This is a genomic window from Haloleucobacter albus, assembly GCF_052492075.1.
Window position 1 is genome coordinate 57,672 of the sequence record NZ_JBQWAS010000023.1, and the last position, 57,354, is coordinate 115,025.

The 57,354-nt window shown below is 63.1% G+C and carries 47 protein-coding genes and 1 tRNA gene (2 of these 48 running past the window's edge); 18 read left to right on the forward strand and 30 right to left on the reverse strand.

Annotated features, from left to right (window positions below; genetic code table 11):
- The 3 genes in view from der to ACT6QH_RS06870 are tightly spaced (at most 51 nt apart) and all read right to left on the reverse strand, a layout consistent with a single transcriptional unit that may run on beyond the window.
- Positions 1–823, reverse strand: partial view of a ribosome biogenesis GTPase Der gene (gene der, locus ACT6QH_RS06860; RefSeq protein WP_444974071.1) — the 5' portion only. The gene continues 551 nt to the left of window position 1, outside the view; 823 of the gene's 1,374 nt are visible here — the first part of the coding sequence; it begins with the start codon at positions 821–823; its stop codon lies beyond the left edge, outside the window.
- Between the two features lie 51 nt (positions 824–874).
- On the reverse strand, positions 875–1,150 hold the full coding sequence (locus ACT6QH_RS06865; RefSeq protein ID WP_444974072.1) for a hypothetical protein: 276 nt from the start codon (positions 1,148–1,150) through the stop codon (positions 875–877).
- Positions 1,151–1,162: 12 nt separating this feature from the next.
- A complete protein-coding gene (locus tag ACT6QH_RS06870) occupies positions 1,163–1,981 on the reverse strand; it encodes a tetratricopeptide repeat protein (RefSeq protein WP_444974073.1) in 819 nt (272 codons plus the stop codon).
- A 304-nt stretch (positions 1,982–2,285) separates the two neighbouring features.
- Here ACT6QH_RS06870 and ACT6QH_RS06875 point away from each other — a divergent pair, with 304 nt between their 5' ends.
- Together ACT6QH_RS06875 and ybaK are read left to right on the forward strand one after the other, a co-directional pair.
- Complete coding sequence (locus ACT6QH_RS06875; RefSeq protein WP_444974074.1) at positions 2,286–3,137, forward strand: phosphatase PAP2 family protein; 852 nt, start codon at positions 2,286–2,288, stop codon at positions 3,135–3,137.
- 33 nt (positions 3,138–3,170) lie between these two features.
- Positions 3,171–3,650, forward strand: a complete 480-nt coding sequence (gene ybaK, locus ACT6QH_RS06880) for a Cys-tRNA(Pro) deacylase (RefSeq protein WP_444974075.1) — start codon at positions 3,171–3,173, stop codon at positions 3,648–3,650.
- Between the two features lie 81 nt (positions 3,651–3,731).
- Here ybaK and ACT6QH_RS06885 read toward each other — a convergent pair whose 3' ends face one another.
- Both ACT6QH_RS06885 and ACT6QH_RS06890 read right to left on the reverse strand, forming a co-directional pair.
- Entirely contained in the window at positions 3,732–4,685 is a 954-nt protein-coding gene (locus tag ACT6QH_RS06885) for a ribose-phosphate pyrophosphokinase (protein WP_444974076.1), read from the reverse strand.
- A gap of 168 nt (positions 4,686–4,853) precedes the next feature.
- Entirely contained in the window at positions 4,854–5,414 is a 561-nt protein-coding gene (locus tag ACT6QH_RS06890; protein ID WP_444974077.1) for an RBBP9/YdeN family alpha/beta hydrolase, read from the reverse strand.
- A 218-nt stretch (positions 5,415–5,632) separates the two neighbouring features.
- On the opposite strand from ACT6QH_RS06890, the gene ACT6QH_RS06895 reads away from it, so the two are divergent.
- The 3 genes from ACT6QH_RS06895 (at position 5,633) to pbpC (ending at position 14,037) form a co-directional block, all read left to right on the forward strand.
- Positions 5,633–6,220 carry a glycosyltransferase gene (locus tag ACT6QH_RS06895; protein WP_444974078.1) on the forward strand — a complete coding sequence of 196 codons (588 nt, stop codon included), beginning with the start codon at positions 5,633–5,635 and terminating at the stop codon, positions 6,218–6,220.
- 250 nt (positions 6,221–6,470) lie between these two features.
- Positions 6,471–11,780 (forward strand): alpha-2-macroglobulin family protein, encoded by a 5,310-nt coding sequence (locus ACT6QH_RS06900; RefSeq protein WP_444974079.1) that lies wholly within the window; start codon positions 6,471–6,473, stop codon positions 11,778–11,780.
- 142 nt (positions 11,781–11,922) lie between these two features.
- On the forward strand, positions 11,923–14,037 hold the full coding sequence (gene pbpC / locus ACT6QH_RS06905; RefSeq protein ID WP_444974080.1) for a penicillin-binding protein 1C: 2,115 nt from the start codon (positions 11,923–11,925) through the stop codon (positions 14,035–14,037).
- Positions 14,038–14,129: 92 nt separating this feature from the next.
- Here the strand turns inward: pbpC and ACT6QH_RS06910 are convergent, their stop codons facing one another.
- Positions 14,130–14,351 (reverse strand): hypothetical protein, encoded by a 222-nt coding sequence (locus ACT6QH_RS06910; protein ID WP_444974081.1) that lies wholly within the window; start codon positions 14,349–14,351, stop codon positions 14,130–14,132.
- Between the two features lie 218 nt (positions 14,352–14,569).
- Between ACT6QH_RS06910 and ACT6QH_RS06915 the strand changes: the two genes are divergently transcribed.
- A tRNA-Gln gene (locus tag ACT6QH_RS06915) sits at positions 14,570–14,643 on the forward strand.
- A gap of 393 nt (positions 14,644–15,036) precedes the next feature.
- Here the strand turns inward: ACT6QH_RS06915 and pyk are convergent.
- From pyk to ACT6QH_RS06960, 9 genes are all read right to left on the reverse strand, one after another.
- A complete protein-coding gene (gene pyk / locus ACT6QH_RS06920; RefSeq protein WP_444974082.1) occupies positions 15,037–16,467 on the reverse strand; it encodes a pyruvate kinase in 1,431 nt (476 codons plus the stop codon).
- A gap of 27 nt (positions 16,468–16,494) precedes the next feature.
- The gene (locus ACT6QH_RS06925) at positions 16,495–17,790 is read right to left on the reverse strand and encodes a glycerate kinase type-2 family protein (protein WP_444974083.1); all 1,296 of its coding nucleotides are present in this window, start codon (positions 17,788–17,790) and stop codon (positions 16,495–16,497) included.
- Positions 17,791–17,864: 74 nt separating this feature from the next.
- Entirely contained in the window at positions 17,865–18,623 is a 759-nt protein-coding gene (locus ACT6QH_RS06930; protein WP_444974084.1) for an SDR family NAD(P)-dependent oxidoreductase, read from the reverse strand.
- Positions 18,620–19,930, reverse strand: a complete 1,311-nt coding sequence (gene hisD / locus ACT6QH_RS06935; RefSeq protein ID WP_444974085.1) for a histidinol dehydrogenase — start codon at positions 19,928–19,930, stop codon at positions 18,620–18,622. The genes ACT6QH_RS06930 and hisD overlap by 4 nt, the downstream gene beginning before the upstream one ends.
- A 35-nt stretch (positions 19,931–19,965) precedes the next feature.
- On the reverse strand, positions 19,966–20,898 hold the full coding sequence (kce, locus tag ACT6QH_RS06940; protein WP_444974165.1) for a 3,5-dioxohexanoate:acetyl-CoA acetone transferase: 933 nt from the start codon (positions 20,896–20,898) through the stop codon (positions 19,966–19,968).
- A 65-nt stretch (positions 20,899–20,963) separates the two neighbouring features.
- Positions 20,964–21,905: a 3-hydroxyacyl-CoA dehydrogenase gene (locus ACT6QH_RS06945; RefSeq protein WP_444974086.1), complete on the reverse strand. Its 942-nt coding sequence runs from the start codon at positions 21,903–21,905 to the stop codon at positions 20,964–20,966.
- Between the two features lie 8 nt (positions 21,906–21,913).
- Complete coding sequence (locus ACT6QH_RS06950; protein ID WP_444974087.1) at positions 21,914–24,427, reverse strand: branched-chain amino acid ABC transporter ATP-binding protein/permease; 2,514 nt, start codon at positions 24,425–24,427, stop codon at positions 21,914–21,916.
- 16 nt (positions 24,428–24,443) lie between these two features.
- Positions 24,444–25,322 (reverse strand): branched-chain amino acid ABC transporter permease, encoded by an 879-nt coding sequence (locus ACT6QH_RS06955; RefSeq protein WP_444974088.1) that lies wholly within the window; start codon positions 25,320–25,322, stop codon positions 24,444–24,446.
- 92 nt (positions 25,323–25,414) lie between these two features.
- Positions 25,415–26,656 (reverse strand): ABC transporter substrate-binding protein, encoded by a 1,242-nt coding sequence (locus ACT6QH_RS06960; RefSeq protein WP_444974089.1) that lies wholly within the window; start codon positions 26,654–26,656, stop codon positions 25,415–25,417.
- Positions 26,657–26,802: 146 nt separating this feature from the next.
- On the opposite strand from ACT6QH_RS06960, the gene ACT6QH_RS06965 reads away from it, so the two are divergent.
- Positions 26,803–27,501 carry a GntR family transcriptional regulator gene (locus tag ACT6QH_RS06965; protein WP_444974090.1) on the forward strand — a complete coding sequence of 233 codons (699 nt, stop codon included), beginning with the start codon at positions 26,803–26,805 and terminating at the stop codon, positions 27,499–27,501.
- Positions 27,502–27,504: 3 nt separating this feature from the next.
- Positions 27,505–28,272 (forward strand): SDR family oxidoreductase, encoded by a 768-nt coding sequence (locus ACT6QH_RS06970; RefSeq protein ID WP_444974091.1) that lies wholly within the window; start codon positions 27,505–27,507, stop codon positions 28,270–28,272.
- A gap of 82 nt (positions 28,273–28,354) precedes the next feature.
- Here ACT6QH_RS06970 and pnp read toward each other — a convergent pair whose 3' ends face one another.
- From pnp to rimP, 8 genes are all read right to left on the reverse strand, one after another.
- Positions 28,355–30,520 (reverse strand): polyribonucleotide nucleotidyltransferase, encoded by a 2,166-nt coding sequence (gene pnp, locus ACT6QH_RS06975; RefSeq protein ID WP_444974092.1) that lies wholly within the window; start codon positions 30,518–30,520, stop codon positions 28,355–28,357.
- A 365-nt stretch (positions 30,521–30,885) separates the two neighbouring features.
- Positions 30,886–31,155: a 30S ribosomal protein S15 gene (gene rpsO, locus ACT6QH_RS06980; protein WP_444974093.1), complete on the reverse strand. Its 270-nt coding sequence runs from the start codon at positions 31,153–31,155 to the stop codon at positions 30,886–30,888.
- Positions 31,156–31,444: 289 nt separating this feature from the next.
- Positions 31,445–32,548, reverse strand: a complete 1,104-nt coding sequence (gene truB / locus ACT6QH_RS06985) for a tRNA pseudouridine(55) synthase TruB (RefSeq protein ID WP_444974094.1) — start codon at positions 32,546–32,548, stop codon at positions 31,445–31,447.
- Positions 32,545–32,964 carry a 30S ribosome-binding factor RbfA gene (gene rbfA / locus ACT6QH_RS06990; RefSeq protein WP_444974095.1) on the reverse strand — a complete coding sequence of 140 codons (420 nt, stop codon included), beginning with the start codon at positions 32,962–32,964 and terminating at the stop codon, positions 32,545–32,547. Before rbfA ends, truB begins: the two co-directional genes overlap by 4 nt.
- 409 nt (positions 32,965–33,373) lie before the next feature.
- Positions 33,374–36,535 carry a translation initiation factor IF-2 gene (gene infB / locus ACT6QH_RS06995; protein ID WP_444974096.1) on the reverse strand — a complete coding sequence of 1,054 codons (3,162 nt, stop codon included), beginning with the start codon at positions 36,533–36,535 and terminating at the stop codon, positions 33,374–33,376.
- Positions 36,532–37,500, reverse strand: a complete 969-nt coding sequence (locus ACT6QH_RS07000) for an RNA-binding protein (protein ID WP_444974097.1) — start codon at positions 37,498–37,500, stop codon at positions 36,532–36,534. The genes infB and ACT6QH_RS07000 overlap by 4 nt, the downstream gene beginning before the upstream one ends.
- 20 nt (positions 37,501–37,520) lie before the next feature.
- Entirely contained in the window at positions 37,521–39,143 is a 1,623-nt protein-coding gene (gene nusA / locus ACT6QH_RS07005) for a transcription termination factor NusA (RefSeq protein ID WP_444974098.1), read from the reverse strand.
- Positions 39,143–39,955, reverse strand: coding sequence for a ribosome maturation factor RimP (rimP, locus tag ACT6QH_RS07010; protein WP_444974099.1), 813 nt, complete (start codon positions 39,953–39,955; stop codon positions 39,143–39,145). The genes nusA and rimP overlap by 1 nt, the downstream gene beginning before the upstream one ends.
- A 346-nt stretch (positions 39,956–40,301) precedes the next feature.
- Between rimP and hpt the strand changes: the two genes are divergently transcribed.
- Together hpt and ACT6QH_RS07020 are read left to right on the forward strand one after the other, a co-directional pair.
- The gene (gene hpt, locus ACT6QH_RS07015) at positions 40,302–40,850 is read left to right on the forward strand and encodes a hypoxanthine phosphoribosyltransferase (protein ID WP_444974100.1); all 549 of its coding nucleotides are present in this window, start codon (positions 40,302–40,304) and stop codon (positions 40,848–40,850) included.
- 114 nt (positions 40,851–40,964) lie between these two features.
- Positions 40,965–41,504: a prolyl-tRNA synthetase associated domain-containing protein gene (locus ACT6QH_RS07020; protein WP_444974101.1), complete on the forward strand. Its 540-nt coding sequence runs from the start codon at positions 40,965–40,967 to the stop codon at positions 41,502–41,504.
- 39 nt (positions 41,505–41,543) lie between these two features.
- Here the strand turns inward: ACT6QH_RS07020 and ACT6QH_RS07025 are convergent, their stop codons facing one another.
- Positions 41,544–43,232: an acyl-CoA dehydrogenase family protein gene (locus ACT6QH_RS07025; protein ID WP_444974102.1), complete on the reverse strand. Its 1,689-nt coding sequence runs from the start codon at positions 43,230–43,232 to the stop codon at positions 41,544–41,546.
- 194 nt (positions 43,233–43,426) lie between these two features.
- The gene (locus ACT6QH_RS07030) at positions 43,427–44,524 is read right to left on the reverse strand and encodes an FUSC family protein (RefSeq protein WP_444974103.1); all 1,098 of its coding nucleotides are present in this window, start codon (positions 44,522–44,524) and stop codon (positions 43,427–43,429) included.
- Positions 44,525–44,773: 249 nt separating this feature from the next.
- On the opposite strand from ACT6QH_RS07030, the gene ACT6QH_RS07035 reads away from it, so the two are divergent.
- Positions 44,774–45,679, forward strand: coding sequence for a YihY/virulence factor BrkB family protein (locus ACT6QH_RS07035; RefSeq protein ID WP_444974104.1), 906 nt, complete (start codon positions 44,774–44,776; stop codon positions 45,677–45,679).
- Positions 45,676–46,377, forward strand: coding sequence for a phosphonate metabolism protein/1,5-bisphosphokinase (PRPP-forming) PhnN (phnN, locus tag ACT6QH_RS07040; protein ID WP_444974105.1), 702 nt, complete (start codon positions 45,676–45,678; stop codon positions 46,375–46,377). Before ACT6QH_RS07035 ends, phnN begins: the two co-directional genes overlap by 4 nt.
- Here the strand turns inward: phnN and sciP are convergent.
- Positions 46,365–46,640, reverse strand: a complete 276-nt coding sequence (gene sciP / locus ACT6QH_RS07045) for a CtrA inhibitor SciP (RefSeq protein ID WP_444974106.1) — start codon at positions 46,638–46,640, stop codon at positions 46,365–46,367. The genes phnN and sciP overlap by 13 nt on opposite strands.
- 1,108 nt (positions 46,641–47,748) lie before the next feature.
- Here sciP and pdxY point away from each other — a divergent pair.
- The 3 genes from pdxY (at position 47,749) to ACT6QH_RS07060 (ending at position 50,756) form a co-directional block, all read left to right on the forward strand.
- Positions 47,749–48,597 (forward strand): pyridoxal kinase PdxY, encoded by an 849-nt coding sequence (pdxY, locus tag ACT6QH_RS07050; RefSeq protein WP_444974107.1) that lies wholly within the window; start codon positions 47,749–47,751, stop codon positions 48,595–48,597.
- A gap of 243 nt (positions 48,598–48,840) precedes the next feature.
- Positions 48,841–49,941, forward strand: coding sequence for an alkene reductase (locus ACT6QH_RS07055; RefSeq protein WP_444974108.1), 1,101 nt, complete (start codon positions 48,841–48,843; stop codon positions 49,939–49,941).
- A 14-nt stretch (positions 49,942–49,955) separates the two neighbouring features.
- Positions 49,956–50,756 (forward strand): NUDIX hydrolase, encoded by an 801-nt coding sequence (locus ACT6QH_RS07060; RefSeq protein WP_444974109.1) that lies wholly within the window; start codon positions 49,956–49,958, stop codon positions 50,754–50,756.
- Between the two features lie 62 nt (positions 50,757–50,818).
- Here the strand turns inward: ACT6QH_RS07060 and ACT6QH_RS07065 are convergent, their stop codons facing one another.
- Positions 50,819–52,003 carry an acetyl-CoA C-acyltransferase family protein gene (locus ACT6QH_RS07065; protein WP_444974110.1) on the reverse strand — a complete coding sequence of 395 codons (1,185 nt, stop codon included), beginning with the start codon at positions 52,001–52,003 and terminating at the stop codon, positions 50,819–50,821.
- 295 nt (positions 52,004–52,298) lie between these two features.
- Between ACT6QH_RS07065 and ykgO the strand changes: the two genes are divergently transcribed.
- Together ykgO and ACT6QH_RS07075 are read left to right on the forward strand one after the other, a co-directional pair.
- Positions 52,299–52,424: a type B 50S ribosomal protein L36 gene (gene ykgO / locus ACT6QH_RS07070; RefSeq protein ID WP_444974111.1), complete on the forward strand. Its 126-nt coding sequence runs from the start codon at positions 52,299–52,301 to the stop codon at positions 52,422–52,424.
- Positions 52,425–52,658: 234 nt separating this feature from the next.
- A complete protein-coding gene (locus ACT6QH_RS07075) occupies positions 52,659–53,303 on the forward strand; it encodes a tetratricopeptide repeat protein (RefSeq protein WP_444974112.1) in 645 nt (214 codons plus the stop codon).
- 68 nt (positions 53,304–53,371) lie between these two features.
- Here ACT6QH_RS07075 and ACT6QH_RS07080 read toward each other — a convergent pair whose 3' ends face one another.
- Positions 53,372–53,953: a DUF1036 domain-containing protein gene (locus tag ACT6QH_RS07080; protein ID WP_444974113.1), complete on the reverse strand. Its 582-nt coding sequence runs from the start codon at positions 53,951–53,953 to the stop codon at positions 53,372–53,374.
- A 342-nt stretch (positions 53,954–54,295) separates the two neighbouring features.
- Between ACT6QH_RS07080 and ACT6QH_RS07085 the strand changes: the two genes are divergently transcribed.
- Positions 54,296–54,568, forward strand: a complete 273-nt coding sequence (locus tag ACT6QH_RS07085) for a DUF2312 domain-containing protein (RefSeq protein WP_444974166.1) — start codon at positions 54,296–54,298, stop codon at positions 54,566–54,568.
- A 199-nt stretch (positions 54,569–54,767) separates the two neighbouring features.
- On the opposite strand, the gene ACT6QH_RS07090 is transcribed toward ACT6QH_RS07085, so the two are convergent.
- Together ACT6QH_RS07090 and ACT6QH_RS07095 are read right to left on the reverse strand one after the other, a co-directional pair.
- On the reverse strand, positions 54,768–56,357 hold the full coding sequence (locus ACT6QH_RS07090; protein WP_444974114.1) for a peptidoglycan L,D-endopeptidase MepK: 1,590 nt from the start codon (positions 56,355–56,357) through the stop codon (positions 54,768–54,770).
- A gap of 645 nt (positions 56,358–57,002) precedes the next feature.
- A protein-coding gene (locus tag ACT6QH_RS07095; protein ID WP_444974115.1) for a L,D-transpeptidase family protein crosses the window boundary here: on the reverse strand, positions 57,003–57,354 show its final stretch. 2,141 nt of this gene lie beyond the right edge of the window; only the last 352 of its 2,493 coding nucleotides appear in the window; its start codon lies beyond the right edge, outside the window; its stop codon occupies positions 57,003–57,005.

The following is a 57,354-nucleotide window of genomic DNA, read 5'->3' on the forward strand; positions in this document are numbered from 1 at the left end:
CCACTTCGGCGAATTTCATGGAGCGCAGGCCATCGGCTGCGGAGAGCTTTTCCAGCTTGTCGTCGATACGGGCGCGCTTGCGCAGGCCGGCCGTATCAAACACCTGTAGCTTCGTGCCGTTGATTTCCATTTCCACGGAAATGGAATCGCGGGTAATGCCCGCCTCCGGCCCCGTCAGCAGGCGCTCTTCGCCCAGCAGGCGGTTGATGAGCGTGGATTTGCCGGCATTGGGCCGGCCCACGACCGCCACCTTGATGGGGCGCAGCGGCTTGCCATTCTCATCCAGCCCGAATTCGGGCTCTTCTTCTTCATCCGGCAGTTCAGTGTGTTCTGGCAGGGCTTCGCGCAGGGCGTCATAGAGGTCGCCCAGACCTTCGCCATGTTCAGCGGAAAAGGCGATCGGGTCGCCCAGCCCCAGCGCATAGGCTTCCAGCGCACCGGCTGCACCGCCACGCCCCTCGCTCTTGTTGGCCACCAGAATGGTGGGCTTGCCGGAGCGGCGCACAAGATTGGCGAAGGCATGGTCTGTCGGGGTCAGGCCCGCCCGTGAATCAATGAGGAAGAGCAGGGCGTCGGCATCGCCAATGGCGGCCTCGGTCTGGGCGCGCATGCGCCCTTCCAGCGTGGCCGGGCCGGCCTCTTCAAGGCCCGCAGTATCCACAATGCGGAAGGAGAGGTCGCCCAGATGCGCCTCACCCTCTCGCCGGTCACGGGTCACGCCGGGGCGGTCATCCACCAGCGCGAGCTTCTTGCCCACGAGGCGGTTGAAGAGGGTCGATTTGCCCACATTGGGCCGGCCGATAATGGCCAGGGTGAAGCTCATTTGATGCGCTCTGCGCCCTGTTCAGGGCCGATGAGAAACGGGATGGGATAATCAGCGCCCGCCGATGCCAGCCGCCGGGGGCAAGGCATCAATCTGGGCGTTGGTATTGGTGGGCTGGGCGCGGGGGGCGCCATATTCCACGCCGGGCACGCCTTCAGGGAAGACAGGCTGGCGCGCGCCAGAGAGTTTCTTTTCCTTCTCCGTGAAGGGATTGAACTTGTCTGCGCTGCCACAGCCGGAGACGGAAACTGCAAGGCCCAGGGCGAGGCCGGCGCGCAGCATCCAGCGGGTCGAACGGGCGAGGGGTGTCGAATGGGGAAGGATCATGGAGTGAACCTCCTATTGGGCCGCTTCGCCGGCGGTGGCGGGTGCGGTCTCGGGGCTGGCGGGGGTCTCGGTCGTGGTGGAAGGCGTCACCGCCGCCGGGGGCGCAGTTTGGCCCTCAGCGGCATCAGCCGGAGGAGTGGCATCCTGCGCGGCGGGAGCCGGTTCCGCAGATTTGGGCTCCACGGGCAAGACAGGTGCGGTGAGACGGCGAATCAGATCTGCGCGGGAGCGGATTCCGGCGGGGGAGCCGGCATCTTCGGCGATTTCAGCCGCCAGCTTGTTGGCGGCCCCTGCATTGCCGGCCTTCAGCTCGGCAAGAGCCAGAATTTCGCGGGCGGAATTGCGCAATGGGCCCGTGCCTTGCGCCAGTCCGCCAATCCGCTGGCGCACATCGGCCACATCGCTGTTGTCCACCAGCAGCATGGCCGCACGCAGCAGGGCCATATCGCGAATGGTCGCGTCCATCCGGGCGTTGGCGGCAATTGCGTCAAAGGCTTTCACGCCGGCGGCGGGGTCCTGGGCGGCGGCGGCACCGGCGGCGCGAAACAGGGCGATGACCCTGTAACCCTTTGGTCCATCAGCGGCGATGGTATCAAAAATGGCCTGGGCTTTGGCATATTTGCCGTCGTCGGCCAGCTGGATAGCCTTGCCGAAGCGGGCGCTGGCCTCTTCAGCCTGCTGCTCCTGCCAGTAGCGATAACCGCTCCATGCGCCGGCAGCCGCAATGATAAGAACAACCAGGGCAATGATGAGGAGGCCGAAACGGTCCCACAGCCGGCGGAGGCGCTCGCGGCGCAGGTCTTCCTCGATCTCGTGGAAAATATCGGTCATCAGTGGCCCGTGGCTTGGGTGGTAACTGGGGTATGTCAGGCGTGGCATGGCGCGTGCCGGCAAGGTGGGGCGCACGCAACATGATGCCCGAAATGGAAACAGAACACAGAGAATGCGCAACGCGCACCTCATACAGGGCGCGTAAATTATCCATGCATCCCCTTCGTGGCAAATGGGTGATGCGGAAAGCTGGGAAAATGATGCTTTTCCGGCATCTGAGCCGGGGATGATTGCCGAAAAATGCAACCGGCGAAGCCTATAAAGGCCAAAAGGCGTCGTCACCTGTGGAGAGCGCGCATCGCAAATGCTTTGCCAGCCATCCGGCGCATGGGCGGGAGTTGACGGCTCTCTGGCGCTGAGCCAGCTTCCGGTTATGAACTCTGTTTTTGCCCGCGGCTGGCGCCGCCTCGAAGCTCTGCCTGTTCTTGGCCCTCTGCTGGCCTCTGTCAGCCGGATGGAACGCACTACTCTGGCTGCACTGGCCTTCAGCGCCTGTGCCATATATGCCTTCGCCCGCGTGGCGGATGTGGCGCTGGAGGGGCGGGCTGGAAGCCTGGACAGGGGCATTTTGCTGGCCCTGCGCAATCCGCAGAATCTGTCAGATCCCCTCGGCCCGATCTGGGTTGAGGAAATGATGCGCGATTTCACAGCTTTGGGCGGCACTGGCGTGCTTACACTGATTACGCTGGCGGCTGTGGCTTTTCTGCTGCTGATCCGCAAGCGACATGCGGCCGCGATGGTGGCGGTTTCGGTGGCTGGGGGTATCCTGCTTTCACAGGCGATGAAGTGGGGGTTCGACAGGCCCCGGCCGGATCTCGTGCCCCATGGGGCCGCAGTTTATACGCAGAGCTTTCCCTCCGGCCATGCCATGTTATCTGCGGTGGTATATCTCACCCTGGGCGCGCTTCTGGCTCGCACGCAACCTCAGGTACGGGTGAAGCTGTTTTTGCTGACCCTTGCTGCCGGTCTTACCGTGCTGGTTGGCATCAGCCGCATCTATCTTGGCGTGCACTGGCCCACCGATGTGCTGGGTGGCTGGATGCTGGGCGCGGCATGGGCCACGCTGTGCTGGCTGCTGATGGTGTGGTTGCAGCGCAAGGGCGAGGTGGAGACTGATGCGCCCATGGAGCTGGATGAGGATGATCGCGCATCCTGACCCTCTGAAAACGGGTCTTGTGAGGATTGAGAGATGAGTACGGGAACGCCGGCCACGCAGTTTTTACGGCGTGCGAAGGTGCCATTTCGCGTGGTGGAATATGATTATGCACCGGGACAGGAACGTGTGGCCCTACAGGCTGCAACAGCTATTGGGGTGCCGCCGGGCCAGCTTCTTAAATCCCTGATGGTGGAGGTGGATGGCCGGCCCGCCTGCATGGTGGTGCCCGGTGATCGCACGCTTTCCATGAAAAAGGTGGCGGCCGCGCTGGGCGGCAAGAGCGCTGCCATGATGCCGCCGGAGAAGGCCGAGCGGATGACCGGCTACCACACGGGCGGGATCAGTCCCTTTGGCCAGCGGCGTCAGGCCCCGGTAGTGTTTGAATTGTCGGCCACGAAGTTTGATGAGGTCGCGATCAATGGCGGCAAGCGCGGCCTGATCGTGATTCTTCCGCCGCAGGATGCGCTTGCGGCGCTGAAGGCGCAGGCGCATCCGCTCTGTGCCGAAGGGTGAATGGCGGGCGTTGGGGCCAACATGAAAAAGGCGGGCCCGGCTTGCCGGAACCCGCCTTGCTGTTCACGAATGGTGCGCTGTTCAGTCGAACAGGCTGGACACGGATTCTTCGTGAGCCGTGCGGGCGATGGCCTCGCCGATGAGGCTGCCGATAGGCAGAACGCGGATATTGCGGGCGACGCGCACAGCCTCGGTGGGCATGATGGAATCGGTAATCACCAATTCCTTCAGATTGGAGGAGGTGATCCGGGCCACGGCACCACCGGAGAGCACGCCATGGGTGAGATAGGCGTGCACCTCGCTGGCACCACGGGCCAGAAGGGCTTCCGCCGCATTCACCAGCGTGCCGCCGGAATCCACGATATCATCTACCAGAATGCAGCGCCGGCCGCTGACATCACCGATGACATTCATCACTTCGCTCTCGCCGGGGCGTTCGCGGCGCTTGTCGACAATGGCGAGCTGGGCGTCAATGCGCTTGGCCAGCGCGCGGGCGCGCACCACGCCGCCGACATCCGGCGACACCACCATGAGGTTTTCGAGCTCGAACCGTTCCTTGATGTCGCGCACCATCACCGGGGCGGCATAGAGATTGTCGGTCGGAATATCGAAGAAGCCCTGAATCTGCCCGGCGTGCAGGTCCAGCGTCATCACGCGGTCCGCGCCGGCATGGGTGATGAGATTGGCCACCAGCTTGGCGGAGATGGGCGTGCGCGGTCCGGGTTTGCGATCCTGCCGGGCATAGCCGAAATAGGGCAGCACCGCAGTAATGCGCTTGGCGGAGGCACGGCGCAGCGCATCAATGATGATGAGCAACTCCATGAGGTGGTCATTGGTGGGGAAGGAGGTGGATTGCAGGACGAACACATCCTGCCCGCGCACATTTTCCTGGATCTCGACAAAGATCTCCATGTCGGCGAAGCGTCGGACGACCGCCTTTGTCATGGGAATGCTGAGATAGGCGGCAATGGCTTCTGCGAGCGCGCGATTGGAATTACCCGCGACGAGCTTCATGGGACCGTTTTCCGCTGACATGTTCTGCTCCACCCGCAAAGGCGAGTCTCTCGAGGCTAGAGAAGTGCTGTTCTGATAGGCGCGGGGTCGGGAGTTTGTAAAGGCTGCGGATGCATTCACAAGCATGTGGCGGACATATGACAGCCATGTGTGACATACAGAGCCACATTCCCGAAGCGCCTCCGGGGGCTACAGGCCGCGCAGAAAGCCCATGAAACGCATGGTGCCTTCCGGCCAGGGGCCAAAGCCGGCCTCGGGGTTGATGTGGCCTGCTTCTCCGGCATCCACCAGCTCGGCGCCCCATGCGGCGGCGAAATCCGTGGCGCGCTCATAGCTGCACCATGGGTCTGTGCGGCTGGCCACCACAAGGCTGGGGAAGGGCAGGCGTTGCATGGGCACGGGGGCAAAGCCGGCCAGAACCGGGCTGGCGCTTTCCGCATCCAGATCCGGCGGCGCCACCAGAAAGGCCCCGGCCACCTTGCCGGCCAGCGGGCCCTGCTTCAGTTGAGGTGCGGCATGCAGCACGGTGGTGGTGCCCAGTGAGTGGGCGACAAGAACCACGGGCTTTTGCGCGGCTTCCACCGCCCGCAGCAGATTATCCACCCAGGCCGCGCGCTCGGGCCGGGCAAAATCGGCCTGATGCACCCGTTCCGCAGCGGAGAGGCGGGAAATCCAGCGGCTTTGCCAGTGGTCCGGGCTGGAGTCGTTCCAGCCGGGAACGACAAGAAGGGTGGCGTCAGTTGATTTCATGGGAAGGCCGGGGTTCTGAACGGGAGACGGAAAGAATTTGCGATGCCGGATTGGCATATCCGCCCGATACAATCGAGTCCATGTCGGGTGGAAGGTGCATTTCCGGTGGCGGATGGGTGAGGGGTGCATAAAATTTCACCAGCTTCCAATTCCTGTGCGATGTGGCATCGGACGCTGCGGCGCATTATAGCTGGGAGCACTTTTGGAGAGAGGCCCCTTTGCTTTCTGTCATCATCCCCACGCATAATTGTGAGCGCCAGCTTGTGCCGGTTCTTTCCGCGCTGGTCGCGGGCGTGACAGCCGGTCTCATCAAGGATGTGGTGCTGGTGGACAATGGCTCCACGGATGACACCGCCGCCATTGCCGATGCCGCAGGATGCGAGTTCCTCAGCGTGATGGGGGATGAAGGGTTGCGCCTGCGACAGGGCGCGGCCCGCAGCCGGGGGCACTGGCTTCTGTTTCTGGCTGCCCAGTCCCTGTTGATGGAGGGATGGACGCGGGATGTCGGTACTTTCATCGAAACGGTGGAGCGGCGCGGGAGCGCAGAGCGCAGGGCCGCGACCTTCCGTGTCGCGGTGGAAGGGTATGGCTTCGGCCCGCGTTTCGGCGAGGCGATGGCCGCGACCCGGATGACCCTTCTGGGCCTGCCCCGGCCGGAACAGGGGCTGCTGCTGTCACGTCGCCATTATGACAGGCTGGGTGGGCACCCGGAGGGGCACAAGGCGCATCGTCGCCTGCTGGGGCGTATCGGGCGGCGCAATCTTCAGCCGCTGCGTGCGCAGGTTTTGTTGCCGGAGAAAAGCTGAAGCGCAGGGTCGGCCCTGCGCGGCTCATGTTTTTCATGGCGCCTGTGCAGGTCGCCATGCGCCTGTTGCCGGAAAGCTGTATAATGCTCCCCGGAACAGGCCCTCGCGCAGGACAGGCGACGCGGGCGACCGGGCCGGAACCACGATTTGCCAATGTGATATGGCGCATGAAGAGGGGGGCTGACAGCCCGCGCCACATCAGATGCAAACAGGCTTCGGCCCCCGTGAGATATTCGGGGAGGGCATTGCCGTGGCGCACTATCAGCATCTTTCCGGGGCATCATTCTGGCCGAAACTTCCTTTCTGGCGCAAGGCGCTGGCGGTTTGTGCCCTGGCTGGTGGCGCGATGGTGGCAAGTGCCGCGCTGGCCCAGCCTCAGCCCATGCCCGTGCCGGGCCGGGTGGCCAGCGCCCAGAGCGCGCCATCCTTCCAGAAAAGCTTTCAGCGGGATGACCTCATCGAAGGTGCGCGACGTTATGAACGGCAACTGGGCCGCACCACATCCGAATTGCTGACCGCTTATGACACCACGCGCCGCGCGGCTGAGAACGCCATGAAGCAGCGTGATCCGCGCACGGCCGCTACGCTCTATGCCAATCTCGCCATGGCGCGCCCGCAGGAGAGCGCCGCATGGCTCAGTCTGGCGCGGGCGCTTGCCGCCATCACCCCGCGAGAAGGGGAGCCGGAGGGCTGGCGATATGCCGATGATGCCATGGCGGCAGCCTATATTGCCTATCGCCGGGCGCAGACACCAGCGGAGGGGGCGGCGGCGCTCGCCTTCATCGGCCATCAATATGCCAACCGCAATTTCTGGAATGCCGCGCTGGAGAGCATGAAAGCCGCCCTTGCCCTGCGCGACAGCAAGGCCGAGCGGAATTTCTATGAAAAGATCCGCGAGGAGCATGGCTTCCGCGTGGTGGATTTCACGGTGGAATCGGAATCCGCCGCGCCGCGCGCCTGCGTGCAGTTCTCCCAAGCGCTGGCGGGCAGCGCGGATTTCGCGCCCTTTGTGCGCATGGCCGACGACAACCAGCCGGCCCTGCGGGTGGATGGCAGCCAGATTTGCGTGGAGGGGCTGAAGCATGGGGCGCGCTATGAAGTGCGCCTGCGCCCCGGCCTGCCCGCCGCCAATGGCGAAAAGCTGAACAAGGCCGTTTCTCTGGCCATTTATGTGCGTGATCGTCTGCCCATGGCCCGTTTCACCGGGCGCAATTATGTGCTGCCGCGCACGGGGCAGAAGGGCATTCCCGTGGTGTCGGTGAATACGTCTGCGGTGAAGGTTGGCATTTTGCGGATCGGCGACCGGGCGCTGGTGCCAACGGCATTGCAGGGTGAGTTCCGCCGCAATCTTTACAGCTATGCGCGCGAACGCCTTGCGGAAGGGGCGGCGGTGAAGGTGTGGTCTGGCGTGCTGGAGGTGGAAAGCCCGCTCAACAGCGAGGTGACCACCGCCATTCCCGTCTCCGAGACCATCGGTGCGCTGCAACCAGGCGTTTATGTCATGACAGCCGCGCCGGACCCGGCCTCGCTGGGGGATGGGGAACGTTATGGCGCGGAGGCGACCCAGTGGTTCATCGTCTCCGATCTCGGCCTCACCGCCATTTCGGGGGAAGATGGCGTGCATGTGCTGGTGCGCGGCCTGGGCGGGGCGCAGCCGGTGGAAGGGGCGTTGGTGAAACTGGTGGCGCGCTCCAATGAGGTGCTGGGCACAGCCCGTACCGACGCCAGTGGCCATGTGCGGTTTGATCCGGGCCTCTCGCGCGGGCCCGCCGGGCTGGAGCCGGAAGTGGTGATCGCCAGCACGCAGGAGGGCGATTACGCCTTTCTCTCGCTGAAGGATTCCGCCTTTGACCTGACAGATCGCGGCGTGGCTGGCCGTGCGGCCCCCGGAACGCTGGATGCCTTCCTCACGCCGGAGCGGGGTGTCTATCGCTCGGGCGAGACGGTGCATGTCACCACCCTTGTGCGGAATGCGCAGGGCCGCGCGGCGGCGGATCTGCCCGTCACGCTCATTCTTTATCGCCCGGATGGGGTGGAGGATCGTCGTCTGGTGCTGCGGGATGCCGAGGTCGGCGGCCTTGTGGCGGAGCTGCCCTTGCTGGAGGGGGCGATGACGGGCACATGGCGGGTGCGCGCCTTCGCTGATCCGAAAGCCCCGGCCATTGGCGAAACCGCCTTTCTGCTGGAAGATTATGTACCGGACCGGGTGGAATTCACCCTGACCTCGCCACAGGCTTTGCTGTCGCGCCAGCAGCCGGCGCAGGTGCTGCTGGAAGGGCGCTTCCTGTTTGGCGCACCGGCTGCCGGGCTGGAAGTGGAAGCGCAGACCCAGTTGCGCCTTTCTGAAAACCGCAAGGGCTTCGAGGGTTACCGCTTCGGCAATGGGGATGACCAGATTTTGCCGGAGACGACCGCAGTGGCAGATGTGCCAGTGACGGATGAGAAGGGTCATGCTGCGCTTCAGGTTCTTGCGCGCAATTTGCCCCGTACCCATCGCCCGCTGGAAATGGAAACGCTGGTGCGTCTTGTCGAGGCGGGCGGGCGGGCCGTGCAGCGCACCATCGTGCTGCCTGTTGCGCCTTCCGGCAGCGTGATCGGTGTGAAGCCGCTGTTTCCCGGTCGTGTGGATGAGGGGGCGGAGGCGCGTTTCGATGTGATCGTCGCCGGGGCGGATGATCGCCTGCTGGCCGCACCCGGCCTGACATGGGAGCTCTCCAGGCTGGAAACCCGATATCAGTGGTATCGTTCTGGCGGCGCATGGGATTTCGAGCCGGTGCGCATCGTCACCCGCGTGGCGCAGGGCCGGCTGGATGTTGGCGCGCAGGAGCCGGCGCGCCTCTCCGTGCCCACCGGCTATGGCCGTTACCGGCTGGATGTTTCCGGCGATAATCTGCCCCTCACCAGCCTGAGCTTCGATGCCGGCTTTGCCGGAGAAGGCGGGCCGGATACGCCGGACAGGCTGGAGCTGGTGCTGGAGCGCGAGGCCTATGCCAGTGGAGACACGCTGAACGCCACCCTCACCGCCCGCGCTGCGGGCACCGCTACCGTGATGGTGATGAATGAGGGTGTTCTGGAGCAGAAGAATATCGCCGTGCAGCCCGGCCCCAACAGGCTGACCTTCACGGTGGGCGAAAACTGGGGGCCGGGGGCTTATCTTGTCGCCTTCTTCCATCGTCCGCTGGATGTCGCGGCCGGGCGTATGCCGGGCCGGGCCATCGGGCTGGCGTGGTTCTCCGTCAACCGGGCCGCGCATACGCTGAAGGTGGCGCTTGATCCACCAGAGCAGATGCGCCCGGAAGAGAGGCTGACGGTGCCTGTCCGGGTGGAGGGTTTGCAGCCGGGCGAACAGGCTTATGTCACGCTGGCTGCGGTGGATGTGGGCATTCTCAACCTTACCGGCTTCACGCCACCAGCGCCGGATGATGTGATCTTTGGCCAGCGTCGCCTCGGCATGGAAGTCCGGGATCTGTATGGCGCGCTGATTAATGGCATGCACGCCAATGCCGGTCGCCTGCGCTCGGGGGGCGATGGCATGGAGGTGGGGCTTCAGGCCAGCCCGCCCACCCAGCCGCCGCTGGCGCTGTTTTCCGGCATCGTGCCCGTGGGGACGGATGGCACGGTGTCCATTCCGTTCGCCATTCCGGCCTTTGATGGCACGGTGCGCTTGATGGCCATGGCCTGGAGCGCGGACCGGCTGGGCCACGGCAGCGCCGATGTGGTGGTGCGGGACAAGGTGGTGGTGCTGGCCACGCTGCCGCGTTTTCTGGCGGCGGGGGATCGCTCTACCCTCAATCTGGACCTGACCAATGTGGACGGGCCGGCGGGCGCTTATCAGTTGCGCGTATCGGGCGATGGGGCGGCGGGCATTGTCGCGCCGACCGGGGAGCTGATGCTGAAGGCGGGCGAGCGGCGCAGCCTGCGCCTGCCGCTGGAAGGTCGCGCCATCGGGCCGGGCCGCATTGATGTGCACCTTTCCGGGCAGGGGGTGGAGGTGGCGCGCAGTTTCGCGCTCGATATCCGCGCGCCCTGGCCGGATCTGTCGCGCCGCATGGTGCGCACGCTGGAGCCGGGAGAGAGCGTGACGGTCTCCTCCACCCTTCTGAATGATGTGTTGCCCGGCAGCGGCAGTGTGGCCCTGAGCGTGAGCCCCGGCATGGCGCTGGATGTGCCGGCGCTTCTGGCGGAACTGGACCGTTACCCCTATGGCTGCGCCGAGCAGGTGACGAGCCGCGCCTTGCCGTTGCTCTCCTACAATGAACTCAGCCGCCTTGTGGGCCGCCCGCTGGATGCGGATGCGCAGAGCCGCATTCGCGATGCCATCACCCGTGTGCTGGCGCATCAGGGGTCTGATGGGTCGTTCGGCCTGTGGGGTGCCGGTGGGCAGGATGTGTGGCTCAGCGCCTATGTCACGGATTTCCTCACCCGTGCGCAGGAGAAGGGCTTCGCCGTGCCGCAACAGGCGTTCGCACTGGCTCTGGATGGGTTGCGCAACCGGGTGAATTTGTCCGGGCCGGATCTGTCGCCGGATGGCAATGGGTTGGCCTATGCGCTCTATGTTCTGGCGCGCAATGGTCGTGCGCCGCTGGGCGATCTGCGTTATCTGGCCGATGCCCGGCTGGACAAGCTGCCCGGCCCCATGGCGCGGGCGCAGGTGGGGGCGGGGCTTGCCCTTCTGGGAGATCGCAACCGGGCGGAACAGGTATTGCGGGTGGCGCTGGCCGGGCTGCCCGCAGCGCCCGTGGCTGATGAAACCGGGCGTAACGATTTCGGCTCGGCCCTGCGTGATGCGGCGGCGGTGACTGTTCTTTCTCGGGAGGCCGGCTTTCCACAACTGGCCGATGCCGCCCTGAAGCGCATGGGCCAGTTGCGCGGAGACACGCTGCGCACCTCCACACAGGAAAATGCCTGGATGGTGCGCGCGGCGGAATCGCTCGCACAGCAGGCCGACGCCATGCGGCTGGATGTGAGCGGCGCACCGTATGAGGGGGTGCTTGGACGCACGCTCTCCCGCGCGGCGCTGCTGAAGGGGGATGTGGTGGTGCGCAATGGCGGGGCCACGCCGGTGGAGGCGGTGATGGTGGTGCATGGTGCACCCAGAGCGCCCGAACCGCCGGCCCAGCAGGGCTTCCGGCTGGAGCGCGCTTATTTCACGCTGGATGGCCAGCCTGCAGACCCTGCCAGAGTGCAGCAGAACCAACGCCTTGCGGTGGTGCTGAAGGTGGAGGATCTGCAAAATGTTCCAGCCGATATTCTGCTGGTGGATTATCTGCCGGCCGGCTTCGAGATTGAAAATCCGAAGCTGGTGCAGGGCGGGCAGGACGGAGCCTTCGCCTGGCTGGATGAAACCGCCTCGCCGGAGCATGTGGAGTTTCGCGATGATCGCTTCGTGGCCTCCGCCGCCCGGCAGCAGGGGGATGGCGCCTTTGTGGTGGCCTATGTGGTGCGGGCGGTTTCGCCGGGCCGCTATGCGCATCCGCCGGCCATGGTGGAGGATATGTACCGGCCGGAACGCTTTGCTCGCACCGGAACCGGCACTGTGGAGGTGACGGCCGCAAAATGAGTGTGCGGGCTCAGGTCACGTTGTGGCGAAAGGGAATGGGGATCGTCAGTGCACCTTGTCCTGCCCGGTTCGGCAGGCGGGATGGCGGATGGGGCGGGCAGATCTGCGGTGCTTGCCTGCCTCCGCAGGATAAGGTGCGCCCATGGGTTTTCTGAAGGGGTTCCTGAAATCCGGCAGGGATCAGGGCGATCCTTCCCGCCTCTGTCGGAGAGGGCGGCGCACACTGCTGTTTGCCGGTATGGTCGTGCTGCTGCTGGCGGCGGGAGGCTTTGCCGGCCTTCTGGGGATGCGGGCTTACGTGCAGGCTTCTGCCCCGCTGCCACCGCAGCCGGATGTCTCCCGAGAGGTGGTGGACAGGGAGGGGCGCCTGTTGCGTCCCTTCTCCCTGCCGGATGGGCGCTGGCGACTGGCGGCCCGGCTTGAGGATGTGGACCCGCGATTCATCACCCTTCTGGAAGCTTATGAGGACAAGCGTTTTCGTTCTCATGGCGGCATTGATGTGCTGGCGCTGGGCCGGGCCGCCATGCAGATGGTTTTTGAAGGGCGGGTGGTGTCCGGCGGTTCAACCCTCACCATGCAGGTGGCGCGCCTGCTGGAACAGCCACGCCCGCGCACACTGGGCGCGAAGCTGGCCCAGATGCGCCGTGCGCTGGAACTGGAAGCGCGATTATCCAAGCCGGAGATTGTCTCACTCTATCTCACGCTTGCACCTTATGGCGGCAATATTGAAGGCGTGCGGGCGGCCGCGCTTACCTATTTCGGCAAGGAGCCGCATCGTCTCTCTCTGGGGGAGGCGGCGCTTCTGGTGGCGCTACCCCAGTCTCCCGAAGCACGCCGGCCGGATCGCCAGCCACGGCAGGCTCTGGCGGCGCGCAACCGTGTGCTGGACCGGCTGCTGGCAGAAGGTGTGGTTTCTGCTGATGAGGTGCGCCTGGCCCGGCGTGAGCCCATGCCTTCAGGCCGCCTGCCCATGCCGGCTCTGGCCCCGCATCTGGCGCAGCAGCAGCTTTCAGCCCGCCCGGCGCTGACGCGCCATCCGCTCACGCTGGATGCGCCCCTGCAGGCGCAACTGGAAGAGCTGGCGCGGGGTCGAACGCAGGCGCTGGGGCGCGGACTTTCCGCAGCCATCATGGTGGTGGACAATGCCAGCGCTGAAGTGCGGGCTTATGTGGGTGCAGCGGATTTCTTTGACAGGAGCCGGGCAGGGGAGGTGGATCTGGCCCGCGCCGTGCGCTCGCCGGGCTCTACGCTCAAGCCCTTCATCTATGCGATGGCTTTTGATGATGGCATCGCTCACCCGGAAACCCTGATTGCGGACAGGCCCGTTCGCTTCGGCGCATGGCGGCCGGAAAATTTCGACAAGGGTTTTCACGGCACGGTGTCCGTGTGCCGGGCTTTGCAATGGTCGCTGAATGTGCCGGTGGTGCGCCTGCTGGATGTGGTCGGTCCGCAGCGTCTGGCCAGCCATCTCCAGCAGGTGGGGGCGGGGCTGGAGCTGCCGGCAGGGGCCGCGCCGGCCCTCCCCATGGGGCTGGGCGGCGTGGGGATGCGCCTGACGGATCTGGCCATGTTGTATAGCACTCTGGCGCGGGGGGGTGAGGCAAAATCCCTGCGCTTCCGCATGGATGAGGAGATACTGGCCGCGCCACAGGCCCCTTTTGTGGGGCCGGTTGCGGCTTGGTATACGGCCCGTTGCCTGCTGGGCACGCCCGCCCCGGCTCATGGCATGGCAGGCCGGATCGCCTTCAAGACCGGCACATCCTACGGCTATCGCGACAGCTGGGCTGTGGGGTTTGACGGGCGGCGCACTGTTGCTGTGTGGGTGGGGCGGCCCGATGGACAGCCGGTGCCGGGCCTCACGGGGCGTTCCGCCGCCGCGCCATTGCTGTTCGATGCCTTTGCGCGCATCACCCGCCAGCCCGCGCCCCTGCCGCCAGCCCCGCGCGGGGCTCTGCTGGCCGGAAATGCACGTCTGCCACCGCCGCAACGCCAGTTCGGGGCGACGGCGGACAATGGCGTGCAGGTGGTTTTCCCGCCCGATGGAGCACGGCTTGATGCCGGCGGCGCAGAAGCCTCCCTTGTGCTGAAGGTGGAAGGCGGCATCTTGCCGCTGACCCTGCTTCTGGATGGTGCGCCCATTGCCCGTGCGGAGAACCGGCGCATCCTGTTCTGGTCACCGCGCGGTACAGGTTTTACCCGCCTCACGGTGATAGATGCAGAAGGGATGAGCGACAGCGTGACCGTGCGGGTGGAATAGCTGCCGAAAAAAGAAAACCCGCCGAGCTTTGCAGCCGGCGGGGTGAAGTCTCTGGGAGGAAACTCGAAGATAAATTCACAAAAACCCTGATCTCAATGCTCAGCGCGCTTGAAATCCTGAGAAATGGCAGCGCTCTGGCGCTCACCCTCATGGCGAAACAGCGGGGCGCCGAACATCCCGACATGGGCGATATCGCCATAACGGGCTGTAGCCTTGCGCTGCTTTGCGAGGGCAGAGAAAAAGGACTTCACCACACCACCGACATGCTCGCGAGGTGCTTCGCCCAAAACGGTGTTTGCAGCGATCGAAGCCATTTCCAATCTCCATTCCTGAGGAGGAAGATAGGAGATGGCCGCGCGATGCAACATAGCTGCTTTTGCATGACAGCATTGCGAGCTTTGAATGTCGGAGCGCTTGTGGATAATTCGCTTGGGGGTAGACAGGGCGAATTCACTCGGGTAAACACCCCATCAGTTCCGGGCGCAAGCTTAGGGCGGATGTCGCTGTCACCAAAAATCAGCGATTGTCATGGTGGGGAATAGTTCAACGGTAGAACCGCGGACTCTGACTCCGTTAATCCAGGTTCGAATCCTGGTTCCCCAGCCATTTGATTTTCCAAAAATAAATAGCAGTTTCGAAGTCGGAAGATGATGGCCGTTTTACAGGCCATTTACAGGCTTCGTTCTCCTTTCGAGCTTCGCTACAGCGCTCTTCGCCAGCCCTGTATCGCGAGACAGATCGTGCGCATCCAATATGGCTGACACGTTCTTCAGACATCTGGTTGTTTCAGCCTCTGTAGCCCCGGCGAGCGCAAGCCGTAGCACTGCGGTGCTTCCAAATCATGGAAGATCAGACCGGATATGCCAGCTTGGGCAGGGGTTCTGGGCAGGGGTTCTGGGCAGGCGTTCTGGGCAGGCGTTCATCTGGTTCTTCGTCGTGAGGGGGCATGTTCAGGATGATGAGCACGCCTCACGATCCCGGATTGTTCCCCCGTTCGCGCTATGCGGGATGTTGTGATGAGATGCGGATGACACGGATATTGTTGGTGCTGCCCGCATGGCCGAAGGGAATGCCGGCCACCACCACCGCCAGCGCGCCGGGTTCTGCAACCTGCTCGCGCATCAGAACATTTTCGGCAGATTGCACCATCTCGTCATAAGAGCGGATATCCGGTGCGTGGACGCTGTAAGCCCCCCATAACAGATTGGCTCGGCGGGCCACGGCCAGATCCGGTGTCATGGCCACAATCGGCACATTTGTGCGCTTGCGGGCGATGCGGGCGGCAGTTGCGCCGCGTGAGGTGAACCCCACAATCGCGGCGGCATGAATGCTCTCTGCCAGCATGGCGGCCGCAGCAGCCACCGCATGGGGCGGGGAATCCTCTTCGCCCGGTGCGGACGAGGCAAGAATGGAGGGATACAGCTTGTGATGCTCGGTGGAATGGATGATGCGATCCATCATCTGCACGGCCTCCACCGGATAGGCGCCGGCCGCAGATTCTGCCGAGAGCATCACGGCGTCGGCCCCATCATAAATGGCGGTGGCGACATCGGAAACCTCGGCCCGCGTTGGCGTTGGGGAGGTGACCATGGAATCCAGCATCTGCGTGGCCACAATCACCGGCTTGGCGGCCAGCCGGCAGGCGCGCACCAATTCCTTCTGACGGCCCGGAACTTCCTCGTTCGGAATTTCCACGCCCAGATCGCCACGGGCCACCATGATCGCGTCGGACAGGCGAATGATGTCGTCAATATGCTCCAGCGCAGATGGCTTCTCGATCTTGGCCAGAAGGCCGGCCCGCTCGCCGATAAGGCCGCGCGCTTCGATCAGGTCTGCCGGGCGCTGTACGAAGGAGAGCGCCACCCAATCCATGCCCAGAGACAGGCCGAACTCGAGATCTGCCCGGTCCTTCCGGGTGAGAGGCGAAAGGTTGAGCGCCGTTCCAGGCAGGTTCACGCCCTTGTGGTTGGAAAGCGGGCCACCCACCCTTACTTCGGCGTCAATGGTGTCGGTTTCGGCTGAAGTAACCCGTACCCGCACGCGGCCGTCATCAATCAGCAGATCCTGCCCCGGTGCAATGGCGGCGAAAATTTCAGGATGCGGGAGCGGAATGGAGAAGCGCCCTCCCGGCGCATCTCCCAGAACGAAGCGCAGCTTTTCGCCTTTCTCCACCGTCAGAGGCCCATCCTGAAGCAGGCCGATGCGGATTTTGGGCCCTTGCAGATCCTGGAGAATGCCGATGGGGCGTCCGGTTTCCGTCTCCAGCGCCCGCAGGGCGGCATGCACGCGGGCATGGTCCTCATGCGTGCCATGGCTGAAATTCATGCGGAATGTATCGACGCCGGCCAGATACAGGGCCTTCAGCATCTCCGGCTGCGCACAGGCTGGCCCGACGGTGGCGACAATCTTGGTGCGGCGATTGCGGAGCATGGCATGTTGCGGCCAAAGCCGCCTCCCTCAGACGATCAGTATGGCGCGAATATCATTCACATTGGTCAGGGTCGGGCCGGTGTGGATCAGATCGCCCAGCCCGTTGAACAGGGTGTAGCTGTCATGGTTCGCCAGAAGGGCGCGGGCATCCAGCTTGGCGGCGCTGGCGCGGGTGAGCGTATCGGGGGCGATGAGCGCGCCGGCAGCATCCTCGGTGCCGTCAATGCCATCACTGTCTCCGGCCATGGCCCATATGCCGGGCGCGCCTTGCAAAGCAAGGGCGAGGCCCAGAAGGCACTCCGTATTGCGTCCCCCCTTGCCATGGCCTTCGGGGCCGATGGTCACGGTGGTTTCGCCACCGGAAAGCAGCACCGCCGGCGGGCGGACAGGGTGCCCATGGCTGCGCACCGCGCGGGCAATGCCGGCCATCACCGTGCCCAGTTCCCGCGCCTCTCCCTCCAGCGCATCGCCCAGTATGAGTGGCGTGACGCCTGACGCCTGCGCCGCCTGCGCCGCCGCCTGAAGCGAAAGGGCCGGTGCGGCGATGAGGCGAACATCCGGCGCTGGTGAGGGGGGCGCGGCATCCGGCCCTGTCTCGTCCGGCGTATCCAGAACAGCGCGGGCGGCAGGCGGCAGATCCAGCTTCAGGCGCGCGACCAGTGCACGCGCCTGTGCGCGGGTGCCCGTATCCGGCACGGTGGGGCCGGAGGCGATGATGGCCGGGTCATCACCCGGCACATCGGAAATCACCAGCGTCACCAGCTGCGCCGGGCGTGCAGCCTGCGCCAGTCGTCCGCCCTTGATGGCGGACAGCTGCTTGCGCAGCAGGTTCATTTCGGAAATCGTGGCTCCGCTTCGCAGCAGGGCGCTGTTGATGGCGCGCTTGTCATCAAGGCTCATCTGGCCGGCGGGTAGGCATAGCAGGGCCGAGCCCCCGCCGGAGATGAGCGCCAGAACCAGGTCATCCGGTCCAAGGCCCTGCACGGCTTCCATGATGGCGCGGGCGGCAACCACGCTGGCATCATCCGGCACGGGATGGGCGGCTTCCAGAATGCGAATGCGCCCGGTGGGCACGGCATGGCCGTAACGGGTGACGACAAGGCCGGAAAGGTCGACATCCGGCCATGCGGCATCCACAGCGGCGGCCATGGCGGCAGAGGCCTTGCCGGCTCCCACCACCACGCAGCGCCCCTTGGGGCGCGCTGGCAGATGACGCATGACAGATTCCTGCGGGGCGGCGCTGTGAATGGCGACATCGAACAGGCCGCGCAGAAAAGCTCTGGCGCGGTCGTCTGTCCAGCCTTCCGGCGCATTCCGGTCCATCGCTTGTCCTTCCGGTGGTGGGTAATTGGGGCGAATGGCGCCGGGCAGGCGGGCTGCCCGGCTGTTGTATCATGTCAGTCGGCGGTCCAGCCCGCATCCAGCATCATGGCGCTGCCGGTCATGAGGGCGGAAGCCTCGGAGGCCAGATAGAGCGCCGCGCCGGTAATGTCATCCACCTGCCCGAGCCGGCCGACCTTGATCTTCGACATGCAGAAATCAAGGAATTCGGGGTTCTCGAAATAGGGCTTGGTCAGCGCTGTTTCGATGAAGGTGGGGCAGATGGTGTTGACGCGGATATTGTGCGGTGCCAGCTCTACCGCGACAGATTTCGTCAGCCCCTCCAACGCCCATTTTGTGGCGCAGTAGAGCGAGCGGTTCTCGCAGCCAATATGGCCCATCTGCGAGGACATGTTGATGACCGATGCCTTTCCGCCTTCCGCCACCATCTTGCGGGTGACGGATTGCAGGGCGAAGAAGGCCCCGCGCAGGTTCAGGTCCACCACGGCGTCAAAGTCTTCTTCCGTCACCTCAAGCTGGGGCTTGGGGCGGTTGACGCCGGCATTGTTGACGAACACATCCAGCCGGGGAAGCTGTTCCACCATGGCCCGGAAAGCGGCGACATCCGTCACGTCACAGGCGCGGGCCTCGGCCTTGTAGCCGGCGGCCGTGAGTTCGGCAGCGGCCGCCTCCACCTCGGTGCGGGTACGTGCACACAGAAAGACATGCGCGCCAGCCTGAGCATAGACATCGGCAATGGCGCGGCCAATGCCCCGCCCTGCGCCGGTGATGAGCGCGCTCTTTCCTTCCAGCGAGAAATTCGGCATGGGGGTCATTCTGCTGCCTTTCCATAAGGAATATTGTCGCCGCCATAACGGCGCACGCGCACATTTGCCTGTTCGGCATGGCCCACAAAGCCTTCCAGCATGCACAGGCGCGAGCAATAGCGGCCAATCTGCGCCGCCGCCTCATCGGTGAGGATGCGCTGGTAGGAGTGGGTCTTGATGAACTTGCCCACCCACAGCCCACCCGTATAGCGGCCGGCCTTGCGCGTGGGCAAAGTGTGGTTGGTGCCAATCACCTTGTCGCCATTGGCCACATTGGTGCGCGGGCCGAGGAAGAGCGCGCCATAGCTGGTCATCTTGTCCAGAAACCAGTCATCGCGCTGTGTCATCACCTGCACATGTTCGGAGGCGATGTCCTCGGCGGTGGCCAGCATCTCCTCATAGCTGTCGCACACAATCACCTCGCCATAATCGCGCCAACTGGCAGAGGCGGTGGCGGCGGTGGGCAGAAGGGTGAGCAGGCGCCCCACCTCGGCCATGGTTTCTTCGGCCAGGCGGCGGGAATTGGTGATGAGCACGGCCGGCGAGTTGAAGCCATGTTCGGCCTGACCGAGAAGGTCCGTGGCGCACATTTCCGCATCCACGGTGTCATCGGCGATCACCAGCGTTTCGGTGGGGCCGGCGAACAGATCAATGCCCACCCGCCCGAACAACTGGCGCTTGGCTTCCGCAACAAAGGCATTGCCGGGCCCCACCAGCATATCCACCGGCTGGATGGTCTGGGTGCCGAGGGCCATCGCGCCAATGGCCTGAATACCGCCCATTACGTAGATTTCATGCGCGCCGCCCAGGTGCAGGGCCGCGATGACGGCAGCATTCGGCTCACCCTTGAAGGGGGGTGTGGCGGCGATGATGCGGGGCACGCCGGCCACCGCCGCAGTGACAACCGACATATGCGCCGAGGCCACCATGGGGAATTTGCCGCCGGGCACATAACAGCCCACGGACTGCACCGGAATATGCTTGTGGCCAAGAATGACGCCGGGCAGCGTCTCCACTTCCACATCCAGCATACTGGCGCGCTGGGCACGGGCGAAATTGCGCACCTGCTCCTGCGCGAAGCGGATATCTTCCAGATCCCGCGGGGTGACACTGGCCACCAGCCGTTCGATCTCTTCTTTGTTCAGGCGAAAGGCAGCAGGCTCGTATTTGTCGAAGCGTGCGCTCATCTCGCGCACTGCCGCATCGCCACGGGTCTCGATATCGGCGAGGGCGGCTTCCACCGTCTGGCGCACCTGCGCATCATCGGTGGAGCGTTCCGCTTCGGATTTTCCGCGCTTCAGATAGTTGATGGCCATGGTCCTTCTCCCATAAAGCCGCAATGTTCCAGAGTTCAGAAGCCGACGGCATCGCCGCCCTTGAGGGCCAGCATCTCGCGCGCTTCATCGGGGGTGGCGATTTCAAGCCCCAGCCCCTCAATGATCTGGCGCACCATGCGCACCTGCTGGGCATTGCTTTGCGCGGCGATGCCGGGCCCGGCCCACAGGGAATCCTCCAGCCCCACACGCACGTTTCCACCCATGACCGCAGCCATGGCGGCAATCGTCATCTGGTGGCGTCCGGCCCCCAGAACTGACCAGCGATAGTCCTCGCCGAACAGTCGGTCTGCGGTGCGTTTCATGTGCAGCACGTCATCAGGATGCGCGCCAATACCGCCCATCAGGCCGAACACGGTCTGGATGAAGAGCGGGCCCTTCACCAGTCCGGCATCATGAAAATGCTTCAGATTGTACAAATGAGCGGTGTCGTAACATTCAAACTCGAAGCGCGTTCCATTCGCGCCGAGAGTCTGCATCACCCGCTCGATATCCCCAAACGTGTTGCGGAAGATGATATTCTTGTTGGAGAGATACTCCCGCTCCCACTCATGCTCCAGATCCTTGAAGCGGTTGAGCATGGGGAACAGGCCGAAATTCATGGTGCCCATGTTCAGCGAGGCCAGTTCCGGCTGAAAGGTGAGGGCGGGGCGAATGCGCTCGTCAATCGGCATGGTGGGTGCGCCGCCTGTCGTGATGTTCACGACCGCATCCGTGCTCTGCTTGATGACGGAGAGAAAGGGCGCGAAGGCTTCAGGGCTCTGGTCCGGGCTGCCGTCTTCCGGGTTGCGGGCATGCAGATGGATGACGGATGCGCCAGCCTCGGCGGCCTCAATGGAGGCGCGGGCGATCTGAGCCGCCGTCACCGGCAGGGCCGGGGACATGGAGGGGGTGTGGATGGCACCAGTCACCGCGCAGGTGATGATGACTTTGTTGTTGCGGGCTGCCATGGGCTTTTCCTTCCTGAGACGCACGGCGGGCACGGTTCGGGCCGTGCCATCTGGCGTGATATGAGTCATGCAATCTTGTGAGAGGCGCGGTTCCGCAGATGCCGGTCGAGCGCGGCCAGCTCCCCATCCCGCCATTCCTGGCGGGCGCGGATCTTTTCGGCATCATCGGTACGGAACCCTTCGGCGGCGCGGCGGGCGGCCTCGGGGCTAAAGGCTTCTCCACGGGCGGCGTCATCGGCCAGACGCGCCATGGTGGGGCCATAACGTTCCAGATAATCGGGAATGCCGCCGGGTGCGTTGAGGTGGATGGTTTCCATCGGCCCCATGAAGGCCCAGCGCCGGCCCAGCCCGTGGCGGATGGTGTCATCCAGCCCCTCGGGGGAGACGACGCCCTCGGCGATCAGGCGCAGGGCCTCAGCCAGCACTACAGCCTGAAGGCGGTTGAGCACGAAGCCGTCCATCTCCCGATGCAGCTTCACCGGCACCTGACCGGCCGCGCGATAGAGCGCGGCGGCCTGTTCCACCACGGCCGGCGCGGTTTCGGGCATGGGGGAAATTTCCACCACCGGCACCAGATGCGGAGGGTTGACCGGATGGCCAACGAGACAGCGCGCCTGCCCCTCTAGCCCGGAACAGAAGGCCGAAGCCATCAGGGCCGAACTGGAGGAGGCAAGAATGGTCTCCTTCTGCGCCAGCCGGTCCAGATCCGCGAACAGTGCCTGTTTGATCTCCAGAATTTCCGGCCCGTTCTCCTGCACCAGACTGGCGCCCTCCAGCGCGTCTTCCAGCCGGGTGCAGGCACGGATGCGGCCCGGCAGGCCCTGTGGGTCCGCGCCGGCACAAGCGTGCAGGATGGCCTTTTCATGCATGGCGCGGATATCCGCATCGAGCCGGTCCAGAACCTCGGGCTTAGGGTCCCACACCCGCACATCCATGCCGGCGCGGGCGAACACATAGGCCCATGAGCGGCCGATGAGACCGGCCCCCGCAATTGCAATTGAAGACATGGTTTTCCTCACATCCACAGCAGTTCGCGCCGCAATTCGATATCGTTCGCCAGATTGCGCGAGGGCACCTCATGCAGGACGCGGCCCATTTCGAGCACGACGGTCCGGTCCGAGAGGGCGAGGGCGAGATCGAGATTGTGATCGACAATGACGATGGAGAGCATGTCCCGCAGGCTGTCGAAGGTGCGGAAAAGCTGTTCCACCACGGCCGGGGCCAGCCCCTCAAAGGGCTCATCCAGCAGCAGTACCCGTGTGTCGCCGGAGAGGGCGCGGGCCACGGCCACCATCTGCTGCTCACCCCCGGAGAGGCGGTCGGCATCGGTATCCAGACGCTCCTTCAGGCGCGGGAAATACTGGAAGATCTCATCCAGCGTCCAATGGCTGCCCGCCCCGGTGATACGGCGCAGCCGCCCGAGTTCGAGATTTTCCCGCACCGTCATGCCGGCAAACAGGCCGCGGCCCTGTGGCACATAGCTGATGCCGGAACGCGAGATAGCTGCGCTGGACAGGCCCGCCAGTTCCTTCTCGCCCAGCCGGATGGAACCAGAAGAGGGTGTCACAATCCCCGTCAGCGCCTTGAGCAGGGTGGATTTTCCGGCCCCGTTGCGGCCCAGCAGCGCAAGGATCTCATTCTTGCGGATATCCAGAGAGACATCATGCAGGATGTGGCTCTTGCCATAATGGACATTCACCTTGTCCAGCGCCACCACCTGCTCCATGGAGCCGCTGCCCTGCCGGGCGGAGGCCGCCACTGCACTGGTGCCGGAGCCGATATAGATCTCCCGCACCTGCTCGGAAGAGCGGGCATCGGCCACGGTGCCATCCAGCAGCACCTTGCCTTCATTCATGACGGTGACATGATCGGCAAGATCGAACACCCGGTCGATATCATGCTCCACCAGCAGCACGGGAATGTTGCCGGACACCTCCTTGATGAGATTGCCCACACGCTCGCGCTCGGCCACGGAAAGCCCGGCCAGCGGCTCATCCGCCAGAAGGATGCGGGGTGAGGTGGCCAGCGCCAGCCCCAGATCCAGCAGGCGTTGCCCGCCATAGGAGAGGGAGTCGGCGCGGGCCTCCTCCATGCCGGCAAGTCCCACCCAGGCGATGATCTCACGGGTGCGTTCCGCCACTTCCGGCACATGGTCGGCATCCCGCAGCGGATTGATGCGGGAGCCATGGTGCGCCTGCACCGCCAGACGGATATTTTCGCCCACTGTCAATGTGGGGAACAGGTTGGTGATCTGAAACGAACGGCCCAGACCCTGATTGGCGATAATATCCGCACTGCGCCCGGAGACATCATTCCCGCACAGCGTGACCTTGCCGGAGGTGGGTGGCAGAACGCCGGTGAGCAGGTTGAAAGCTGTCGTCTTGCCAGCCCCATTCGGGCCGATCAGCGCATGCAATGTGCGGTCACGCACGCCAAGCGAAACGCCATCAACAGCCAGAAACTCGCCGAATTTCTTGCTGATGCCTTCTGCCACCAGCACATTCTCGATGCCATCCTGCCGGGCGCGCAGCGAGGCGGGCAAGGGCTGCTTCCGGGTGGAGCGCCCGGCCATGGCCGCAGCCATGGAGGGGCCGGGGAGGAAATGCTGGCGCAGCTGTGCGCCAATGCCGATCAACCCCTCCTTCGCGAACAGCACGAAGCCCACAAAGATGATGCCGAACCAGATCAGCCAGTTTTCAGTATAGATGGAGAGATATTCACGGAAGAGCACGTAGAAGAGTGCGCCAAGGGCCGGCCCCATGAAGCCGCGCATGCCGCCGATGACCACCATGGCCAGCAATTCGCCCGAGAACAGCACGGACATGGGTTCTGCCGATGTCAGCCTGTTCTTGTAGAGCAGCAGCACACCGGCCAGCGCGGTGACGGAGGCCGAGGCGATGAAGGCCACCAGCTTGTAATGGGCCACCCGGTAGCCCAGCGCCACGGCTCGCCCTTCATTCTCGCGAATGGAGACCAGAACCGTGCCCACCGGCGAATGCAGGAAACGCCACACCGCATAAGCCACCGTCATGGCCAGCACGGCGACGAGCACATAGTAATTCCAGTTGTCGTTGAAATCGACGCCGGCCCAGATGGGGCGCTCAATGCCGCCCAGGCCGTTTTCGCCGCCTGTCAGGTCCGTCCAGCGGTAGGCCAGCTGGAAGGACATGGCGCTGAGCGCCAGCGTCATCAGCGAGAAATAGACGCCGCGTCGGCGCAGCATGAAGAAGCCGAAGATGGCGGCCGTCACCATGGTGACAATCACCGCCACCAGCAGCGGCAGAATGAAGGCGTGGCCCGGCAGCGCCAGTGCCGTGAGCCCGGCGGCATAAGCGCCAAGGCCGAACCATGCGCCATGGCCGAACGATACCTGCCCGGTATAGCCGGCCAGAATATTCAGCCCCAGCGCAGCCAGTGCAAAAATGACGACTTCGATCGCCGAACTTGCCCCAAGGCCCAGCAGATGCAGCACAAAAGGCATGACAATCAGGAAAAGGGCAGCCGCCAGAAGCGGAAGATGCTTTTTCATCGTGATGATCTCCGCTTCATTCAAAACGCGTGATGCGTTCGCCCATCAGCCCGCGTGGCCGCACCAGCAGCACGAGGAACATGAGCAGATAGATGGCGAGCATGGAGAATTGGGAGAGGCCGATGCCGATCATCATCCCCTTGACCAGACCGACCAGAATGGCCGCCACAACCACACCCCAGAAGGAGCCGAGGCCGCCAATGACCACCACCACGAAAGCAGCGACGATGACTTCCGCCCCCATCATCGGGTGGACAGGGTGAATGGGGGCCAGCAGCACGCCGGCGAGCCCCGCAAGCCCGATGGCGATGGCCGCAACAGCGGAGAGATAGGGGCGCAGGGAGATGCCCAGCGTGCCGAGGATATCCGGGTTCTGGATACCCGCCCGCACGATGCGTCCGAATGCCGTGCGGTTGAGCAGCAGCCACAGCGCGCCCACAGCGGCAATGGCGATGCCGATGAGGAACAGGCGGTAGCGCGAATAGATGAAATCACCGAAGAAGATTTGCCCGCGCAGGGCCGATGGCATGCTGTAGGCTTGCGGTGATGCACCGAAGATCCAGCGCAGGGCCTGTTCGATAATCATGGCCAGGCCGAAGGTCAGCAGCAGGGAATAGAGCGGGTCCACCCGGTAGAAACGGGTGAAGAGCAGGCGTTCCACCACCACGGCCAGCGCAGCGACGACAAGCGGGGCTACGATGAGCGCGCCGAAAAAGCCGATATGGGGCGTGAGCACCAGCGCCAGATAGGCGCCAATGGCGAAGAAGGCACCATGGGCCAGATTGACGATGCCACCCAGGGAAAAGATGAGGGACAGACCGAGCGCGATGAGCAGGTAATAAAACCCGTCAAGCAACCCGTTCAGAAGTTGTGACGCGAACAGCATCGCCGACATGGGTTGGGGTCTCCCGGACATGCGGAGCCGTGCGGCGCCAGCCTTGTGCTGACGCCGCTGCGCTGTGTGAAAAGATGGAAGAGTGGAAGGCTTCAGCCGAAGGTGCAGCTGCCGCCCACCTGGCCTTCAGTGAGAATGCTCAGGGGCTTGTCGGCGGCGGGAATGGGGCCGGAGGTGGTGAAGATGTCCCACTTGTTCTTCACTTCATTCGGCGGAAGCGCTGTGACGGCGTAGACTTCCTGAAGAAGCTGGTGGCTATCCTTGGAGAAACGCCCCTTGCGCTGCTTCAGAATATCGAATTCCGCATCATCCGATTCCAGATAGGCGATGAGATCCTCGGTTTTCGTGCCGCCGGTCTTCTCGATGGCCTGAGCCAGAATATTCACCGCAACATAATCGCTCCAGGCCTGGTTTTCCGGCGGGCGGCCATATTTGGTCCAGAAGGCCTTGGCGAAGCGCTGGGAGGCTTCGGTATCCACCTGGTGCGTCCACACACAGGGCCATGTGCCACGGAAGTTTTCTGCACCCGCCGCCCAGGCCATGGAGGTGTTGAAGTCAAAACCGCCAAGGGGGAAGTTGAGGCCGAATTCGCCATATTGCTTGAAGAAGCCGGCCTGCTGCGTGCCGGCGAGGTTCAGGATGACGACATCGGGCTTCGCGGCGTTGATCTTCAGCATATAGGAGGAGAAGTCGCCGGCATCGGTGGGCACAAGTTCATCACCCACCAGCTTGCCGCCATTGCGTTCCAGAAAGGCAAGTGCCGCCTTGCGCAGATCATGTCCGAAAGCATAATCTGCGCTGAGCATGTACCATGTCTTGCCTTTCACAAGATTATTGGAGAGCAGATACTCACCCTCGCCATTCACATACATGACATTTTGCGCTTCCGTATGGAACATGTTGCGCTTGCAGTCTGCGCCGCGCAGCGTATCGGAATTCGCGCCGGTATTGATGAACAGGCGGTTGGAGCGCTGGGCGATCTGCCCGATGCTGAGGGCGGAGGCCGATGAGATTTCACCCAGAATGGCCACCACCTTATCCCGCTCGATCATGCGTTCCGCCTTGGTGGTGGCGGTTTGCGGGTTGATGGAATCTTCCTTCACCAGCTGAATCTGGCGGCCCAGAACGCCGCCCTTGGCGTTGATTTCCTCCACCGCGAGATCTGCCGCCATCACGGCATATTCGCCCATCGGACCGAGGAATCCGGTGCGCGGGGTGAGGTGGCCGATAATGATGGGGCCGGATTGCGCGCGCAGCACTGGCGGCATGGCCAATGCGCCGACGGCCGCTGCGGTGGTGCCCAGAAACATGCGCCTGCTGATGGGGTTCGCCATGGGGTTTCCTCCAGAATATTGTTTTTTATCAGTTTATTAGGCCCCTTTATGGGTGCCTGATCTGTACTGTGATCTCAGATCATACTATCGTCGCATATGAAGCTGTCAATCACCTGAGTCGCGTAAAGAGTGACGTTGGAGGGAGCATGAACAAGGCATCCATCGCGAAATTGCCGGTGCGGGATCGTTCGCTCACGGAACAGGTGCATGACACGCTGTGCGAGATGTTGCTGGATGGCACGCTGCGCCCGGAGGACCGCACCTCCATCCGCGAGCTGGCCGAACAGCTGGGCGTCTCCGCCATGCCCGTTCGCGATGCCGTGAGCCGGCTGGTGGCGCAGGGCGCGCTGACGGTGGAGCGTAATCGCGCCATCATGGTGAAGCTGCTCTCGCCCGAAGAGTTTCGGGATCTGACGGAAACCCGCATCCTTCTGGAACGCGAAGCCGTGCGCAAAGCCGCCGAGCGCATGACGCCGGAGCGCCTGGCCCGGCTGGAAGACATCAATGCCCGCTTTGTGCAGGCCATGTCCGATCCTTCAGCGCCGGGGGCGGTTCAGCTCAACAAGCAGTTTCATTTCTGCCTCTATGAGGGCGCGGATTCCCCGACCCTTCTGCACCTCACCACTATCAACTGGCTGAAGGCCGGGCCGATCATCAATCTGGATCTGGGCCAGCCCTCGCGCCGGCAGCGCAATGCGCTCTCGGTATCCGCCCATCACGCCATGCTTGAGGGCTTGCGCAAGGGCGATGCCATTGCAGCGGCTGATGCGGTGGAGTGCGATATTCGCGGGGCGTTCGAATTCATCCTGAAAAATACATTGCCCACAAGGGCAGGGGAGGAGTGACGCATGGAACTGGGATTGAAGGGCGCAAAAGTGCTTGTCACGGCAGGGGCGGGCGGGATCGGCCGGGCCATTGTCGAGGGCTTTCTGGCCGAAGGCGCTCAATTGGCGGTCTGCGATATTGATGCTGAAGCGCTCTCCACTCTGCCTGAGGGCATTCTCACGCGTGAGGTGGATGTCTCCGATTCGCAGGCGCTGACAGGCTTTGTGGATTTTGCCATTGCGCAGATGGGGGGGCTGGATTGTCTGGTGAACAATGCCGGGATCGCGGGCCCTACGGCACGGGTGGAGGATATCGACCTGACAGACTGGGAGCGCTGCCTGCGTATTGTGCTCACCAGCCAGTTTCTCACGGCATCTCATGCCGTTGGTGCGCTGCGTGAAAGCGCCAATGCCTCCATCATCAATCTGTCTTCGGTTGCCGGGCGTGTCGGCTTTGCGATGCGTACCCCCTATGCCGCTGCCAAATGGGGGGTGATCGGCCTCACCAAATCACTCGCCATCGAACTGGGAGAGGATGGCATCCGCGTGAATGCGATTCTGCCGGGTCTGGTGGCGGGTGCGCGTCAGCGGCGTGTGCTGGAGGCCAAGGCCCAGCGCCAGGGACGGGGTTTTGTGGAGGTGGAGGCCGAGGCTTTTTCCTACACATCCATCAAGGAATATGTCGCCCCGGAGCAGATCGCCGATCAGGTGCTGTTTCTGGCGGGCCGGACGGGGCGGACGATTTCAGGGCAGGCGGTTTCCGTCTGTGGGGATACGCGGATGCTCGCTTGAGAGCTGCCAGGCCCCAGATACGCAAGAGCGGCCCTGAAGGCCGCTCTTGTCTTTTTGTCTTGTCCGGTTGAAGCCGGAAGGATCAGTCCGCAGCCTTCTCGGCCTTGGCGGCTTCACGCTCGGCCTTTTCCTTGGCCTCGAGATCTTCACCGGTTTCCTGATCCACCACCTTCATGGAGAGGCGGGTCTTGCCGCGGTCATCAAAGCCCAGCAGCTTCACCTTCACCTTGTCGCCTTCCTTCACGACGTCGGAGGGCTTGTTCACCCGTTCCTTCGCCATCTGGGAGACATGGACGAGGCCATCCTTGGAACCGAAGAAGTTCACGAAGGCGCCGAAGTCCACCACCTTCACCACGGTGCCATCATAGATGTGGCCCACTTCCGGTTCGGAAACGATGGACTTGATCCAGTTGATGGCAGCCTTGATCGACTCTGCGGCCGAGGAGGCGATCTTGATGGTGCCGTCGTCCTCGATATTGACCTTGGCGCCGGTCTTCTCGACGATCTCGCGGATGACCTTGCCGCCGGAGCCGATCACTTCACGGATCTTGTCGACGGGGATCTGCATCACCTCGATACGCGGGGCGTGCTCGCCCAGTTCCTCACGGGCGGAGGAGAGCGCCTTGGCCATTTCGCCGAGGATATGCGCGCGGCCATCCTTCGCCTGGGCGAGGGCGACCTTCATGATCTCCTCGGTGATGCCGGCGATCTTGATGTCCATTTGCAGGGAGGTGACGCCGTTCTCGGTGCCAGCCACCTTGAAGTCCATGTCGCCGAGGTGATCCTCGTCGCCGAGGATGTCGGTCAGCACTGCGAACTTCTCACCCTCAAGGATGAGGCCCATGGCGATGCCCGCAACCGGACGACGCAGCGGCACGCCGGCATCCATCAGCGCCAGCGAGGTGCCGCAGACGGTGGCCATGGAGGACGAGCCGTTGGATTCGAGAATTTCCGACACCACGCGCAGCGTGTAGGGGAATTCGTGCTTGGCCGGCAGCATCGGGTGGATGGCGCGCCAGGCCAGCTTGCCATGGCCGATTTCGCGGCGGCCGGGCGAACCCATGCGGCCGGTCTCGCCCACGGAGAAGGGCGGGAAGTTGTAGTGCAGCAGGAAGTGCTCCTTGTAGGTGCCTTCCAGAGAGTCGATGAACTGCTCGTCCTCGCCGGTGCCGAGGGTCGCCACGACCAGCGCCTGCGTTTCACCGCGGGTGAACAGGGCCGAGCCATGGGCGCGCGGCAGGATGCCGGCTTCCGAAACGATCGGACGCACGGTCTTCACATCGCGGCCGTCAATGCGGATGCCGTCGTCGAGAATGTTCCATCGCACGATGGAGGCTTCCAGCGCCTTGAGCACATCACCGATGACCTGCGCCGTGGGCACGGCCGCGCCAGTCTGGGCCAGCTCTTCATAGAAGCGCTTGACCTTGGCCTTGGCCTCGCCGACAGCCTCGTAGCGATCCTGCTTCTTCTGGATCTTGTAGGCGGCGCGCAGATCGGCTTCGGCGATCTCCTTCGCCTTGGCTTCCACTTCGGAGACGTCGAGCGGCTGGAAGTCGCGCGGCTCCTTGGCGGCCTTTTCGGCGAGACGGATGATGGCCTCGATCACCGGCTGGAAGTGGCGATGGCCGAACATCACCGCGCCGAGCATGATTTCCTCGGGCAGTTCCTTGGCTTCGGATTCCACCATCAGAACGGCGTCGGATGTGCCGGCCACCACGAGGTCGAGATCGCTCTCCTTCACCTCTTCAACGGTGGGGTTCAGCACATATTCGCCATCAATGAAGCCGACGCGCGCCGCACCCACCGGGCCCATGAAGGGCACGCCGGAAAGGGTGAGAGCTGCGGAGGCCGCAACCATGGCCACGATATCGGGGTCATTCTCCAGATCATGCGCCAGCACGGTGAGAACCACCTGAGTGTCGCACTTGTAGCCAGCCGGGAACAGCGGGCGGATCGGACGGTCGATCAGGCGGGAAACCAGCGTCTCCTTTTCGGAGGGGCGGCCTTCACGCTTGAAATAACCACCGGGAATGCGGCCGGCGGCGTAGGTCTTTTCCTGATAATTCACGGTCAGGGGGAAGAAGTCCTGGCCGGGCTTGGGCTCCTTGGCGGAAACCACAGTGGCGAGCACCTTGGTGTCGCCATAGGTCGCCAGCACGGAACCGTCGGCCTGACGGGCCATCTTGCCGGTCTCGAGAGTGAGGGGCTGCCCGCCCCAGTCCAGCGTTTCGCTGTGAATCTCGAACATGCTTTCGTCTTTCTCCTGAGGGCGTTGCGGCAGACGGGGGATGCCGAGCCATGAGCAAGACGGCTGGGCGCATCAGTGCCATTCACACAGCGCGGATGCGCCGGGAATGTTGCCGGTTGCGCCCGGCGATCCTGCCATGACTCTGTCCGTCTCCGCGCCCGTGCGGTCTTCGGGCCTCATGGCCCGCGGTCATGACATATCAGTCGCAAAGTAAAACTGCGCGACAGCCGGCGACAGGCCGGCGAAATCCCCTGGAAAAAGGGGCGGGAAGGCGGCCCCGCCAGCCATCAGGCCAGCCGGGCCGTTCCGTTGCGCATGGCCCGCCCGTTAGCAGATACTGCACGGGAAGGGCCACGCGCCCTGCATCAGCGGCGCAGGCCGAGACGCTGGATGAGGCTCTTGTAGCGGGCCTCATCCTTGCGCTTCAGATAGTCGAGAAGGCTGCGACGCTGGGAAACGAGCTTGAGCAGACCACGACGGGAGTGGTTGTCCTTGTGATGGGACTTGAAGTGCTCGGTCAGGTTCACGATACGGTGGGTCAGAACGGCCACCTGCACCTCGGGAGAGCCGGTGTCGCCTTCCTTGGTGCCGTATTCCTTGATGAGCTCCTGCTTGCGCTCAGCAGTAATCGACATCGGTATATCCTTTCAAAAGAGGGTCAAAAACATGCGACGATGGCGCGGGCCATAAAAAGCCGGCGCTCGTGTCGCTTTTCGGCCGGGCCGGGATGTCGTCCAGCACGGTCGAAAGACGGATGGTTCGCACAGCCAACCATCCGCGCAGCGGACTATAGCGGCTTTTGCCCGGCGAACCAGCGGAATATTGACCACTGCACGGCCTGTGGCCGCACAATGGAGCGCCCCTTGGGAGAAGCTCTCGAAAAGGGCTTTTGGGCAAGAGGGGCCGGCCCGAATGGGCCGGCGCTCAGCCCTGATTGGGTGCGCGCGGCGGGCGTGGGGCCTTGCGGGCCCAGTTGAACACCCGATGTGGGAAGATTTCACCACCTTCGGCATCGCCAATGGCAATGAGGCCGCCCTGGCAGAACACGGCGACATGGCCTTCCACAATGGGGGCATCGCGCCCGCGCAGGATCACGCTCTGCCCGCAACGCATGCGATGGGCGTCTGGCGGGGTGATGGTGACGTGGGGGATTTCCTCCAGCGCGCAATCTACTGGATCAAGCACTTCCATCAGGGCCGGGTCGCCGTCTTCACCGCGTTCACGCAGCTCCTCCAGCGGCACCAGATCCTCTTCAAGGAAGGGGCCGACGCTGGTGCGGCGCAGGGTGGAAACATGGCCGCGCGCCCCCAGCATGCGGCCGAGGTCGCGCGCAATGGCGCGCACATAGGTGCCCTTGCCGCATTCGGCTTCCAGCACCGCGTGGTCGGCATCGGGCCGCTCCACCATTTTCAGGCTGTAGATGGTGACAGGGCGAGCTTGAAGTATGACGGTTTCACCATCCCGCGCCAGATCATAAGCTCGTTCGCCACCAATCTTCAGCGCCGAATAGGCCGGCGGCACCTGCATGATCTCACCCTGAAAGGTGGGCAGGGCTGCGAGGATCTCGTCATCCGTGGGGCGGGTGTCCGATGTTTCCACCGGCTTGCCTTCGGCATCATCGGTATCGGTCTCGATGCCGAAATGCACGGTGAAGCGATAGGTCTTGCGCCCGTCCATCACATAGGGAACCGTCTTTGTGGCTTCCCCGAAGGCGATGGGCAGGCAGCCGGAGGCCAGCGGGTCCAGCGTGCCGGCATGGCCAGCCTTCTTCGCCCCATAGATACGCTTCACCGCACCCACAGCCTGGGTGGAGGTGAGGCCAACCGGCTTGTCGAGCAGAATCCAGCCATCCAGCTCACGCTTCGGCGTGCGGGGGCGGTTATCCTGCCGGCCCTTGCGCGGACCACGCTGGGGTGCTTCAGCTGTGGGGGCGGCCTGAGAGGAAGGCGCGGCCTCGGCAGAAGATGTTTCAGCAGGTGCTGCGTCGTTGACAGGCGTGGTTTCAGGGGCGCTGGAAGGAGCGGTCATTCGGGCTGGTTCTCTTCGTCTTCATCCTGGGAGGTAAGATCACGCGTTACCGCCGGTGAGTTGAGCAGTGCATCCATACGCGCGCCCTCATCGAAGGTCGTATCCTTGCGGAAGCGCAGTTCCGGTGCGGATTTCAGCTCCACCCGACGCGCCACCTCGTGGCGCAGATGGCCCTTATTGGCCTCCAGCGCCTTGATGACCGGGGAAATATCCTTGCCGCCCAGCGGCATGACATAGCAGGTGGCGATCTTCAGATCCGGCGACATGCGTACTTCCGGCACGGTGATGATATGGCCGGAGAGAACGGGATCGACATGATCCCCGCGCGAGAGAACATCGGCAAGGGCGTGGCGCACCAGTTCGCCAACGCGCAGCATGCGCTGGGAAGGGCCGCCCGAACGGGCTTGGGTCTTCATGGGTTAAGCCTCATTGGTGCCGTTGAGGCACCTTTTCCTATCGGGAGAAACGCGGAGTTGGACCGCCTGTCTCCGGTTGAATGTCTTGTGTTTCGGGCCTTGCGGCCAAACCGGGATATGCCCGGTTCACCTCGTGTCTGGAACGTTCATGACTGTCCCCTTCCCGGAAAACTTGCCTGAAAAGGGCAGGCTCAGGGGAAGGTCGTCATGGGGCGGAAGGGTTGGGCAAAAGGGAGGGTGGTCTCCTGGCTGAAGACGCAACCGGCCTGCATGTCCATTCTTCCCGCCAAATCTGTTTCTGCCGGCGAAACAGTGTGTACTGAACCCGGAAAGAAATACCGGGCGGAAGTTGAGTTCCGCCCGGCAGGGTGTTTCTGCGGGCCTGCCCGAAGATGGGCAGGCCGTTTCATCACAGCGAGCGCTGCACCGTTTCCACGCGATAGCACTCGATGACGTCGCCTTCGCGCATGTCCTGATAATTCTCGAAGGACATGCCGCAATCCTGGCCGGCGTGCACCGTGTTCACCGCATCCTTGAAGCGGTTGAGCGTTGCCAGCTTGCCTTCGTGGATCACGACATTGTCGCGGATGAGGCGGACATGCTGGCCGCGTTCCACAACACCATCGGTGACAAGGCAGCCAGCCACCTTGCCGACCTTGGACACGGCGAAGATCTGCTTGATCTCGGCATTGCCCAGCATGGTCTCGCGGGTGATGGGGGCCAGAAGGCCGCTCATGGCCTTCTTCACGTCATCCACAAGATCGTAGATGATGTTGTAGTAGCGGATCTCAATGCCAGCCCGGTCGGCCGCCTCGCGGGCTTCCTTGTTGGCGCGCACATTGAAGGCGATGATGGCGGCGTTAGAGGTCTCGGCCAGCGTTACATCGCTTTCATTGATACCGCCCGCGCCGGAATGGATGATGCGGGCCTGCACCTCGTCATTGCCCAGCTTCTCCAGCGAGCCGATGATGGCTTCGACCGAACCCTGCACGTCACCCTTGATGATGAGCGGGAATTCCTTGCGGCCGGCCGCCTTCACCTGGTTCATCATCTGCTCCAGGGAGCCGCGAACAGTGGCGGTGCGAGCCGCCGCCAGTTCACGCTTCTGGCGCTGACGATATTCGGTGATTTCACGCGCACGGGCTTCATTCTCAACCACGGCAAGGCGGTCACCCGCTTCCGGCGTGCCATTGAAGCCGAGCACTTCCACCGGCACGGAGGGACCCGCGACAGCCGCATTGGCTCCGGTATCGGTGATGAGGGCGCGCACGCGGCCCCATTCCGCACCAGCCACCACGATATCGCTCACATGAAGCGTACCGCGCTGCACCAGCACCGTGGCGACGGAACCGCGACCGCGATCCAGCTTGGCTTCCACAACCGTGCCTTCGGCGGCGCGATCCGGGTTCGCTGTCAGGTCGAGCATTTCGGCCTGCAACGAAATGGCTTCCAGCAGCTTTTCGAGGTTCATGCGCTTCTTGGCGGAAACTTCCACCTCAAGCGTCTCGCCGCCCATGCTTTCGACCTGCACCTGATGTTGCAGCAGCTCGGTGCGCACACGCTCTGCCTTGGCTTCCGGCTTGTCGATCTTGTTGATGGCGACAATGATCGGCACACCAGCGGCGCGGGCATGATTGATGGCTTCCACCGTCTGCGGCATCACGCCGTCATCGGCGGCCACCACCAGCACGACGATATCCGTCACCTTGGCGCCGCGGGCGCGCATGGCGGTGAAGGCGGCATGGCCGGGGGTGTCGATGAAGGTGATCTTGCCGCCCAGCGGAGAGGTGACCTGATAGGCGCCGATATGCTGAGTGATACCGCCGGCCTCACCAGAAACCACATTGGCTTCACGCAGGGCATCCAGAAGGGAGGTCTTGCCGTGGTCAACATGGCCCATGATGGTCACGACCGGAGGACGTGCCTGCAAGGTTTCCGGCTCATCCGGGGCATCGAACAGGCCTTCTTCCACATCCGCTTCGGAGACGCGGCGCACGGTGTGCCCCATGTCTTCAGCGATGAGTTCGGCCGTATCAGCGTCGATCACATCGGTGATCTTGAGCATCTGCCCCTGCTTCATCAGCAGGCGGATGACATCCACGCCCCGCTCCGACATGCGGTTGGCGAGTTCCTGAATGGTGATGGTTTCAGGCAGCACGACCTCACGGGAGATCTTTTCCTTCTGCTCCTGATGGCCGCCCTTGCCGGACATACGCTGGGTGCGCCGACGGAAGGAGGCGACGGAACGCTGACGCTCGTCATCCCCGGAAAGCGCCTTGACCACGGTGAGGCGGCCACGCTGCTTCGCAGGTCCAGCGGGAGAGCGGGGCGTCTTGGTGGGCGTGGGCATGCGAGCGGCCGGGCCGCGACGCGGTGCACGACGCTCCTCCTCGCTCTCGGCGGCGGCGCGGCTGGCGGTGCCGGCCGGCCGGGGCGTTGCCGTACGCGTATTGGAGGCCTGCGTGGTTTCGCCGCCACCCAGACGCTTGCGAGCTTCCTGCTCGGCGCGACGCTTCTTTTCTTCCTCAGCGGCGCGACGTGCATCTTCCTCACGCTTGCGGGCCTCGGCGGCTTCACGCTCGGCGCGCTCCTTGCGCTCGATCTCGGCGCGACGGCGCGCTTCTTCTTCCGCAGCGCGACGCTCTGCGGCCATGCGCTGTTCTTCAACGGCGCGGGCGCGGGCATCAGCCAGCGCGCTGGCGCGGGCGTTGCGCTCTTCCTCGGTCAGTGTGCGCAGAACCACACCGGAGCCGCCCTGACGCTGACCCTGGCGGCCGGGACCACCGGAGCCGCCCTGACGCTGACCTTGACGACCGGGACCACCGGAACGGTTGGAGCCGCCGCCGGTACGCTGCGGGCCGGAGCCGGAACGCTGAGCACCACCATTGCGGTTGGGGCCGCCATTGTCATGGCTGCGCGCCGCGCGCGGGGCCTGTTCCTGAGTGCGCTGGGGCTGCGTGGCCGGCTTTTCCGCTGCGGGAGCGGGGGTGGGCTTGGCCGCAGCTTCTGCGGGTTTGGCCGCATCCACTTTTGATGTCTCCGTCTGGGAAGCTGCCGCCTTGGGAGGGGCAGCTTTCGGCGCTTCAGTCTTCGGCGCCTGGGGGCGTTCAGTTTCAGCCTTGGGCGCAGCCGGCTTCGCAGCTTCAGCCTTCGGGGCTTCAGTCTTGGTTGCTTCAGTCGCAGGTGCAGCGGGATTGACCGCAGCAGCCTTGACCGCAGTAGCCTTGGGCGCGGAAGTTTGTGGCGCCTCAGGCTTGTTCGCTTCAGCCTTGGGTGCCGCAGGAGCCGGCGCTTCCGTCTTCGGGGCGGCAGCGTTGGGCGCAGCCTTCGTCGGCGCAGCCTCGGTCTTGGGGGCTTCCGTCTTCGGCGCTTCAGCCTTTGGCGCTTCAGATTTGGCAGCTTCCGCCGGCGGGATAACGCGGCGCTTTACCTTCTCCACCACAACCGACTTGGAGCGGCCATGGCTGAAGCTTTGACGAACAGTACCCTGTTCCACAGGGCGCTTCAGGGTCAGCGTCTTGCCAGAGGCGGGGTGGAGTGTCTTGTCGCCGGGTGTTTTCGTATCGTTCATTCCGTATCCGTTCCTTGCATCCGGCCGGGCTTGCGGCTGCAGTGCTGATCCTTGCTGTCCCGGGTGTCCGGGTTTCCGCTGCCCGTTTCTCCGTCGCGGGAATTTCGGCTGCCAGATCCTGCGCCGTTCACTTCCCGACCGCTCAATTCCGGACCATTTCGGTCCTGCTCACTCTGGTGCGTGGTCATGCGACCCTGCTGACCCTGATCCGAACTGGCTGGACCCGGATCATGTTCTTCAAGGCTCCGGGGGGGCGGACCCTCCCTTGCCGGAGCTGCCGCGTTCTGATCCGCTCGGCTCGCTGCGCCGGGGGACAAGCCAGTCCGCCAGCCTTCGAGCCTGATGCAGCGTGTGAGAAACCCGGCTGTCGTCGGATGCACAAGCAGCGCCGCATGTACCACATTTGACCGCCCCAACGCCAAGTCCAAATCCATGCCGGGCAGGCAATCGACAATGGCGGGGGCCGGGGCTCCTGCGGCGTGGACCTGTCGTGCGAAAGCATCAAGCTTGCGCACGCCATCGGGCCGGGCATCTGCTGCATGCAGCAGCACCCGCACCTGGCCGCTGGCCAAGGCAGATTCCACCTTCATGGTGCCTGTAATCACCTTCCCGGCTTTGTTGGCGAGGGAGAGGGCAGAGCAGGCATCCTTGTGCAGGAGCTGTTCGATAAGGGGCAGAAGATCCGGGCCAGCGGAACCCTTGCCCTTGAAAGCACGGGAAAACGCCTTGCGTTTCAGCGCGGTTTCCAGCGCCGCGCGGGTGGCGCGCACCCACGCGCCACGTCCGGGCAGCTTACGGGCGAGATCCGGGACGACTTTGCCATCCGGGCTCACCACGAAGCGCAACATGTCCCCCACGGGCAGCACCTCGCGTGTGGCCAGGCACAGGCGCGACAAAGGCGCCCGCGCGGCAGCTATGCTGCGCGGCCCCATGTCCGTCTCTTCCTCTGCCATTGTTGCGAGCACCGTGGGTCATCTCCTAATTCTCAGGCTTCGGCTGAAGGCGCGGCGTCATCATCTTCATCCCCGGAGGTTTCGGCCTCATCGGGAGTGAGATCTTCCGCGCTGATCCAGCCAGCAGCAACACGCGCCTGCATGATGAGTTGTTCTGCATCTCCGCGAGAGAATTCGAAACCGCTCAACGCGCCGGCATGTTCAATATTCTCGCCATTCTTGCGCTCGCGCCATCCGGTGAGATCATCGGTTGCGCAGCCGGCGAGGTCTTCTACCGTCTTGATGTCGTCCTCGCCAAGGGCGACCATCATGGGCAAAGTGAGACCCGGCAGATCCTTCATGTCATCCGCGACGCCCAGTTCGGTGCGACGGGCGTCGAGAGCAGCCTCGACTTCAGCCAGATGTTCCCGCGCGCGGTTCTGCAACTCGGCCGCAGTATCCTCATCGAAACCCTCGATGGAGGAAATTTCGTTGAGCGGAACATAGGCGACTTCTTCCACGGAGGTGAAGCCTTCGGAGGTGAGGAGCTGGCCCATCATCTCGTCAAGATCAAGTGCCTCGGAGAACATCTTGGAGCGCTCGGCAAATTCCTTGTGGCGACGCTCGCTCTCTTCCTGCTCGGTCATGATGTCGATGTCCCAGCCGGTCAGCTGGGAGGCCAGACGCACATTCTGGCCGCGACGACCGATCGCCAGCGAGAGCTGGGCATCAGGAACGACAACTTCGATCCGCTCGCTGTCTTCATCCAGAACGACCTTCACCACCTCGGCAGGGGCAAGGGCGTTGACGATGAAGGTGGCGATATCCGGGTTCCAGGGGATGATGTCGATCTTCTCGCCCTGCAACTCGTTCACGACGGCCTGAACGCGGGAGCCGCGCATACCCACGCAGGCACCCACGGGGTCCACAGAGGAATCACGCGAGATGACGGCAATCTTGGCGCGGGAGCCGGGATCACGCGCAACAGCCTTGATCTCGACCACGCTATCGTAGATTTCCGGCACTTCCTGCGCGAACAGCTTGGCCATGAACTGCGGATGCGTACGCGACAGGAAGATCTGCGGACCGCGCTGCTCGCGGCGCACATCATAGATGTAGGCGCGGATGCGTTCGCCGGTCTTCACGGTTTCACGCGGCAGCAGCTCGTCACGACGCAGAATGCCTTCGCCACGCCCCAGATCCACGACCACATTGCCATATTCGGCGCGCTTCACGAGGCCGTTGATGACCTCGCCGATGCGATCCTTGTATTCGTCATACTGGCGGTCACGCTCGGCTTCGCGCACCTTCTGCACGATAACCTGCTTGGCGCTCTGCGCTGCGATGCGGCCGAAATCGAAGGGCGGCAGGGTATCGGCGATGGTGTCGCCAACCTGCGCCGCAGGATTGTGGCGCCGCGCGCCATCCAGGGAAATCTCTGTGGCGGGGTTTTCCACCTCGTCCACCACCAGAAGGTGGCGAGCCAGACGCAGCTCACCCGTCCGGGAATTGATGTCGGCGTGGATATCCGTCTCCTGGCCGTAGCGCGAGCGCGCGGCCTTGGCGATGGCGTCTTCCATGGCAGCAATCACGATGCTGCGGTCAATGGACTTTTCCCGCGCGACCGCATCGGCGATCTGCAGAAGTTCCAGCCGGTTTGCGCTGACGGCTACCATCAGTGCGTCTCCTTCAGGGTGCCGGTGTTTCCTGTATCCGAAAGCAGGGCCGAGCGCTTGGCGTTCGACTTGGCCTTGGCCTTGCTGCCACTCTTGCCGCCGCCGGATTTCTTGTTCTGACCCTTGGGACGACCAATGCGCGCCGGGCGGAAGCTGGGGACGGGAGCGCCCTCATCCGCAATGGCGGCATCATCCTGCGCCGTCAGGTCATCAAGAAAGGCTTCCTCATCCTCGCTCAGCTCACGGCCGGCAGCTTTCGCACTGCGCAGGGCCTCGGCGATGAGGGCATCGGTGAGGATCAGCTTGGCGTCATGAACATCTCCCATGGGCAGGCGCACCACAGGGTCTTCCCCGGCGGGGGCATCAGGACGGCGCACAAGAGCGTCGTCACCCTCCACACCTTCCAGGCCGCCACGGAAGCGCTTGCGCCCATTGACGGGCACGGCCATATCGATCTTCAGCTCATGTCCGGCCCAGCGCACGAAATCGGATCGGCGCACGAGGGGGCGATCAATGCCGGGAGAGGACATTTCCAGCCGGTAGGCGCTGGCGATTGGATCTTCCACGTCCAGCACGGGGGAAAGGGCGCGTGAGGCAGTCTCGCAATCGTCGATGCTCATGGTGCCATCAGGCCGCTCGGCCATGATCTGCACCGTACCGCCATCGCGATTCGTCACCTTCACCCGCACGAGGCGGAAGCCCAGAGCGCCAAGCACGCCATCGGCAATGGCAGCCACGCGGGCGGCCACCCCGTTTTCTGTGATGAGGCGCGGCTCGTTCGGATCGTCGAGCACTGCGAGGGTCTCGGTCATGTCCCTCCGGGACGGGTGCGCACCCGGCGCGAATAAAGCGCGGGCACTGGTTGAATTCACATGCGGGCCTGAAAGCTGCGCAGCAGCGTGGCGACCCATGAGCACCAGATAAACAAAAACGGAGCGGGCTCCGCTGGAACCCACTCTCATCACCTTCATTTACGATGGCGCTGAGGTATCCTTTACCAAGGACGCCCCTAATATAGCGAGAAATGCCGCAGAAGCAAGAACAGCCTTGCGGCTGCCCCCTGCGGCGCAGCAAAAAAGGGTGCGGGGCCCTGACAGGGTTGTGCTGGACGGGAAATGACTTCCGGTCCATTCTGCCTTCCCCCCGCAGCGAGGAAACATGTCCGGTCCCAATATTACTGTTCTCTATGATGAGAATCGCATCGCCGCCCGCAATCAGAGCCTTGCCGCAGAAATTGCCGCCAGTGAACCGCAGCAGCTTCTTGCTGTGGCGGTGCTGAAGGGTTCTTTCATGTTTGCGGCGGATCTGCTGCGCGCCATGCATGCTTCCGGCCTCATGCCGGAGGTGGAATTCATGCATCTGTCATCCTATCTGCAAGGGCAGGTTTCCACGGGCAATGTGGAAGTGCTGCGAGATGTGCAGAGCGATGTGCGCGGGCGGGATGTGCTGCTGATTGATGATATTCTCGAATCAGGCCGTACGCTCACTTATGCGAAGGATCTACTGATGGCGCGTGGTGCCCGGCGAGTGATGGTGTGTGTGCTGCTGGAAAAGCCCGGCAAGCGGGCGGTCAACATCCAGCCGGATTTTGTCGGCTTCACTTGCCCGGATGTGTTTGTGGTGGGCTATGGCATGGATGTGGCCCATTCCTTCCGTCAGCTGCCCTTTATCGGCCACATCGAAGGTTCGCCGGAGCGCGCCTTCTGATTGTTGCCGGCCAGTATGCGGATTTCAACGGCTCCGGTTTCCGGGGCCGTTCTGATTCCTGCGGTCTGGTGGTCCGCTTTTCATATCCGGTAAATGTGATTTGGGGTGACACTCATGCCTCTGACTGCCGATGCCCTGCTGGCCTTGCTGGCGGAGAATGATATTCCGGCCGAAACTTTTCATCATCCGCCCTTGCATACGGTGGAGGAATCCAAGGCGCTGCGCGGCGTCATTCCCGGCGTGCAGACAAAAAACCTGTTCCTGCGGGACGGGAAGAAGAACCTCTATCTCGTCACGCTGGCGGAAGATGCCGTGCTGAACCTGAAGAGCCTGCGTGCGCCGCTGGGGGCGAGAGGCGGGCTTTCCTTTGCATCGGCGAATCTGCTGATGGAGCATCTGGGCGTGATGCCCGGCTCTGTCACTTTGCTGGCGCTGGTGAATGATGCTGAAAAACGCGTGCGTGTGGTGCTGGATGCCAGCCTGATGCAGGCGGATGCCGTTGGGTGTCATCCCCTGACCAATGAGCGCACCACAGTGCTGAGCCCGGCGGCTCTTTCCGCTTTCTTCTCGCTCACAGGCCATGAGCCCGTCATGCTGGATCTGGATGCGCTTTTAACCGTGACGGAGGCGGAAAAGCAGAACGCCGCCGGCTGAGGGCCGGCGGCGCTTGATGCGATGTGGTGAGGGCTAGGCTCAGTTACGCTCGTCCAGCAGGCGGCGGGCGATGACCTGCGCCTGAATTTCGGCGGCACCCTCGAAGATGTTGAGAATGCGCGCGTCGCACAGAATGCGGGAGACCGGATATTCCAGTGCGAAGCCGTTGCCGCCATGGATTTGCAGGGCGTTATCTGCCGCCGCCCAGGCGACGCGCGCGGCCAGCAGCTTGGCCATGCCGGCTTCCAGATCGGTGCGACGGCCCTCATCTTTCGCGCGGGCCGCGAAATAGGTGATCTGCCGGGCGATCATGGTTTCAACCGCCATCATCACGATCTTGTCGGCGACGCGGGGGAAAGCCATCAGCGGCTTTTTGAACTGGATGCGCTCCTCGGCATATTTCAGGCCCACTTCCATGGCCGCCTGAGCCACGCCCACGGCGCGGGCCGCAGTCTGGATGCGAGCGCTTTCAAAGGTGGTCATGAGCTGCTTGAAGCCCTGACCTTCCACGCCGCCGAGCAGGTTCTTCACCGGCACGGAGAAATCGTCAAAGCCGATTTCATATTCCTTCATGCCGCGATAGCCGAGCACCTCGATCTCACCGCCGGTCATGCCATCGGCCGGGAAGGGGGTGGCGTCATCGCCGCGCGGCTTTTCGCCGATAAGGATGGACAGGCCCTTGTAACCGGGCTCATCCGGGTTGGTGCGCACCAGCAGGGTCATGATATCGGCGCGGACCGGATGGGTGATCCAGGTCTTGTTACCGGAGACCTTGTAGACATCACCCTCCTTCACCGCGCGGGTGCGCAGGGAGGCGAGGTCGGAGCCGGTGTTCGGTTCGGTGAAGACGGCGGTGGGCAGAACTTCGCCGGAGGCGATCTTGGGCAGATAATCGGCCTTCTGCTCATCCGTGCCGCCGGCGAGAATCAGCTCGGCTGCAATTTCGGAGCGGGTGCCCAGGGAGCCGACGCCGATATAGCCGCGGGAGAGTTCCTCGGTCACCACGCACATGGCTTCCTTGGGCAAGCCGAGGCCGCCAAAGTCTTCCGGGATGGTGAGGCCGAACACGCCCATTTCGGCAAGCTGGGCGATGATGTCCAGCGGGATATATTCGTTTTTCAGGTGCCATTCATGGGCGTGGGGGGCCACCTTGTCTTCCACGAAACGATGCATTTCGGTGCGCATCGCTTCCAGGGTCTCGTCAAGGCCAGCCTCGCCGATGGTGCCGGTGGAATGGGTCTTGCGGATCAGGTCCGCCAGTGCGGCGCGGGCGGCCGTGGTGTTGCCCTCATGGGCCAGCTCGGCCAGCGCCGGCTCGGCGCGCAGGGCGGCTTCCGTTTCGGCCGGCAGATAGAGATCGGCCAGACGCACGATCTCGCCCTGGCTCATGGGGATGCCACCGAGAATCTGGGCGACATATTCGCCCAGGCCGATTTGAACAATGAGTTGTTCTATCTGGCTGAACTTGCCCATCTCGCTCAGCCGGTCCGCATACTGCACCAGCTCACGCACGGAGAAGACATAGGTGGCCAGCCAGGCCAGCCCGTGGGTGGCGCGCTGCTCCTGCTCCATCCGTGCGGAAGCGATCTTTCCGTCCTGTGTCACCCGTGCGCGTACGGCGGATGTTGCCTCTGCCAGCAGCTTCTCAAGCTGGTCTGTCGCCACGCGGCCAAGGGCCACCGCGTCGATGGGGGAAACATTCTGGCTGGTCACTTCGCTGCTGGACATGAACAGGGGTCTCCGTGATGCGGGCTCATGTGTGCACTGCAAAATTTCTAATCCCGCCCAGAAATAATGCCAAGCGAATGTTGCAAACTCTTTGGGTAGGGAAAGAGGCTGTCATAAAATCTGCACAGTTGGCAGAGTGGGCAACTTATTGTTCTGCCGCGTCTTTTCAAGGTGAAATGTGGGTCTGCACCCATTCAGCTTTCCTGTCTGCGTTCGGGCACGCGCAGCTCCGTCAGGCGCAGGGCCAGATCTTCCAGATTGTTGCGCACATGGGTGCAGGCGGAAATGGTGGCGAACAGGGCGGTGAGATCTGCGCCGCTGGCGGCATCCAGCGCATGGGCGGCGTTAAGACTGTCGGCCCTTGCTTCCAGCGCCTCAACGCTGATGCGGGCCGCCATGCCGGCGTCCATATCCATGGGGCCATCTTCCATATGGGCGGAAAGGGCCTCCATATATGCGCACAGGGCCTGAACCGCCCGATCCAGCTCAGGCCCGATATGGGTTCGGAGCGTTTCCGGCAGCGGGCGCTCCGCATTGCGCAGCATGATGATGACAGAATGCCAAAGGCGACGGCAACTGCGCACCACGGGGGCGGGGTCCATCTGCCCGGACCAGCGCTGTTCCGTGTGCGCCTCCTTGGCGCGCCCATCGGCCGCGCGCAGCACGGTGCGGGTCCGGCTGTTGAGAGCATCCACCGTATCGGGAAAATAGGGATGTCCCAACAACCCGTCACGCCCCAGCGTCATCAGCCGGGCGCAGTTGCGCACGGCTTCCGCGCAGTGGGGAAACAAAAAGATCAGCGCGCGCGCCGGCAGAATCAGTACGGCACAGAGCACGCCGGCCATTCCGCCAATGGCAATCTCCATCAGCCGGAACAGGGCTGAAATCCAGGGGCTGGCATGGCTGGCCTCGGCCAGCAGCACAATGACGACTGTGACAGGGGCCAGCTTGTAGGCGCTGGAACGGGCGGCGAGTGTGCTGGTAATGAGAATGCCCAGAGCCAGCGCCAGAAAAGTCAGCGGCTGGGAGGTGCCAGCAAGCACCGAGGCCGCCACCCCCACCACGCCGCCTACCAAAGTGCCCAATGTGCGCTCAATGGCGACGGACAGGCTGGCTCCCACGGTGGATTGCACCACCAGAACAGCCGTCAGCACGGCCCAGTAACTGTTGGGCAGTTGCAGTGCCGTGCCAACGCCAAATGCCACCAGCGCCGCAATGCAGGCGCGCAGGCCCTGTTTCAAATGTGCTGGCCGGGCCAGTTTTTCCATCGCCTGCTTCAGCGTTAATGCCATGACCCTGCCTGTTAAATCGCCGTCAAGACGGTGGGGCCTCAATCTGCATGCAGAATGCCTGAAAGCGCGCCGGTAGCAAGGGCTTGGCAGGGGATATGGCCTGTTGTTGTTGCCTCGCAGAAGAGGCAAAGACGCAGGCCGCTGGCGCGCAGAACTGGCGCGGGCTTGCCATTCTGCCCGGAAACAGGAATGTGGGGCACGGCAAGGGGCCTTTCGTGCTGTTGCAGACGGAAGGTGGTGGGGGGAGCCATGTTGAGCCGCATCTATCATATTCTGGTTGACGCGATCTGGGGGTTCTCCGAGGACGACGGATGGGCCATCGCCAGCCATATCGCCATGTCCAGCCTGATGTCCCTGTTTCCCTTCCTCATTTTTGTCACGGCACTGGCCGGCGTGTTCAATCTTCAGCCGCTCTCCGGGGAAAGCATCTCCCTGATGATGGAATCGTGGCCCAGGCAGGTGGCTGATCCCATTGGGCAGGAAATCCATAATGTGGTGAGCCAGGTGCGCGCCGATGTGCTGACATACGGCATGGCGCTGGCCATCTATTTCTCATCCAATGGCATTGAAAGCCTGCGGGTGGGGTTGAACCGGGCCTATGGCGCGAAGGAAAACCGCGCCTGGTACTGGTTGCGGCTGGAATCTGTCGGCTATGTGCTGCTTGCGGCGGTGGCCATGCTGGCGCTCTCCTTTCTGGTGGTGCTGGGGCCGCTGTTGTGGCAGATGGCGCTGCATTATCTGCCGGCGCTGGCACCTTTTGGCGGCCTCATCACATTTGTGCGCTTCGGGGCGACATCCATCATTCTGGTGGTGGCGCTGGTGGTGGCGCATTTGTGGCTGCCCGGCGGACGGCGAAAGCTGAAAGAGGTGGTGCCGGGCATTCTTGTCACCCTGCTGTTGTGGCTGGTGGGGGCTACGGCTTTCGGTCTCTATCTGGCGCGTTTCCCCGGCAATTATGTCTCCACCTATGCGGGTCTTGCTTCGGTGATGATTGCGCTGGTGTTTCTGTACCTCACGGCCGTCATCTTCCTGTTCGGGGGCGAGCTGAATGCCGCCATCGCGCGGGACAGGCAGGCGCGGGAGCCTTACCAGCCGCCGCAATTGCCGCCCCTGCGCCAGAAACTGGAAGATCTGCGGGCAGGGTTGGAGGGATGAGCCAGCCCGTCGGCGCAGGTGGTGTTGCGCTTGCTCAGGGTGGAGCAAAAACGGAGGAAGGCATGTCTGCCGGACGCATGAGGGGGGAGTTGCCAGAGCAGATCGGGCCGGGGCCTCTTGTGCTGGTTGTCGGGCCTTCCGGCGCGGGCAAGGATACGCTGATGCGGCTGGCCCGGCAGAATCTGGAACATGAGAGGCCGGCCGGTGAAAGGCAGGTGCATTTTGCCCGGCGTCTTGTCACCCGAAGCCCGGACAAGACATCCTCTCAGGCCGGGGAAGACCATGACATCCTCACGCTGGAGGCGTTTGCCCGCCGGCAGGCCGCAGGAGAGTTTCCGCTGGCCTGGCAGGCCCATGGGTTGAGTTATGCGCTGGGGCCGGAGGTGAGGGCGCAACTTTTGGAGGGGGCGTGCGTCGTCGCCAATGGCTCACGCGCCACGCTGGGTGAGGCCCGTGCCCGCTTTGCTCATCTGGCGGTGGTGCTTGTCAGCGCGCCACAGGCGGTGCTGGCCGCCCGGCTTGCGGCGCGGGGGCGGGAGACTGCTCTGGAGATACAGGAAAGATTGAGCCGGGCCCCGGCCATGCCGGTCAAGCCCGATCTCATCATCCAGAATATGGGAGCCCCGGAAGATGCCGCCACCCGCCTTGCCGCCTTTATTGCGGCGCAGGCGCATGGGCGGCCCCCTCACTGGCGGTAATGCTGGATGCGCGTGGTGCGCAGGCCCGGCAGGCCGTGCTTGTCGATGGATGATTGCCAGGAGAGGAATTCATCCACAGTCAGCGTGTAACGCCGGCAGGCTTCTTCCAGTGAAAGAAGGCCACCGCGTACAGCCGCCACCACTTCCGCCTTGCGGCGAATAACCCAGCGTCTTGTATCGGGGGGAGGCAAGTCCGCAATGGTGAGCGGGCCGCCATCTGGGCCGATCACATATTTCACCCTCGGCCGGCAGGCATCGGTCATCTCTACGCCACCTGTTACTCAACTGAACACCGTTGCAGATTGACCACATCCCATGAACATTTCGCTAATGGGCAAAAAATAACTCATGTTTACATATGTTAATGCTGTGTAAATGAATGGTTTTATTTTAGTAAATACTCAAATGTTCGCCGGCCTCGTAAAAGAAATACTCGTCTGCTTGAGATGCTATTTCAGAGCTGTTGCGGGTTGGATCTGCTGTCTTCAGCGCTTTTTCAGGAAGATGGCGAAATTGGCGCGGGTAACATTCATCTGTTGCACTTTTGCCATAGCGGTTTTGGTGAGGTTCCAGCGCTTGTGGAGAGGGCAAACCACCACTTTCTATTGTTATCGCTCCTTCTGAAGTGAGAAGAGGGGTGGTGTCTCTGGCCAGTAAGAGCCTGTCGCGGCGGATAAAAAAGTGAAATTCGCAGGAGGCTGGCTGTCATGCGATGGGCCATGGACCGCCGGATCGCCCGACTTGAATGCAGCCCTGCCGCGGGGCTGTGCAGTTTTTCGGGGCCGTTTTGTGCATTGCCTCATGTTTTGCGGCAAGCACTTGTGTTGCTGGACAGGTTTTTATCTTGCGCTGCCATATATTTCGGCGGCAGTGCAGCACATTTTTGGGCTTTTCAGTTTTTCATGATGCGTTAATCTTTGGTGCAAGATCGATTGAGTGAGGTGTGCCGAATGATGTCGGAGTTTCTGCTCACCGTCGCCCAGGCTTGCGCGGCCTTCGGTTTCGTTGGCGCCATATTACTGGGGATGGTTTGATCTGCGGCTCCGCTGGCCCTCAATCCAGTTGCAGTTGCAGCTCTCTCGATCATGGCGCGCCGGGATGTGTGAGGCTTCCCGGCGCGCCTTTTTCTGGGCAGGTCACCTCTGCGGGGGATTGCCCTCGAACCTCCAGACCGGCCCGTCACCCATTCTTATCTGAAGCGACGCTTCTGTTCATGGCGCTGATGATGGGCGCATCGCGCAAACGGGTTGCGCCATCCCGCTCTGGGGCAGGTGTGTCGATTTTGCGTTTGTCAGTGGGGATCTGCGGGAGTCATATCTGGAGCGGAAATCCGGTGATTGCCGGCGCTCTTCTTGTTCCAGGGGTTCGCGCATGAACATTCTCTCCATCCAGTCTCATGTCGCTTACGGGCATGTGGGCAATGCCTCGGCGGTGTTTCCGTTGCAGCGACTGGGGGTGGAGGTGTGGCCTATCCACACCGTGCAATTCTCCAACCACACAGGCTATGGCGCATGGCGGGGGCAGGTGTTTGATGCCTCCATCATCGGGGAACTGGTGGAGGGAATTGCCGAGCGCGGTGTGCTGGAGCGTTGCGATGGCGTGCTCTCCGGCTATATGGGCGCGGCTGATATTGGGGATGCCATTCTGGCGGCCGTGGCGCGGGTGCGGGCGGCGAATCCGAACGCGGATTATTGCTGTGATCCGGTCATCGGTGATGTTGGACGTGGCATTTTCGTGCGACCGGGCATTCCCGAATTCATGCGTGAGAAGGCGGTGCCGGCGGCGGAGGTCATCACGCCCAACCAGTTCGAGCTGGAATATCTTTCCGGCCACACCATTGCGGATTTGTCGGATGCGATTGCGGCGTGCAATGCGCTGCACCGGCTGGGGCCACGGGTGGTTCTGGTCACCAGCCTGCATACGCGGGAAACTCCGGCCGGCATGATTGATCTGCTGGCATCCGGGCCGGAAGGGCGCTTTCTGGTGCGCACGCCCAAGCTGAATGTGGCGCCTAACGGGGCGGGTGATGCGATTGCAGCCCTGTTCTATTTTCACTGCAAGCGCACGGGCAGTACGGCCGAGGCGCTTTCGGCGGCGGCATCCTCCATTTTCGGCCTGCTGGCGCAAACGGAGCGGGAAGGTTCACGCGAATTGCTGCTTGTGGCCGCGCAGGATGAATTCGTGAAGCCCTCCCGGCTCTTCACGGCTGCGGTGATTTGAGGCAATATTGTGGCATCAGGGTTTGTTTCTGAGAGACTGATCCTGAGGGGGGGCAGCATGATTGCCCGGTCGCTCCGGCACTGTTGCGGATTGTGCCGGGGCGGGCGTGCTCCGCTCCGCTCCGGTCTGCGGCCTGCTCTCTGTGTGGGGGTGGTGCAGGCCGGAGGTGGTTCCTATCTGTTCTGCTACAGGGCAGGTTCCCCGGTTGCGGAACCTGCCGGGCCGAAACTGTGAGACCCCCTCATGACTGCATCCGCTGCTTCTCTGTTCGACAGTTTTCGTCTGGGTGACATGACGCTGCCCAATCGCATCGCCATGGCGCCACTCACCCGGAACCGGGCCGAAGCCGGGCTGGTGCCCGGTGATATGACCGCGCAATATTATGCCCAGCGGGCCAGCGCCGGTTTGCTTATTACCGAAGCGTCCCAGATTTCGCAGCAGGGGCAGGGCTATCAGGATACGCCCGGCATCTACAGCCCGGAGCAGGTCGCCGGCTGGCGGAAGGTGACAGATGCCATACATGCCGCCGGTGGGCGGGTGGTCATCCAGCTCTGGCATGTGGGGCGGGTGTCTCATACGGCGTTGCAGCCGGGTGAGGGCGCGCCGGTCGCGCCTTCCGCCATTCGGGCGGAAACCAAGACCTATGTGAATGACAGCTTCACTGAAACCTCTCTGCCGCGCGCGCTGGATGCCAGCGAGATCCCCGGCATTGTGGAGGATTATCGCAAGGCGGCTGCGAATGCCGTCGCCGCCGGTTTCGACGGGGTGGAGATCCACGCGGCGAACGGCTATCTGATCGACCAGTTCCTGAAGGATGGCGCGAACCGGCGCAGCGACTCCTATGGTGGCTCCATCACCAACCGCACGCGCTTCCTGCTGGAGGTTCTGGATGCGGTGGTGGGCGAGATTGGCGCGGCCCGCACGGGCCTGCGCTTGTCGCCGGTGTCTCCGGCCAATGGCATCAGCGACAGTCATCCGCAGGCGCTGTTCAACCATGTGATGGACGAGGTGGAGAAGCGCCACCCGCTTTATGTGCATGTGGTGGAAGGCGCAACCGGCGGCCCGCGCGATATTGCTCCTGATTTCTCCTTCGCCGAACTGCGCCAGCGCTTCACCGGCCCGTGGATGGTGAATAATGGCTATGATCTGGAGCTTGCCGAAAAGGTGATCGCCGAAGGGGAGGCGGATCTGGTGGCTTTCGGCCGGCCCTTCATCTCGAATCCTGATCTTGTGGAGCGCCTGCGCCGCAAGGCTCCGCTGAATGAGCTGAAGAAGGAAACGCTCTATGGCGGCGGGGCTGAAGGCTATGTGGATTATCCCACGCTTGATGACGCCGCCCGGTAAGGACAGACGACAAGGTGACTCAGCCTGAACAAACACAGGCCACCCCATGGGGCGCGGGCCGGCAGACCTGCTCCGCGCCCCAGATATTTGCGGTGCAGGCCTTGCATTTCGTGCTGGAGCCCGGCGGCTGGCCCCAGGCCGAGGCGCATCACGCGGAGATCGAGACCTGTTTTGCGGCATGCCGGCAGAAGAACCCGCATTTGTGGAATGGCGAGATTCTCATGCTGGATCAGGCCAGCCTGAGGCGGGAGGAAACAGCGGAAGGCGTGGTATTGCACGGGGCGTTCCGACGTACGGATTTCGCTTCTTTCCTGTGGTGGCGCATGCAAGGCTGGCCGGATATGGGGCTGCGAAACGCCTTCAGCCTGGCCGCGCTGGAAGGGGCGGATGGTGGTTTCGTGCTGGGCCGCATGGGCGCGCAGACCTCATCCGCCGGTCATATCTATTTCCCGGGTGGCACGCCGGATCTTTCTGATGTGACAGAGCGGGGTTATGTGGATCTGGCCGCCTCCAGTTTGCGGGAGATGGCAGAGGAAACCGGCCTTCATCCCGGCGATATCGCACATGATGGCGGCTTCATCGCGGTGGAGGATGGGCCGAGACTGGCCCTGCTGCATCGGCTGGTGTTTGCGGAGCCGGCTGATGCGCTGGCAGATCGTATCCGGGCTTTTCTGGGCCGGGAGGCTCTGCCCGAACTGGCAGATATGGTGGTGGTGCACAGGGAGGAGGATCTTCTCCCCGCCATTGCACCTTTCACGGTGGCCTATATGCGGGCCCGTTGGGCCGGAGCCTTTTCTTCCGCCATAAGGACATGAAAAAACCCATGGCCATGAAAGGCCATGGGTGACGCGTCGTCGATACACTGGAGAAGAAGGGCTCAGACCCGCTCCACCACCGCGGCGATACCCTGGCCACCACCAATGCACATGGTGATGAGGCCATAGCGGCCGCCCGTGCGCTTCAGCTCATAAAGGGTCTTTACCATCAAAATGGCCCCGGTGGCCGCCACGGGGTGCCCCAGCGCAATGGCCCCGCCATTGGGGTTGGTCTTGGCCGGGTCAAAGCCAAGAGACTTGCTGACCGCACATGCCTGTGCGGCGAAGGCCTCATTGGATTCGATCACATCAAGCTGTTCCAGCTTCAGGCCGGCCCGCTTCAGTGCGATCTTGACCGCAGGCACCGGGCCAATGCCCATTTCGGCCGGGTCCACGCCGGCCAGGCCATAGGAGACAAGGCGCCCCAGCGGTTCCATCTTCTTGGCCTGCACCACGGCGTCCGAGGCCATGATGACAGCGGCTGCGCCATCATTGATGCCCGAAGCGTTGCCGGCCGTGACCGAACCGCACTTCTTGAAGATGGCGCGCAGCTTGGCCAGATCCTCAATGCTGACATTCCGACGCACATGCTCGTCGGTATCGACAATCACCGTGCCCTTGCGGGTGGAGATTTCAACCGGCGCGATCTGGCTCTTGAAGTGGCCGGCATCAATGGCGTGGGCCGCGCGGCGGTGGCTTTCCATGGCCAGGGCGTCCTGGTCATCACGGCTGATATCATAATGCTCGGCCACATTTTCGGCGGTCACGCCCATATGGCCGTGGCCGAAGGGGTCTGTCAGCACACCCACCATCATGTCCAGCATGGCGGCATCGCCCATGCGCTGGCCCCAGCGGGCGGAGGGGGTGAGGTAGCCGCCGCGGCTCATGCTCTCACATCCGCCGGCCAGCGTGACATCGGCATCACCCAGCTTGATGATCTGGGCGGCATTGACGATGGCCTGAAGGCCGGAGCCGCACAGGCGGTTGACGGTGAAGGCCGGAGTTTCCTTCGGCACGCCGGCTTCCATGGCGGCCACGCGCGAAACATACATGTCCCGCGGCTCGGTATGAATCACATGGCCAAATACGGTGTGGCCAATTTCAGCTGCCTCGATACCCGCGCGGCTGATGGCGGCGCGGGCCACATGAGCGCCAAGGGCGGTGGGGGGCACATCCTTCAGCGCGCCGCCAAAATCGCCAATGGGCGTCCGTGCGCCGGAGACAATGAAGACCTCTTTGCTGCTCATCGGGCAATCTCCATGGGGCCGTTCTGGGGCCTGTTGCGGGTTTCGCCTCCGTTTGGGGCGGTGGCCTCCCGGTCTGTTGCGGCGGGAAGAAAGCCATTGCCTTACTCACGGGTCAACATTTATGCGCGCAGTCAAAGCCATTCTGTCAGCTTTTCCCGCTTCACAGGGCTGCAATACCTTCCAGCCATTGACATTATGCTCTCGGGCCCTTATCAACCCGGCTCGATCCTAAACAGCAGAGCGTCGACAGAGCCGCGCGGCATGCGCGCCGCGGTCGGCCAAAGGTTAGAGTTCCATGAAGATCCGTAATTCCCTGAAGTCGCTGCTCACCCGCCACCGGGATAACCGTCTGGTGCGCCGCAAGGGTCGCGTCTACATCATTAACAAGACCCAGAAGCGGTTCAAGGCGCGTCAGGGCTGAGTCTATCTCGCCTTCTAGCGCCCGCACGGCACAAGAGGCCGGCGGACTGTCGCCTGAATTGACGAAAAGGGCGGAACGTCTGACATTCCCTTCATGAATGTCGCGCTTCCGCCCTTTCGTGTGTCTGGCCCCATGATGAATGCTGTGATTCCCCAAGAAGCTGATTCCCTGCCTTTGCACCGGAGCAATGCGGGCGAAGCGTGCGGTGATTCTGCGGTTTCAGAACGCCGGCTCGTGCTTCCCGGTCGCAGCTTTCTGGTGGCAGGCGCATTGTTGACAGCGCTGGCGCTGTGCGGGTTCCGGGGGGCGGAGCAGGCCTCCCAGGAGGCCGGAAGCGCAGCTCATGCCGCTTCGGAAGGCCGGCCGTCCACGCCGGAATCATCCAACGGGTCGGATCAGAAGCAGCAGCTTGAGGCGCTGTTCGCGGCGCTGAAGCAGGCGCCGGATGAAGCCAGCGCCAGCATGATTGCAGATCGGCTGGACCGCATGTTCGGCAAGACAGACAGTCCGGCGATTGATTTGCTGATGGCGCGGGCCAATGCCGCCATGCAGGTGAAAGCCTATGATCTGGCGTTGGATCTTCTGGGCCAATCTTTGCGCATTGAGCCGGACGATCTGGGCGCGCGGGCCCGGCGCGCCACCATCTACTATCTTCAGGATGATTATGGCCGTGCCCTTGCGGATATTCGCGAGGTGTTGGCCCGTGAACCGCGCCATTTCACCATGCTGTACGGGCTGGCGCTGATTCTGAAGGATATTGGCGAAGACAGGCTGGCACTGGAGGCCACGCGCAAGGCGCTGGCTGTAAACCCTCACCTTGAAAGCGCTCAGGAACTGGAAAAGGAACTGGACGCGAGGGTGGAAGGGCGCGAGATCTGACGCCCTTCCGGCATCCGTCTCAGGCGTCAGCATTCCCCCAAAACAACTGCCGGGAAATCCGGTGGCTCTTATTTCTTCTCTTCGCGCGCACTGGGGGGCGGGGGCACGGGCATGGGGGGCGTGTTTTCGGTCTCAGCTTGCGGCGCCTTGTTCTGGTTGCCGGTGGTGAGCTGAACTGTCCAGGATTTCTGTTCCTGTGTATCCACTTCCATGAAGCCGGTGCGTTCAAACCCGCGGGCCAGGCAATCGCGCGCGCCGCGAATGGTGAATTCCTTATCGCGCGTGCACATATAGGAGCGGCCAGACCACTCCCCGCCCTGATCGTAATCCACCGCATAGAGGTAATAGTAGCGGGAACTCAGATCGCCCCGGATCAGGGTTTCACAGCTTTCTGCCGCGACATTCCACCAGCCTTCCGTGGCCCATGACTCCCCATCCTTGTAGCCAATGGCGATGCCGATGCGGCTGGGTGTGCGGTTGCACAGGCGCAGTTCAGCATGGGCCGCGCTGGCGGTGACCAGAGGCCCCAAGGCCATGCCGCAAACAAGGACAAGGCGGGTCAGAACCACGCGGCGAAAGATATGTCGCTGCGCCCGCCGGAGCAGGTGCGGGCGTTGGGCCATGGTGAAGCGTTCCGGGCTGAAAAGCATGAGAAGGGCTGTGTGCCTGTCAATCGTGGTTCCGTCAATGCCGGGCGTTTGTGCTGGAGAGGGCCGATGGGCCTTCCTCCATGCCGTTTCCGGGGGAGCGGGCTCCGCCCAGAAGGATATGACGCATATTTTGATACTGTCACAGAAAATCGGGGCGGTATGGAGGCGTGGTGCCCGGCATTCACATCCTGTTTGCCGCTCTGGGGTAAAAGCTGAACGGTTCTTGACTCACAGCCGGGGCGAGGCTCTATCACAAGCTCGGCCCATTGGTGTGGAACACAGTGGCGCAGCCGGCCGGGATCGACAGGCCAGCGCGCCGGCCATCAAACCCCAGACAAGGAGATCTGCCAGGTGGCGGAAGACGTCTCGGATGCCCCCGCGGGCTTTGCCAAGGAACAGCTCAAATCCTTCATCGAGCGCATTGAGCGCCTTGAGGAGGAGAAGAAGGCCATTTCCGACGACATCAAGGATGTGTTCGCGGAAGCCAAGGCCAATGGTTTTGACGTGAAGGCCCTGCGCACCATTCTGAAATTGCGCAAGGAAGATGTGGATCAGCGCAAGGAGCATGATGCGCTGGTGGAGCTGTATTGTCAGGCTCTCGGCATCTTTCTTTGAAGACTGCGCCGTGGCGCTTCTCCGGTGCTGGATGCCGGAAGAGCGGCGCGGTCAATCCATGAATGGCGCACTCCGGCGCCAGATACAGAAAGGGCTCCGGTCACATGGCCGGAGCCCTTCTGATTTTGGGGCTGAAAAAAGAAAAGGGCGGAAGCCTTGTGAGGTCTTCCGCCCTTTTGATGGGAGAGTTGGTGCCGCGTCACTTCGCCGTGGACATGGCCAGCGTGGTTTGCGGGAAGCGGTGGGTGGGGACATAGGCCACCGCTTCGCCCGAGAAGCTGGGGCGCAGGCCATAGCTTGGATCATGTGAGAATTTGCCGGCCACAACTTCCTGAGGCGCGCTGACAAAGGCGGTGAAGACACGCACCTCTGGCGGGCGGGAAATCAGCTGGTTCGAGAGACGCGGAGAAAGGAAGATCGGCCCGAAGGCAATCTTCTCCGCCTTGTTTTGGGCCGCCTTGGCTTGCGCCGGTTTGCTGCGGCGGTTCTGCGTGGTTTTGCGGGCAGGTGCGGCAGAAGCCACACGCTGTGGTGCAGGGCCGAAAATATCACCCGGCGCGGCATAACCCAGCGCCATGGTTTCTTCCTGCTCCGGCACAGCCTCGGAGCTGCCGCGTGTGATGACGGATGGAAGCGGTGCACGCTCAAGCTGGGCCACGCGCAGGGGGGCGCTCAGCTCACGCGGGCGATGCAGGGGCATGGGGGCGTCGGCATTCATGATCGGCTCGGAGGCAAGAGCCAGACGCTGCGGGTTGTCCGGGGTGGGGACATGCGGATTGCCCATGCTGGGCCGGCTCAGCGGAAGGGGAGCTGCCGCCAGTGTGGTGTTGCCGCGTGTTGCGGCTGCCGGCTTGGGCTCCGGCGTTGCCGTCAATTCCTGATACTGGCTCATGCGCGTGCCGGAAGCCTGCGCCACCTGCCGCCGGGCCGGGGCCGGGCTGGGGGCTGCCTGCGCATTATCATCGGCCTCATCCTGTCCGCCACCGAAGAGGGCCGCAAAGAAGTTTTTCGGTTTGCTGGGGGTGCTGCCACCACCTGCCTTGCGGCGCTCGATTTCAGCCTCGGCGGTCTGGTAGCCGGGCAGGGGCTTGCCATCGGACGGCACATGGACGGTTTTGCCATCGGGGAAGACCCGATAAAGCTGGGCGCGGCTCATGCGCGGCCAGTGGCGCACACCGCCGGTATCCATATGCACGAAGGGAGAGCCGGAGGTGGGGTAAAAACCCACACCGCCGCGCTGTAGGCGCAGGCCCGCAGCGCGCAGATCCGCCAGCTTCACGCCAGGAATGTAGAAATCCAGCGCTTTACCCCGTGTGTGCTGGGAAAATTTGGCCACGCCCTTGCTGCGGCGACGCAGCATGGAGTTCGTTTCGGGCGAGCGATAGGAACTGAGAACGTGAATGGCCGACTTGCCACCTGTTTCCCGGTTCACTTCCCAGAGAATATCGAACAATTGCGGATCCATGCGGATCTGCTTGTCATTGCGCCAGTCCCGCATGAACCAGTTTATCTGCTTCAGCACGGCGCTGTCATAGCGGCCATTCTTCTTGAAGGTGAAGGTGGCTTGCTCGCCATGATGCATGTGCTTGAAGGAGAGTGTGCGGGTATCTCCGTTGGCCACGGCATTTTGCAGGCCACTGGTGCCACCCACCAGCAGCGCGGCGCCCATCAGGCAGGTGCGCAGGGCGGATGCTCCCGAGCGTGGAAGCAGTGTGCGCAGTCCGCGAAGCGGGGCGGAAACGGGATGTGGCGCGATCGTATTGGCCAATGTCGCGAACCTGGGGTTCATATTTGGACGGTCCCGCAGCTGAAGCCACGGTACGGATGGGCAGGAGTCTGCGCCTCTCCGGTTAAGGCCAGGTTGATGCCAAGCGATGCGGCTGCCTTCATGCCCGTATCTTCCTCCCTGATGTCCGCCAAAGCCTGTGTGTCCACAGCCCTGCCGAACCCAAACCCCTTCTGGAGAAAGGGGCTATGCGGTCGCGTGCCTCATGATGCGGGGGCCCTGTGCACAGTTCACCTGCTGCCAGAACCTCTTCTCAGGGCGGCATGAAGCGGGCCTGAGAATGCAATCTGGAACCTATTCTGCCGACGGACGTTAGGCTGTTGAGAGGAAACACCGGATGCAGTGAGAGATGCAGTGCAATCGGTGTTGTGCCTCGTTGCCTTCCATTGCGCCGACGGCCCGCCAGCCATGCTGACGTGGCTCATATTTCCGCAAGGCATGACCATCGCTCACCTTTCAGGTGAAAGCGGAAATCATGTGCATGTTCGTATCACGCTCTAGGGCGACAGTATGGCAAAAACATGCCGCATACGGAAGCGGAACCATAGGGTGCGGGGCTTTGAAGGCGCGCCACATTGCTCCATTCCTGTGCGGGAAGAAGCAGATACCATGGTCGGGCGGCGGGATGGCGCGCATTGATGTGCCGGCTTATCGTTTCCGGGTGGCGGTGTCTTCCGCCATGTGGCGGCTCCGACTGTTGAGCCCCAGCCGATTCTTGACGGCGGCATTGATGCCATAGATGTCGCCAAACCGGGAAACATGCCCCTGCGCATCCGCCATCGTGGTGAAATAAACCAGATGAACGGGAATGGGCTGTTTCAGCGTGAGATAGCGTTCCTTGTTGCTGAACATGCGGGTGAAGCGCTGCTCGTTCCAGCTTTGGCCGGGCATGGCGATGTTGAACAACACGGAGCCGAAATCGAATGGGTCCTGCACCCGCACACAGCCATGGCTGCGGGCTCTGTCCCGGTTGGAAAACAGGTGTTTTGCCGGCGTATCA

What these genes read in the sequence shown, in the direction of transcription:
- ACT6QH_RS07035 (WP_444974104.1), top strand. Translation starts at nt 44,774, where the DNA reads ATGTTGAGCCGCATCTATCATATTCTGGTTGACGCGATCTGGGGGTTC.
- sciP (WP_444974106.1), bottom strand. Translation starts at nt 46,640, where the DNA reads ATGACCGATGCCTGCCGGCCGAGGGTGAAATATGTGATCGGCCCAGAT.
- hisD (WP_444974085.1), bottom strand. Translation starts at nt 19,930, where the DNA reads ATGGCCATCAACTATCTGAAGCGCGGAAAATCCGAAGCGGAACGCTCC.
- ACT6QH_RS06955 (WP_444974088.1), bottom strand. Translation starts at nt 25,322, where the DNA reads ATGTCGGCGATGCTGTTCGCGTCACAACTTCTGAACGGGTTGCTTGAC.
- ACT6QH_RS06890 (WP_444974077.1), bottom strand. Translation starts at nt 5,414, where the DNA reads ATGAAATCAACTGACGCCACCCTTCTTGTCGTTCCCGGCTGGAACGAC.
- ACT6QH_RS06960 (WP_444974089.1), bottom strand. Translation starts at nt 26,656, where the DNA reads ATGGCGAACCCCATCAGCAGGCGCATGTTTCTGGGCACCACCGCAGCG.
- ACT6QH_RS06875 (WP_444974074.1), top strand. Translation starts at nt 2,286, where the DNA reads ATGCTTTGCCAGCCATCCGGCGCATGGGCGGGAGTTGACGGCTCTCTG.
- ACT6QH_RS06965 (WP_444974090.1), top strand. Translation starts at nt 26,803, where the DNA reads ATGAACAAGGCATCCATCGCGAAATTGCCGGTGCGGGATCGTTCGCTC.
- ACT6QH_RS07020 (WP_444974101.1), top strand. Translation starts at nt 40,965, where the DNA reads ATGCCTCTGACTGCCGATGCCCTGCTGGCCTTGCTGGCGGAGAATGAT.
- nusA (WP_444974098.1), bottom strand. Translation starts at nt 39,143, where the DNA reads ATGGTAGCCGTCAGCGCAAACCGGCTGGAACTTCTGCAGATCGCCGAT.
- rpsO (WP_444974093.1), bottom strand. Translation starts at nt 31,155, where the DNA reads ATGTCGATTACTGCTGAGCGCAAGCAGGAGCTCATCAAGGAATACGGC.
- ACT6QH_RS06925 (WP_444974083.1), bottom strand. Translation starts at nt 17,790, where the DNA reads ATGGACCGGAATGCGCCGGAAGGCTGGACAGACGACCGCGCCAGAGCT.
- rimP (WP_444974099.1), bottom strand. Translation starts at nt 39,955, where the DNA reads ATGACCGAGACCCTCGCAGTGCTCGACGATCCGAACGAGCCGCGCCTC.
- pbpC (WP_444974080.1), top strand. Translation starts at nt 11,923, where the DNA reads ATGGGTTTTCTGAAGGGGTTCCTGAAATCCGGCAGGGATCAGGGCGAT.
- ACT6QH_RS06945 (WP_444974086.1), bottom strand. Translation starts at nt 21,905, where the DNA reads ATGTCTTCAATTGCAATTGCGGGGGCCGGTCTCATCGGCCGCTCATGG.
- ACT6QH_RS06970 (WP_444974091.1), top strand. Translation starts at nt 27,505, where the DNA reads ATGGAACTGGGATTGAAGGGCGCAAAAGTGCTTGTCACGGCAGGGGCG.
- ACT6QH_RS07065 (WP_444974110.1), bottom strand. Translation starts at nt 52,003, where the DNA reads ATGAGCAGCAAAGAGGTCTTCATTGTCTCCGGCGCACGGACGCCCATT.
- ACT6QH_RS07030 (WP_444974103.1), bottom strand. Translation starts at nt 44,524, where the DNA reads ATGGCATTAACGCTGAAGCAGGCGATGGAAAAACTGGCCCGGCCAGCA.
- truB (WP_444974094.1), bottom strand. Translation starts at nt 32,548, where the DNA reads ATGACCGCTCCTTCCAGCGCCCCTGAAACCACGCCTGTCAACGACGCA.
- pdxY (WP_444974107.1), top strand. Translation starts at nt 47,749, where the DNA reads ATGAACATTCTCTCCATCCAGTCTCATGTCGCTTACGGGCATGTGGGC.
- ACT6QH_RS06930 (WP_444974084.1), bottom strand. Translation starts at nt 18,623, where the DNA reads ATGACCCCCATGCCGAATTTCTCGCTGGAAGGAAAGAGCGCGCTCATC.
- ACT6QH_RS06885 (WP_444974076.1), bottom strand. Translation starts at nt 4,685, where the DNA reads ATGTCAGCGGAAAACGGTCCCATGAAGCTCGTCGCGGGTAATTCCAAT.
- pyk (WP_444974082.1), bottom strand. Translation starts at nt 16,467, where the DNA reads ATGCTCCGCAATCGCCGCACCAAGATTGTCGCCACCGTCGGGCCAGCC.
- phnN (WP_444974105.1), top strand. Translation starts at nt 45,676, where the DNA reads ATGAGCCAGCCCGTCGGCGCAGGTGGTGTTGCGCTTGCTCAGGGTGGA.
- ACT6QH_RS06870 (WP_444974073.1), bottom strand. Translation starts at nt 1,981, where the DNA reads ATGACCGATATTTTCCACGAGATCGAGGAAGACCTGCGCCGCGAGCGC.
- hpt (WP_444974100.1), top strand. Translation starts at nt 40,302, where the DNA reads ATGTCCGGTCCCAATATTACTGTTCTCTATGATGAGAATCGCATCGCC.
- ACT6QH_RS06950 (WP_444974087.1), bottom strand. Translation starts at nt 24,427, where the DNA reads ATGAAAAAGCATCTTCCGCTTCTGGCGGCTGCCCTTTTCCTGATTGTC.
- pnp (WP_444974092.1), bottom strand. Translation starts at nt 30,520, where the DNA reads ATGTTCGAGATTCACAGCGAAACGCTGGACTGGGGCGGGCAGCCCCTC.
- ACT6QH_RS07080 (WP_444974113.1), bottom strand. Translation starts at nt 53,953, where the DNA reads ATGCTTTTCAGCCCGGAACGCTTCACCATGGCCCAACGCCCGCACCTG.
- ybaK (WP_444974075.1), top strand. Translation starts at nt 3,171, where the DNA reads ATGAGTACGGGAACGCCGGCCACGCAGTTTTTACGGCGTGCGAAGGTG.
- infB (WP_444974096.1), bottom strand. Translation starts at nt 36,535, where the DNA reads ATGAACGATACGAAAACACCCGGCGACAAGACACTCCACCCCGCCTCT.
- rbfA (WP_444974095.1), bottom strand. Translation starts at nt 32,964, where the DNA reads ATGAAGACCCAAGCCCGTTCGGGCGGCCCTTCCCAGCGCATGCTGCGC.
- ACT6QH_RS07055 (WP_444974108.1), top strand. Translation starts at nt 48,841, where the DNA reads ATGACTGCATCCGCTGCTTCTCTGTTCGACAGTTTTCGTCTGGGTGAC.
- ACT6QH_RS06910 (WP_444974081.1), bottom strand. Translation starts at nt 14,351, where the DNA reads ATGGCTTCGATCGCTGCAAACACCGTTTTGGGCGAAGCACCTCGCGAG.
- ACT6QH_RS07025 (WP_444974102.1), bottom strand. Translation starts at nt 43,232, where the DNA reads ATGTCCAGCAGCGAAGTGACCAGCCAGAATGTTTCCCCCATCGACGCG.
- ACT6QH_RS07090 (WP_444974114.1), bottom strand. Translation starts at nt 56,357, where the DNA reads ATGAACCCCAGGTTCGCGACATTGGCCAATACGATCGCGCCACATCCC.
- kce (WP_444974165.1), bottom strand. Translation starts at nt 20,898, where the DNA reads ATGGCAGCCCGCAACAACAAAGTCATCATCACCTGCGCGGTGACTGGT.
- ykgO (WP_444974111.1), top strand. Translation starts at nt 52,299, where the DNA reads ATGAAGATCCGTAATTCCCTGAAGTCGCTGCTCACCCGCCACCGGGAT.
- ACT6QH_RS06865 (WP_444974072.1), bottom strand. Translation starts at nt 1,150, where the DNA reads ATGATCCTTCCCCATTCGACACCCCTCGCCCGTTCGACCCGCTGGATG.